Source organism: Wolbachia endosymbiont of Trichogramma pretiosum (assembly GCF_001439985.1).
Lineage (GTDB): Bacteria > Pseudomonadota > Alphaproteobacteria > Rickettsiales > Anaplasmataceae > Wolbachia.
The window spans coordinates 233,910-290,988 of the sequence record NZ_CM003641.1 but is presented as its reverse complement, the minus strand read 5'-3'; the positions used below and the strand labels follow the sequence as shown (position 1 = coordinate 290,988).

Here is a 57,079-nt window from a genome sequence, read left to right as displayed (position 1 = left end):
AAAAGCTCTTATCCCATCAAAACAATCCAAGGAATATTTAGCCTTATAGAAAAATTAAACCTAATAGCTGACAAAAAATTACAGGTGAAAAATAAATCAAATGGAAAAGCCTACTTTTTACTTTGGTCTGTAATTATAATTCTCATCGTTAAATTTTTAATTTCTTAAACTAAAATATAATAAAAGCAAGTTTACAACAACTATTTAAGTCTTGAAACCACTCAGGTTCACATTCACACGAATTATCAAGGTATTTTCATAATGTATAAAACTTTCAGTAGAGTTTAGAGAAGAAGTAAAAACCTTAACTCTATCTCAAACTGATAACATTACCAAATTCAGTGCTTGTCACATCACTCAGTACTGTACTTACTTTATGAAAAGTAGCATCCAATTGCAATGAAAACAGAGCAGCTACAGCAAGTAAAATACATATTCTAAATTAGATATTGTTAAACATGTACCAACAGCAAACTCTCCAGATAACACAAAAGAAGCAGAGGCATAGTTACTTTGCCTTCTATTATAAATGTTTGCTTCTGAAAGTTTTCTGTTTTTGCTCTTTAAGTCTTGATTTTGAGCTTGAAGTTCTAATCTCTCTTGCCAAAAATCCCTTTCTAACTGTGAAATTTTGTTAGTGTCTCTTATTCTTTCACTTACGGCCTTATTCAGCTCTTGCTCTTTTTTTTCTAAGTTGAGTTTTTGTTCTTTCAAACCCATCTCTAAGGTTTTCAAGTTGACTTTTTTCTCTAGTAAGTCGAGCCTTTGTTCTTTCAAGTTCATTTCTAAGGTTTTCGAGCTACTGCAACTCTTGAGAAATAAACTCATCGTTTATTGCTGGTTGAACATTATATGTATTTGCTACAGGTTGCTCTGCACTTGTAGGGAATTTTTCATTTAGATATTCTCTGACAGGATTAAAACTTTTAAGCACCTCAATAACAATTTGATCATTCATAAAGCAATTATCTTCTACTAATTCTTTTACATCATCCAAATCTTTTCTATTAACCTCTCCTTCATAATTTGCTCAATGATTTGCTTCAATCGTGAATTTTGCTCTATAGCTGGTATTGGCTTTATTTGACTAAAATCTAGCTCCTTATGTTTTAAAAGTTTAGTCAATGCTTCCTCGTTATCTTGTGTTGTTCTTTGTAAACGTGATTTGATAATCAGGCTAAATGGTGTTTCTATTTCTCCATTGAAATTTCTTTTCCAGTAATTAGGGTTGAAATCTTGAGTCTTTTTGCTTGGTCAATATTTCTACCAGAAATAGCATTCAATAATTCTTTTCCTGTTTGTGCTTTTTCAAATTCTAATTTTATTATGTTCTCAAATCCTCTTGCAATAAGATCTGTAGGAACTTTATTTTGACAATTTTTAATGTCAGTTTTTGCATCTGGGTGTGTGAGCAATATTTTCACTATATCTGTAGCTGCAGTCTGGCAAGCAATATGTAAGGCAGTATTTTTTTGTATTAAGAATGTTTTTACTTCTTCCTTCACTCCATCATATCCTTCTCTCAAAAATATATATCTAGTACCTTCTGATAATCCCCAATCGGTAGTAAAGAGTATAGGAGAAACTTCGTCATCTTTCATTAAACTTTCATCATTATTACAGATGTAGTAGTTACACTTTGTCTCACCATTTCTCTTCCAGAGTGTTCAAAAATTACATTCTCTTGATCATCTTTCTTTTGCCTTTTTTCATAAAATTGACATAATTCTAAAAAAGAAAGAAAATTACAAGTAATTTAGTTAAAAATTTTAGAATTAATTATGATTCCAAAAACTTTTCCGCATCAAGTGCAGCCATGCACCCTGTTCCTGCGGCAACTACTGCCTGGCGATATACCTTATCTTGAACATCACCAGCAGCAAACACCCCTGCCCTACTGGTTAGAGTTGTTCCAGGCTTCGTAATTATATAACCTTGCTGATCCATTTTAACAAAGCCCTTAAAAATACCTGTATTTGGTGCATGCCCAATTGCAATGAACACTCCATCTACTTTCAATTCCTGAGTTGTATTGATGTCTGTCGATTTAATTGTAATGCCAGTAACTTTGTTAGGATTTTCTTCTCCAAGAATCTGCTCTACGGTATGATTCCATATTACCTTTATCTTATCATTTTTAAAGAGCCTGTCTTGCATTACTTTCTCTGCTCTTAACTTATCACGCCTGTGTATCAGTATAACTTTCTTAGCAAATCGAGTTAAAAATATTGCTTCTTCAACGGCAGTATTTCCACCACCAACCACAGCTACAACTTTATTTCTAAAAAATGCGCCATCACAAGTTGCGCACGCCGAGACTCCGTAACCTTGAAATTTCTTTTCACTCTCCAGGCCAAGCCACTTCGCTTGCGCACCAGCTGCAATTATAATTGCATTCGAATAGTAGTCACTAGCATTACCACAAGATCTAAATCTATACTCATTAGAATCCTCAAGTTGTTCAACGCTTTTTATTTCTTCATCTATTATCCTTGCCCCCACCTTCTCTGCATGCAACCTCTTTTGTTCCATGAGTTCTGGACCTTGTATAGAAATAAAACCTGGATAGTTTTCAACATCCGTAGTAATTGTAAGCTGACCACCAGGTTGTATTCCTGTCACTACAATTGGCTCTAAATTTGCACGTGCTGCATATATAGCAGCAGAATAACCCGCTGCTCCAGATCCAATAATAAGAACTTTTGTACTCAATTTATAATTCTGCACTGTGTGAGTTTAGATAATCAGCCACTCCTTCGTCGCTTGCCTGCATTGCTGGCTTACCTTTTTTCCACCCTGCTGGACATACTTCACCATGCTCTTCATTATGTTTTATTGCATCAATGATTCTAATAAACTCATCGATATTACGCCCCAAAGGAAAATCATTTATCGATTGATGACGTACAACAAACTTATCATCAATAACAAAAGTTGCTCTTAGTGCAATTGAGTCATCATATAAGACCCCATAGTCTCTTGATATAGACTTTTTGATATCAGACACTAAATTGTAGCTAATCTCTCCAACACCGCCATCATTAACTGGAATGTTTCGCCATTTATAGTGTGAAAATTTTGAATCTACACTTATTCCTATCACTTCAACATTACGTTTTGAAAAATCTTCTATTTTGTTGCTAAATGATATCAACTCAGTTGGACAGACAAAAGTAAAATCAAGTGGATAGAAAAAAAGGACAGCATACTTATCCTTTATATGTTTACTTAAACAGAAATCATCAACTATTTTTCCACTAGCAAGAACAGCCGAAGCAGTAAAATCGATAGCGGATTTTGTTATAAGATTCATAACTAACCTATTCATTCTTAATATTTACAATTTTATACCTTGATACATTTACATGCAAGTTTTCTTTAGCCTCAATCCTATAAAAACTTCCTCTGATTGCTGTAAAAATGTTATGATAAGAGCTAATTTTCATGAGTAGGAAAATACCCAAATATTACTATCTTTCACCTTTTCTCCCTTTAAATTTTTTTTAACCATTTCTTTTACACTTACATTCGTGGAAGATAAATTTTTGCTGGCAAGATGGTTGATCGAAGATTTTTTATTCCATACTGGAAATGAACGAGATTGTTTTCTCTTCACACTGATATCCGTTTGTGTTACTAAAGCAGTTTTGTTTTCAGCAGGCAACACGTTCTTTACTTGATTTCGCTCAAATCTTTCTTTTAATGCCTTTACTTTACTATTCTCGCAAGTCACTTCTTTTTTTTCATAGCAACTACTAGTACCTTTGGTCCATCAGCTTTTTTTTTACTGATTCTTTATCATATTGATTTTCAGATTTTAGTGGTAGTGTAGTGTTACTCTCAGCTGATTTTTCCACTACTATTTTTGCTCTGTGCTTACTTTTTCGCCTAAATCTTTAGGCTTTAGTGGTACTGCAGGTTTATCTTTTTTCGGTTCTTGTCTGATTTTGATTGATAGTAAACATTTTCTCTGGTACTGGTGGTACTCTTGGTGGTTTTGCTGGTGCAAGAGATTGAAGTTGTTGTTTCTTCCTATGTTCTCTTTTGCTTCTATATGTTCTTTAGAGATTGTTGCATAATTCGGCTCCTCTTTAATTGATTGTAGATTACACAAATCTTTTGTTAAAGATTTACTTTTTTTTTTCCTCTTGATAATTTGATATTTCTTCATACTCAGGATCTTCGTTTAATGAACCTCCATAACCTGAATCTTCTTTCTCAGATGAGAGATTTATTTTACTGTCTATTTTCTAAATTTATTCTATATGACCTATATTTATCTTGACTTCTTTCTATTCGCTCTAAATATGAAATTTTTTGAATAACATCTGTATATTCGATTGCTGTTCTAGCAGTTGAAGGAGGCAATTTATCCTTTATAAAATTACTGATATTCCTAATCGAAACATCTCTTCCTAATATTATATTGAATATCCTAAGAATTAATGGCTTTTTATTTGCCTTCTTTACACACTTATTCAAGTCATCACGTATAGCAAGCTTAGCTACATCTTCTGCCTTATCTGTAAAACCCTCTAAAGCATGAGACAGATCTGTTACTGTTTTATAACATTGTTCCTCTGGATTTCCTAGATTTATAGCTTTGATCAGAGAATCAAGATTTTTTTTATAATCCTCACTTTTAAATGGATCATACATACTAATTATAACATTTTATTGAAATGTAGATCTAAAATATTAAGATCTAGTGAATATTACTTTTTTAGTTAATATATAGCTACAGTTATATGGCGATAATGCGTAGCAGAATAACGATTTTGTCATTCTAGTGTCTGCTGTTACCCCTTATCTAGGTGTATAAAAGTGAAATCTAGTTTCGCTATATAACACAGTTTCATACAAGTAGCTTCTCGATTGAGAGTTGTCTTCTGCATTGAGCTCAACATTATTTACTACTTTTTCAGTAATAATTTCGGCAAACTCAGGAGAAAGTTCTTTTGCAGAAAATGCAGCATGCACATCATTTTTAACAAAGAAACACGTAGCAAGTGCAAATATTGCTGTTGGTACACAGCACCAAGGAGAAGCTATACTAAAAAAAATTGTAGAAGCTACTAAAGTAAATATTGCTTGAAGCATAATATACTGTTTATCAATTCCAATATATTCAGCCATCAATTTTCTAATTTTATTATTGCTGCCGTATGGTAAAAAAATATCTTAATAAAAGCTGTTACACTATTACTAGCAAGATATCAATCAAGCTCTATTGGATCTACATTTTGATTTAAAATCGCCTATTTTCTTGCACCTTTTTGCCATTCATAGAATGTTAACTTTAAACCTCTTGGCTATAAATGCTCTACTTTCCCCTGCATCCAATGCTTTTTTCCTTAAATCATAACTATATGCTGCTGGCATTCACATCTCCTCGCTACTTTACCTATTCCATCAAGTTCCGAATATTAGGGAAAGAGCTATAATTTTCAACACTAACAAAACTACTTCCCAATCTTTTACACAGCAACCTATCGAACCTCCAACTTCAGAAAAATAGTTGAAAGACAATCAAGGAAACAAACCTCTCTTCCTCATTTTGATTGGTTTCTTATTTCTCTAAAGTTTTAATTTATTCCGTTAAAACCCTGAATCCAATGTTAGAAACTGTATCTTTTATTATAAAGGCTATTCCTTAATTTTTGATGTAAACTAGGTGGCAACCTTAACACTGACTGTGCTGGCTATGATTTTCTAACAGTAGATAAGGCTTCCTCATAAACAGATTCAATTTCCCTAATTGCTTTTAAAGCTACTGGTTTATATTCAACAATTGCCATACCTTCGCCAGAGTCGTCTTGAACTGCAGCTCGCCAACTTAAAAAACTATCTAACCTTGTTAAGTTGTCAAATTCACTTAAAAAATCATCACATTCTTCAATGTGTTTTTTAGCTGCACCTGGATTGGTGTGTACTCCATTAAATAGCACTCTTGCTTTAAAGGTTTTATTACAACTTTGAGTACCGTTAACTAAGTTGCTCAGAGTGTCAAACGTTCACATATCAATCCCAGATGGATTAATGGGAAATATAGTTAGATTAGCTAATGATAAGGCAGACCTTAAAGTTTCATCTGCTCTTCTTGCGTCAACAATAATATCTTGATATTTGGACTGTAAAGCTTGTAGCTCATTTCTGATTACTACACCAACGTTAATTTTGCCTAACACCTTGTGAATACTGTTAATTTTCAGTAAACTTTTGTTCTTGTCTCGCAGGAATGCCCACAAGGTAGCTAGAGCATTAATGGGTCAAGATCATAGAGAAGGACATTTCTACCTTCCCTAGCACGCATCACCGCTATATTTGTAGCTATGGTCGTTTTACCAGTACCACCTTTTTAACCACCAACAACCATTATCATAATACACCTCATAATATTTTAATTCACTTGGCGTCTACTAAAAAATCAATAAGGGCAATTTACATAATCCCACTTCAATGTTTAAGAAAAGTGCTCCGGTGCTCATTCTTTGTTTATAAATAATATTCTTGATTCAATCCTTTGATTTCTTCTCAATATATCTACATATCAGGATAGAGAGCTCATATAATACCAACATTGGAATTGCAAGCCCTACTTGACTTAGTACATCAGGTGGAGTTAAGATTGCAGCAATAATGAAAATTACCACTATCGCAATTCTCCGTTTATTTGACAAACTTTGTGCAGTGATTAGCCCTACTCTTACCATTAAGGTGAGTATGACTGGAATTTGAAATGCAGTGCCAAATGCAAACATAAATTGAAGAACAAGATCTAAATATTCACTAACTGATGGCATAAACTCTATTGGTATACCGAAAGATTTACCGCTATGTTCAAAAGCAATAAAAAATTTCCAGGCTAAGGGAAATATGTAGTAGTAAACTACAGCGGCTCCCGTTACAAACAAAACCGGCGTTGCAATTAAGTAAGGCAATAACACTGCCCTTTCTCTTTCATATAAGCCAGGTGCTAGAAATATGTAGAATTGCCATGCAAACACAGGAAAAGAAGACAACAGTGCACTCATTATTGCAACCCTGAGATATACAAAAAACGCTTCTGTTAAATCTGTATAGATTAGAGAAAAATCATTGCTATCTTTCGTAACCTCTATTAAAGGTGCAAGTAAAAAGCGGTATATACTTTCTTTAAAGTAGTAACAAAACCCGAAGGTAACACAAAAAAATAGAAAGCAAAAAATAACCCTTTTTCTAAGTTCCGCAAAGTGCTCATAAAATGAAGCATATTTTTGTGAGTTTTCGTTCATACTTTACAATAGAGCTATATCTAACATTCTCAGTGAAAAAGCCCATTCATTATCGTACCACGCTGCAACTCTACAGATATCACCTGTGACATAGGTACCAGCTAAATCCACAATTGCACTATAAGGGTTATGGACAAAGTCTATTGAAACTAAAGGCTCATTACATACGGAAAGCACATGATTTGCTGAATTCTTAAATATTTCGTTTATTTCCTTAGTTGTTGCTCTCTTATCAGCTAAAAATTTAAAATCAACCATAGAAACGTTGCTAACCGGAACTCTAATAGCAGTACCATCTAACTTACCCTTTAACTGAGGAATGACAGAACCAATTGTTTTTGCTGCTCCAGTTGTAGTTGGCACCATAGAAAGGCCACAAGCTCTTGCCCTATGTAAGTCTCTATGGTTGCCATCAAGAATATTTTGATCATTCGTATAGGCATGTATAGTAGTCATAAAACCGCTTTTTATGCCTAAATTGGAGTGTAAAACGTGTACAATCGGAGCCAGACAGTTTGTAGTACAAGAACCTGCTGAGATCACTTTATGCTCCTTTTTTAGCATATCGTTATTTACGCCGTAAACTACAGTTACATCAGCATCTAAAACTGGAGCAGAGACAATTACTCTCTCTACATTATGCTTTGCTGCTTCCGCACGCTTGTTGAATGCACCAGTGCATTCAAGCACTACATCAACATTCCAAGGAATATTTTTAGGGCTACGTTCTCTATATAGAGAAAATTTCCTGCCATTTATAGATAGCAAATTTTCATACTCGTTAAAATCAATATCGCCGTTAAATTTACCATGAACAGAGTCATATTTAATCAAATGTGCATGCTGCTCAGCACTGAGCGACCCATTTACCGCCACAACTTCTATTTGCTCACTATAGTTTTCTACTTCAAAAATAGCACGCAATACACTTCTACCTATTCTACCAAGACCATTAATTCCTACACGAATTGTCATTTTTCCATCTTAAAAGCTAGATTATAGAGGATATTGCCTGATATTTCATCTATTCTTTTAGTTGTTAATCCTAATGTTATAATATATTGATGCTTATCTTGACTAAAGAAACTGTATCACTTAATTAATAATATCTAAATTTTAGCTTGAAGTAGGTTATGCATGGATTACCAATGACAAATTCAGATAATCAGTATCAGCAAAGAAAAATAGAAGCATTGCAAAAAGAAAATAAAGGGCTTTCAGAAAAAGTAAAAACACTACAATTAATAGAAGACATACTGGATATGCAAGAAGAATTTGAATCTTTACAAAATTTGGAAAGTGCTACTATTGAACAAACAAATATTCAAGAACAGAGTATATAGCTCTTTCCTACTTTTCAGAGTTAGCTAAATAGCTGACTCTGAAAAGTAGATAACATTCTTTTACCTTTTTTATTTAGTAAATTCCTTGATATTTCTCATGTTAAAGAACCCGCCAGTTATTTTTGTATTTTACGGCTAAGGATATTACTCTTTAGGTATCTTATACTTTAATATCTTAATAATTAACTTGATTAAGTAACTATAGTACCATATTATTTAACTCAATATTAATGATAATTATTATGGATTTAAAAAACTTATGACAAGAGTTGCTTGGAATAATTTTCTCATACTTGCACCAATTAATGCAGAAGAAGAAAAAGATATGAAAGAGCGAGCATTAAAGATTATCGATGAATTAAAAGATCATATTAATAATGATATAGAAATGAGTGATCTGAGAATGACAATTTTAGACTATATTATCCTTTGTGATAGTGAGGATAACGTAAGGTTAAATAACAGATCATTGTTAGACTTAGAAGATGCCATCAAAAGCATTGGAAGGAAAACTTCACAAGATTTAGGGCGAGTAAATCAGATTCCACAGCAATCAAATAGTATCAACTATGTTTTTTAAAAAATTTTTTATTGTGTAATTTTGCAACTTGATCCAATCATGCAGGTAATCAAATCCATTCGTCATAGGAATAGAATTTTATGTCAAACAGCTATTGCCTGCTTAAGCCAATGAATATGTGAATAAGTACTTTAAGTTTGTGTGGACGTACTTATTCACAATATTCATTGTCAGTTGCTACTGTGTGAAGCAATTGCTGCTTTAAGTCTTGCATTAGCAATTACTATAATTTTACGCATAAGAGCTATTATAGCCACCATCTTCTTACCACTTTCAACAAGCTTAGAATAAAAGGCACCAAGTACAGATTTTGACTTTGTAACAGCTATGGCTGATATGAAGAGCTTTGAACGAACATTACTTCTACCGCCCATAATCCTTCGGTAACCAACAGCTTTACCACTTTCCTTGGGATGAGGTGCTATTCCGGCAAGACTTGCTACTTCTTTTCTACTTAAGTATCCAATCTCTGGCATTAAACACAAAAAATCTTGTGATAACTTTTTGCCTATTCCAGGAACTGTTTTTAAGGATTTTTGAGGTTGTTGTAGCTCATGGCTTTCATCAATAATCTTTTGTATAGTGTCATTGAGCTCGTTTATTTGATTATTGAAAATTCAATGGTCTTCTGGCAACTTTCCTTTATATGGTCATTTTTAGGAGCTTCCAGTCTACACTTTTCCTGAGTTTTCATTTGCGTAATGTCATCACGACATTGACACAGTGCAGCTAGAACAGTGCAGCTAGAGTTGATTGTTATTTTGAAGTAGGTACAAATAGAGAGAGTTTTATGGCGTTCACATCCGTATTGAGCAAGAGCCATCGCATCTGATTTATCAAACTTTGCTAAAGTTCCGTGAGACAAGATAAAACTTTTTACTTTTTAAGTATTTGCTTGATGTACTCCAATATTCTTGCCAACAATAAAATGTGATAAAACAAGCTCATATTTGTCTGTATTTTCTAAAGTTACCAAAGAATTAGGTAAGATATCTGAAAACTTTTTAAATAACAGTTGCCAACCATCAGCATTATTGTCGAATTTGATAATGTTATTTTGGTTGTAAACTGCAGCAACATTTTTAAATTTTTCGATGTCAATGCCAATAAAATTTTGATACGATGTAATCGTAATAAGTTTCGATAGTTTTAGTTAATTTAAGATTGCAAACGGGCTTATATATATTTCCAAAACAACTATTCAAACTTATCGAGAGATAGGGCTAGTGTACCTTGATACAAACGGTTGTAATACCAATTGGTTTTCGTTCCCACGGGCCCGTGATAACTCTATTCCTATAGTGAGTAGAGTTATCTTCCCTTTTACTTCATTTATATCATGTTTTAATTTACAATTGGGTTAGCGTTAGCAGAAGCTACAATACAATATGGGGCGCATGTGAAAGAAATGGAAGAGAGAAATCTAAGGATTATCACCTCAATTGGAGTATTAGGTATAACAGCCTTAGGAGTTAATCTTGAAAAATCAAAAGTTAGTGAAATTATTGGTGCAACACTTGGAGGACTATTATCCGTTCCAATAATGGTCATATTATCAGTATCAATACTAGTAGTGTTAAAAAACATGAATTCAGGGCTTAGAGAAGTAGTACAATATTCTCTTGATGCAACAAGTAAATCGTCAAGGATTGGGTTAGTAGCAGCCTTAGGAGCAGGCGCGATGATGTTAACTAACAATGAAACAAATATGGAATTATTACGCCCTAGTTTTATAGCTGCAATTGGAGCTACATTGTCAGTGGCTTTAGCGAGAAGGATGTTTGCTCCTATCTCTACAAATTTGGAAAATTCTACCAATGAACAACAAAATATTCAAGGACAGAGCATATAAACTTGTAATAGTTTTAAACTATTACATATAACTTTCTCTACTTCCTTCTTTATCGTTACCCCGGGTATTGTAAAACTGGGGTAACACCTTCCGCTACGCAAATCACCTACAAAACACAATCTTTTTCTTCCCCAAAACAATTAGTTGTAAATTTAAGCAATCATATTGATATAGTAAATATTTACTTAATATACTAGTATTTACCTTGACTAAACAATTATAGTGCTGTATGACTTGTACTTAGGCTTTAATAGTGAGGTGTTGATGAACGCACAAGAATTAGAAGGCTTACGGAAAAGTTCATCAACAAAGTCCCAAGATGCTGGAAAGAAAACATCAGAAGAGTTGGAAAGAAATTTAAACTCGAATGAAGCTAATAATGATATATTCTAAAATCTATCAAGAATACGAGGGAGAAACATGGACAGAGTCATTAATGAATGGGTTTATATCCGCTGTTTCTTTGGGATTTTGGCTTCCTTCTAGGTAAAATAATTACTCTTACAAACGAAGCTGTTTCTACAAATCTAGAACGCTACTGTTGAACAACCCAATGTGCAACGCACCCTACCCTTATATATATAAAATGACAAATTTTATAACTAAAAAAGTACTTCCCCATTTTCAAAGCAACTTCATACAATAGAATTATATTGTAGTGCCTTATACTTATCCTAAGATATAGGAAAGCAATCTATACAATATTTTAAGCTGGCTCAGAGCGATGGCAAACCCAATGCCATAATTTAAAAGGAGAAGTCATGAATAAGATATTTCTCTATTCACCATTGTCAATAAAAAGCATAGAAGAAAACGGAGTATTTTCTGGCTATGCGAGCGTTTTTAACATAGTTGATAAGCAAAATGATCTGATATTACCAGGAGCATTTAAGAATAACTTAAATAAAAGTCAGATAAAACTTCTTTGGCAGCACAACCCAAGTGAGCCTATAGGTAATATTACAGATATTTGCCAAAATGATATTGGCCTATATATAACTGCACATTTGCTTTTTGGTATTCAAAAAACAGAGAAAGCATATTTAATGCTAAAAACTGGAACTATTAACGGGCTTTCGATTGGCTATATACCAATAGAGTATTATGTTGATCATGAAAGCGGAGCTCGAGTGTTAAAAAAAAAGTAGAGCTATGGGAAATTGGTTTAGTCACTTTTCCTGTAAATTTGTCAGCTCAGGTAATCAATGTAAAGAATCATTACAATGAACAAGAAGTGTTAGCAAGAGCAATAGAAAAAGCAAATTCTGTGCTTACTCACATGTGTATTTCTACTTAAAATCTATAAAAATTTTCATACAATTTAACATTTGTGTTGTTATTTATTTAATAATTATATTAATATATATAACTTCAATACTTTGCAAAGTAGGTAATTTTATGCTGAATGCTAACAATAAGGTTAATTACGAACCCAGTATTAAACAAAAGGAAAAAATATAGCTTATCCACTGTGCTTGCTTGGCTATATCTAAAAATAATTGGACGAATGTTGCCAGAAAAGTGGAATCAATGGGCAAAGAGTATCCTACATTACAATATTGCAGATAATGTGGTTAAGACTGATGATCTTTTAAATTCTAACAGAGAAAAGGAATTGAAGGATGAAAATGAGAGATTGAAAGAAAAGTTGAAAGAAGGTAGTAAGAAGGAGGAAAATCAGTCAAATTTAAATCAGGAATTAACTAAAAAAGAGAAAGAAATTACTAAACTTAAAGAATAAGTAAAATCATTAGGAGAGGAAAAGAAATACATGATTCCCTAGTTTACCACAATACTATGTACCAAGATCAGTTAAAATGCGTAGCAATGGAACTTTCTGTTTATCAAAAAATGGTATAACTCTATCATTGAGAAGATCTGCAGCTGTGATAGCAGTTTTCTCCGTATAAAGCTTAGCGAAGGCCACTATAGAGTAGGTGTCAATAAAAGTTTGTTGATAAATTCTTCCAATACCTTTGATATTGCCTACATAATAGGCATCTTGATTACCTAAGTATCCAGGGTGTTGTTTCTAACATTGGCTTCTTTTTGTTCCTTAGTTTTTTTCTAAAGCAGCAACTTGCTCCTCTGTTAAAATTATACCGTCTTGGACCACCTTTGCTTCCAGGGCTTTCAATCTCTTTTTAAAATTTTCGAGATCGTTTCTTTGCCATATTGACCTTATACCACTAGCAGATATTAGAATTCCTTTTTTCTTTAATTCATTAGCTGCTCTTTCTTGTCCATATGCTGGAAACTCTACTGCTATTTTAACTACTGCTTCTTCTGTATCCTTTGGTACTCTATTGGTAAGTAATGGTTTGCTTTTGTTTATCTCATATAATGCTTTTCCCCTCCTGTTTCATATAGCTCTTTGAAGCGGTAAAATGTATCCCTTGCATATCCCATTACTTTACACGCTTGGGATACATCTCCTAATTGCTTTGCAAGTTCTAGTAACCCCAACTTTGGTTCTAGTGTTTTTCTTGTGTTGTACTCATTTCTGACACTCATTTATAATTTATTTATATTTTTATCTTACTTCATTAAGCTGTTAGATCAGGTCTAAACTGTTATAGCTTTAAGGAAGAATATGGTATGGATATTGAGATTGTCAAAAAGCCTTCATGTAGGTTCTAAGTCAACAAAGACACACCTCCTTAGCTACTACCAATGAGGGGTTTAAAGTACAGCTAAGAAGGTGGGTTGTAAAAAGGACTTTTGCTTTAGGAATAGAAGACCATCGAAAGAATAAGATTTACTCACTGAAAATTTCATATATCTGGCTATGAGTAGAGTTATGTTAAAGAGAGAAATATGCTTGAGTTTATCAATTTCCGGACAAGTTCTAATCATTAATATTATATACGTTCTTTTCTTTTTCTATTCTCTCTTGTTCTTCAATACAATACATAGCAAGCGGATTAGCTTTAAGTCTTTCTACTCCTATTTCTTCTCCCGTTCCATCACAGTAACCATAAATGCCTAACTTTATTTTTTCCAACGCCTCCTTAATTTTTTCTTTTCTATCTTTTCGGCGCTTAATTAATTCTCCATTTTCACTATCAGAATAAATACTACTATCTTCTAGATCTTGTTTTTCCAGTTCAGAGAGTATTGATTGTAACTTTAAGCTAAAGTATTCCAGTTGTTTTACGTTCATATATTCTTCATTTTCTGAAGGAACGTAATCTTCAGGTAACTTTATTTTTATTAATTTCTCCATAGCATTATCAATAAAATATATTAAAACTTATATAACTTGTAAACACAAAAAATTATACTACCCTCAAAGTAAACACTATAATTTATAATAAACATTTAAAATACTGGTATGATTGGCTTGGTAAAAAAATTAGTAACAAATGATAATAATCATACTTATATAGTATGTATTTTTATTATAATGTTAAGTTTATCTTCATATACACTTGAAAACAACAGTAAACAAGAAGTCATATTAACATTAATATGGATATGTGCTACATTTGTTTTGCAGATCTCTACAAATAGTTTATTTACATCTGATTATCATAATGGAATATTAGAGCAAATCTTTTTACAGCCACTCTCTTCTAGGCTGATAGTTGCTTATAAAATCTTCGCTCACTGGTTGTCATTTGGGTTACCTATTTCAGTGATTTCTTTCATGTTCAGCTTTGCAATTCTAGGCAATAATATTGAACATTCAGTAGCAGTTGGAGTGTCTTTATTATTTAATACGCTGATAATCATTAATATTTCAGCTACTGGAAATGCATTGATGATTGGTCGAAATAACTTAGTATCAGGAGTGTCGCAAATTCTTGTTTTGCCAATGATAATGCCAACTTTTGTATATTTCAAACTGCTAACTCAATTTGAAAATTTATCCTTGAATATTTATACACTACTAATCACCATCTTAATTTTTGTTATTTTAATTGTTAACAGCACTGTAACTACTCACATAGCATTAAAATTTGCTGTGGAGCAGGATTGAAAAAAAAACTTACTAGTTATTTATTTGTATCTACTTAGTTAGGGGTGTTAACTTAAGTAGAGATGGAGACATTAAACTTCTTACATGAATTGAAGAGTTACAGCGTGTGAAACTATTATTGGATTTTAGACTGGCTGTTTATGCAAGAAATCTAATATCTATCGAAGAGTCAGAAACTTTTATAACTTACCTTTAATCAACCTAACCCATGCGTGCCAATCTCTCTCACCAAGATTGCTTTCGAAAGACAGAAGATCCTTTGCGGCTTTTGAGCAAATTTCTTCACTTAGAATTGACAACTCCCTATTCATTGCTAGCGTCAGGCATTGAGTTTTACAATCTTGTTCTAAGTGATACGTATAAAAAATTGCTTCTTGTATAGCCTAACCACATGTTATAGATCCATAATTGCGCATTAACATCACAAAATTTTCTTTCAAATCAGCTATTAATCTTTTTCCTTCTGTATCATCAAGTGCCAGGGAATTATAATCATGGTAAGATAACTTATTATAAAAGTGCAGAGCCACTGACTTATTGGGAGTAATCCATCCTTGAGAGAAGAAACTGCTACAATAGAAGGTGTATGTAGATGAAAAATTACTTGAATATCTTTCCTTGCTTGATAAATGAAGCCATGGATTACATAGCTAGTTTTATTATAATGATATTCTTTGCCTTCAATTATATTACCATCAAACGATACTTTCATCAATGAACTTTCATCTACCTCATAAAAACGTATATCAAATGGATAAACATAAAATGATTTTTTATCTTCAGAACGTACAGAGAGATGAGTATACGTATGATCATCTAATTTAAGATAAGATAAATTTGATAGGCGTTAACTAGGTCTCTTTTCAACTCACTATTTGTTAATAACATAGCTCCTGACTAAAATTTTCTAAAGATTCATACGTAAAAAAAGTTTATTACAACCTAAAAGGTGAACCTACGTTAAAATAACTTGCCTTAGGTGATTAGAGTTTACATTTCTAGATTACATAATATTTTAACTATAAAAACGACTTTTTATGTAATATTTCATATTTTTTAAAGCCTTGTTTTTATGTTATTCTAATTGTAGGTTTTAATATTAAAAATAGTATGGTAAATGTTGACATAGAAAAACAGCTAACAAAATTTTTCATACATATCACTGGTCTTCCAGGAAGTGGTAAACTTTCTACAGCAATAGTATTATCTAGTATGATAAATGCGGTAATTGTAAGTGGAATTGAATATAATCAAACTTCCAAAGAAGCTCGAGATAGAATATATAACACTACACATGTTATGTTTCAGGCAATAGAAGCCTATCCTATTGACTCAAAAAATTATGTATTTGTTGATGAATTAATTAAAAATAATGATTACAACATAAGAATATATAACTCAGTAGTAGAACTTAGTAAAAAAATGAGCACAAAAATCCTCCCTATAGTACTTAGGTGCAATCCATTGATATTAAAAGAGCGTACTATATCAAAAAAGCAAAGAAAAAATAGGAAGGTTACTAATATCAATAGTATTAAATTCAGGGAGGAAGATTTATTTGTACCACAAAATGCTATAGAGGTAGAAAATTCAAATATGAGTATAAAAGAAGTAGCAGAAGAAATAGTAAGTCAGATGTACAAACTTGGCCAAATTAATAGCGTTTACGCAACAGGCAACGATTTCATATACTGAGGCTCATTTAAATATAGAGCCTCAACTCCATTTAATTTTTGTTTATTTTTTAGTCTATAACGGACTAATAGCCCTGCATGGCTAGCATCCAACTTTGGTAAACTACAATCCATATATGTAATGCAGTGCGTTTCAGGCTGGAGTTCACTTACTACAGCAGGATTTGATAGCGGTAACAAATTGAAATCAAATAACTGCGTATAAAACTTTTGATCATCTTCGATTATAGCTTTAATATTTTTTTTGCTATTTGTACAAAGTGGCGATATTGCATATGCTTGAGCTTCCAGCGCACTAACCCCATATAATGGCTTATTTGTAGCAAGATTTATACCTTGTGCAGTTGATATACCAACTCTGATTCCAGTAAAACTTCCTGGTCCAACTATCACTGCTAAATGGTCTATTTTATCGTAGCTGTAATTATGCTTATCAAACAAAGTATTCAGTATTTGAAAAAATGATTCTACATGACTATTGTTTGCAGAACTGCGTTCTACAAAACAATTACCATCGTAATCAACTATTGCTATTGAACTACCAGCACCTACAGTATTAATTGCTAGAATGGACATCACTTAAGCTTATTATAGAGCTTTGTAAACATCATAGTGAACGCACCGTTACCCATAACATTTGCTGAAGTTATTACTGGGTCAAACACTATATACAATGCTGTAATTAATGAAAGCATCTCTGGGGAGAATTTAAGATACTTCTCAAGAATAGGCAACATTACCATAATCCCTCCCGCTGGAACTGCAACAATAGCAAATTTAAATAACAGAAAGTAGAGAAGGAAAGTCACATAGTCTGTTGCAGACAATGCACCACCAAAAGTCATTATCATTGATAGTATTATAATAAAAAAGCAATCACCTACTAAATGAAAGCTAGCAGTTATTGGCACAACAGACGATGCTATATCATACTGCTTTACATTTTTTTTGCTTCCTTCAAGAGTAAGCGGCATAGCTATATTACTAGACATTGTGCTCATTGAAGTAATAAATGAAGGTATCATATTGCCTATACTAGCTATCCAACTTGTGATCTTAAATGAATTTGCTGCTCCATATAAGAGAAAAACATAAAGGTAGGTTGCAGATGATATAATAATAAAAATTATTGAGTAATCCTTAAATATTATAGATAAAACCTGATCATGTTCCATTTTTAAAGCAAGACCAAGTACAAACATTGGAGTAATTGGCGTCAAAAATGTCTTCAAAATAAAGAGAGTTAAATCTGATATTTTGTTCGAGAGCTCTTTGCTTTTTTTTGGTAAAATTGTGGACACTAATATGCTTAACACAAATCCACAAGCAAGGGCATAAAAATTAGAAAGCAATGCAGGTATCCTAAATGACCATAAAGGAACAATTGTTTCTTCATATGTTATATCTTGTATTGAATAAGTGTTTTGTGTGATGAAATGCCCAACAGAATAAGCTATTAAACTTGAGGCTAGATTCGACAAGAAAATCGTTATAATGAGTAACAATATAAACTTTATAGCCGACTGCTTAAGATTGTTAACACTACTAAAGATTAATGCAAAAACAATAAAAGGCATTATAAATAGTAAGATCTCTTTTATGGTAAGGCTTATTGAATACAAGAATGCTTTCACTTCTATTGGAACTAGATGACCAAAAAATACAACCGAAGTGATAACAGAAAGTAAGATTAGTAACTGTAACATATTCTAATAGCGATATCCTATCTAATATAGCGATATCCTACGGAAATGCATATGATAAATTAGCTACTAAGTAAAGTAAAACTTCCTAAAATACTTGCATTACCTTCTAGTACTTGAATGAGATTTCAAATTAAAACGTTTCCACAGAGTATATAATTAACATCCACACCTTTGGTCAAGTTCCATTCACGCTTTATTACATTATATTCCATACCAGTAATATCTTGTAGTGTTACATTGTTTTCCCTTAGATGATTTGCAATTTCTGATGGCTTGAGAAATTTATTCCAATTATGTGTCCCTTTTGGCAGCCAGTTTAATATGTACTCTGCTCCGACTATTGCAAGGCAGAAGGATTTAATAGTTCTATTTATCGTCGATATAAAAATTAGCCCTTCTGGCTTCAACAGATCTATTGCTTTTTTTATAAAAAACTCTAAATTATCGACATGTTCAACCACTTCCATCAACAAAACCATGTCATACTTCTTGTCATTGCTTAGCTCCTCAATGCTAGTGTGTGTGTATTCTATATTTAACCCTACTTTCTTCGCATGCGACTGTGCCGCTTTTATGTTTTTCTCACATACATCTATCCCCGCAACGCTAATACCAATACGCGCCATTGACTCTGACAAAATGCCACCACCACAACCAACATCGAGCAATGACAGTTCTTTTAAATCGCATTTTTTTAATTCTTTTATTTTCTCAACAATGTATGATACTCTCACAGGATTCATCATGTGCAATGGCTTGAATTTGCCATTCTCATTCCACCATTCGTCTGCTATTTTAGCAAACTTTGATATTTCATCTTCGTTATAAGTTTTTGTGGTTTTTTTCTTGCTAATATTGCTAAGTTTATCAAGGCGTTCTTTATGTCTACTTTCTTTGGAAAATTCTGTTTCGAGGAATTGTTTGACTATGTCTTTTGCTAATCCACTCGTAGTAAACCCCGCACCAAGACAAAGTATATTTGCGTTGCCATGCTCGCGAGCTAATTTTGCGATCTCAACACTATTACATAAAGCAGCGTAGACTCCTTCAAAACGATTTGCCACAGTACTCATGCCTAAACCTGTACCGCAAATTAATATTCCATAATTTGCTTTTTTGTTTGTTATATCTTCTACAACTTCAGCAGCATAGTCAGGGTAGTCTACACTCTTTTGTTCATCAGTGCATCCACGGTCTATCACTGTATAATCTAAACTTTCCAAGTAAGCCTTTATTTCTGATTTTAATTTATAACCTGCGTGGTCTGAAGCAACCGATATCACATCTGACATATAAGAAATTGCAACTTAAGGGTATTTATATGGGTAATTTATTTTGAGCTTTCTGTCAAGCTCTCCTGATCTTTCTGAATAAATTTCGAGTCAGATATGCATAAATTCTATATAATTTTTATCCTACCACTACTAATTCGGTAAAATGGATCATATAGATGTTATAAAGTCAAAACTATTGTTGTCCGACATAGTAGGAAAAAAAGTTAGGTTAATAAAAAGAGGAGATAGTTTTATTGGACTCTGCCCATTTCATAACGAAAAAACTCCATCTTTTTCGGTCAGCAATGTTAAGGGCTTATATTACTGTTTCGGTTGCTCAGCTCATGGTGATGCGTTTGAATTTATTTCACAAACTGAGGGCTTAAGTTTTAAGGAAGCATTGGAAAAATTGGCATCTGTTGCAGGTGTTGAGTTACCCAAAAAGCTCAGCTTTTCTAAAGAAAATGACAAACTATTTTCAGCACTGAATTTAGCTGCAAATTGGTTTACACAAAAAAATCAGGGAGTTGTAGATTATTTGAAGCAACGCAAGATTTCACTCAAAATCATAGATAAATTTAGAATAGGTTATGCACCAAGCTCTGGTTTGAGAGAATATTTGAACTCTTCAGGTATTGAAGATAAAATTTTGGCTAATGTTGGGTTGATAAATAGAAATTCTCGTGATTATTTCTATGATCGACTCATGTTTCCTATACAGAACATTGCAGGAAAAGTTATTGGCTTTGGTGGACGTGCGTTGAGTTCTGATCAACAACCAAAATATTTAAATAGCCCAGAGAGTCAGCTCTTTAAGAAAAGAGAAAATTTATATGGATTAAACTTTGCTTTGAGTGAAATACGCAAAAAACAGCATCTATTTGTTGTTGAAGGATATATGGATGTAATAGCACTACATCAAGCGGGAATTAGCAATACAGTTGCTCCGCTTGGTACCGCAATTTCTGCAGAGCAGATAAAAAATCTATGGAGATTTGCTAAAGAAATTTCTATCTGTATGGATGGCGATAGTCCTGGATTTCATGCTGCTATTCGAATTGCAGAACTTGTTCTACCGATACTGGAGCCTGGATACACATTGAAGTTCGTGACTTTGCCCAGCAACGAGGACCCATACGATATATGCAATGAACTAGAATATAAGACGGAAGATGTACTATCCGCTTTTAACCGCTCAACAGAACTGCACTCTGAATATTTATGGCATCACATAATTGGTAGAAATTTGCAAAATTATGAAAAATTTTCTCCGGAAAAATATTCAATTCTTGAGCACAAGTTCATGAAATATGTCAATGCTATCGTTAACAGCAGTATTAGAAGGTATTATAGAGATTATTTTTACAATAAGGTCAGTGAATTAAGAAGAAACTTTAAGAAGCTGATTTTTAATAGCAAAGCAATAAAAGGTGAGTATCTTTACAATAAATCTCCAGAACTAATTGAAGCAGAGCAAAATCAGACCATAATTTTACGTATAGCCTTAGAATTTCCTGAAATCTTGAACCATCCTATATTTTTTGAGCAATTTTCTCATTTCGAATTTACTAATGAGATGAAAAAATTACAACAGTGTGTAATTAACATGGTAACTAATGAGAGCAACTTTAATAAAGAAATTATGCTACAGGAGTCTAGTGTTATAAAGTTTATATTTGAAAAAACTAGCGTACTAAATAGTCAATTAAGTGAGAAGAGATCGGCAGAAACTGTCTGGAATAACATAGTATTACGGAAAGAATTAAATGTATTACAAGAAGAAAAAATTAAAGCAAGGCTGGGCGGTAATTTTGACTTAGAGGAAAGGCTGATAGAACAAATAAAGCAAATAGAGGATAGTATACAAGAAATGCAAATGGAATTTATTCAAAGGTAGATGGCTTAAGATGTTCAAAACTATTAGAAAAATACTGTATTAGTAGTTGCTTAGAATAGCTTATTCTAGTATATTTTCAATTTATTTAATTACGACAAGTGTTTGCATTTCTCCCTCTCATTATTTTTTTAACCTTATATCTTGGTATTGGTACTTATTTTTCCTTTATAGGACTTGAAAATCCTCTTTATCAAATTTCACCGTTAGTTTGCTTATTACCAGCATTATTTTTTGCTATTCTATTCAATAAAAACAAAATTCAGCATAGCATTGATACTCTTATAAAAGGCATGGGGAATAAAACTACTCTTACCGTTTGTTTGATTTTTCTCCTTGCTGGGGCATTTTCTACTGTTACTCAATCGCTTGGTAGTATAAATGTTATTGCTAGCTTAACTATTTACTTTCTTCCAGCACAATTACTACTTCCTGGAATGTTTTTAATTTCTGCGTTTATTGCAAGTGCAATAGGCACATCAATTGGAGTTATTGCACTTATAACGCCAATAGCTGTAAATCTAGCACAAAATGGAGCTTTTGATTGTGCGGTGGGCGTTGGAGCTGTGATAGGTGGGTCTATGTTTGGCAGCAACCTTTCAATGATATCTGACACCACTATTGCTTCTACTTCTTCACAAGGAGCTTCAGTAAAGGATAAAATAAAACTCACTTTCAAGACAGGATCTGTTACAGGTCTTATAATACTTATTTATCTAGTAATAATTTCAAATAGTACAGAAGTTGTTTCTATCTCAAGTATGAATTATTTATCCATAGTCAAAATTATCCCTTATGTATCTTTAATAATTATGGGTTTATTTGAAATAAACACACTGGTAACATTAGCTGTCAATATGGTTGTTGCTGGAATATTAGGAATAGCTTTTTTTGATTATTCTACTATTGATTATTCTCATGATATATGTAGGGGTTTTAACAAGATGAATGAGATAATGATATTTATTCTTTTTAGTAGTGGATTAAGCCACTTAATGTACGAATACAGCCAGAAAAAGATAGATAAATTCACCGATGAGGTGAATCTCACAAGGATTCAAGCTGAACTTATGATTGCAGGAATATCATGTATGTTTACTATTTTAGTTTCCAGCAATGTTGTTGCTATTTTATTAACTAGTAATATTGCGAAAAGACTTGCAAAAAGATATAACATTGCACCACACCGTAGTGCGTATTTATTAGAAATATTTACTGCGATCATAAAAAGTATCTTACCTTATGGTTCTCAAATATTGCTAGCAAGCAGCATTGCCTCTCTTTCACCTATTGCTGTACTGACAAAAGTATATTACTGTTTTGTTTTTGCAGTAGTGGCAATAAGTGAAATAGTTATTAATGGCAGACGTCATGCGTTTTAGCTTCTCAACTGTCATAAATATACCACAACTCTTTCTTTAGCTTTGTGTAAGTTATGCTAACCATGGATGGCTTCTTGCATAGTACTAACAGACATATGGTTTGAGAGTATCATTATAGAGATTTGGTATTAATAATTCAGGAATACTGGGAACATACAAATTCATAAAGGGTTTTGAGTTTTTTTTTGCTCTACCAAATCATCTTTATGAACTTGTTATTTATTATAAATGCAATAGGAAATACCATATGAGATATGATAGTAAATATAGGTCCTAATAGGAATACAGATTACAAGAGATAGGCAATGTAATTACAAAGAGTTTGCAAATATTAGTTATTATTTGTAGAATACAGGGAATTTAGTAGAGATTTTAACAGTATGCCATCAATTACTTTTATTTTACCTGATGGAAGTAAGAAAAGTTATGAAGCTACAGAGGGAGAAACTCTTCTTAATTTAGCCCATAGAAGTGATCCAGATCTGCTTGAAGGTGCATGTGAAGGTTCTCTTGCTTGCTCTACATGTCATGTGATTGTTGATCCAAAATTTTATGATGTTGTAGAAACACATAATCCTATATCTGATGAGGAGAATGACATGCTGGATCTAGCTTTCGGTTTAACAGAGACATCGAGGCTTGGATGCCAAATAAAAATCACAAAAGATATTGACGGTTTGTGCGTAACCGTGCCCAGAGGTACAAGAAATATATCATTAGATAAAGATGATGCGTAAAATTTTTATCTATATTCTCATCTCCTTACCTTTGTTTATTCCTCTAGCGTACAGTGGTTTTTGGTATTTTTATGCACTTAAGGTAAAAAGTCTTTTAACTAATTACATTAATGACGAAAAAGTTGATATTTCGCATGATTTTAAGGGGTTTCCTTTTAACCTAGTTTTTCGTGTAACGAATCCAAAATTTTCTAATGAGAAATTAACTGTTTCATCTGAAGCTTTAATGATAAAAAATAGATTATTTGATAAGTCAGTATATATCTATATACCGAGCAATAAAGTAAACATTGCTGTACGTAGTGATGAGAAAAAGAATATAAAGTGTCACACACACGTGAGTAGCCACTTTGTTGTTAAACTAAATGATTTACTATCTTCATTAAAATTCAACAGAAATAGCACTGTGATAGACTACATAGATACATTTCGTTACGAAGATTATGGATTAAAATGTGATGCTTTAGAAGATCAGCAAAGTGTTATAACTGAAGTTAATGATAAAAGTAATTACATTCAATTTCACTTTGGTAAAGAACTGAATGAAAATACTAAACTAGAATTTGATTTTTATACTTACCGTTATAAACATACTGCAAGTCCTGAAAATTACCTTAGTGTTGACGCTAAATTAGATTGTGAATTTGTAAACCATATTTCATCTTCTAAGATTAATTTCAACATAGAAAAATTTTTGATTGAGAGTAATAACTTTTCTATTGCTGCGAATGGTGGGGTAAGTAATTACAATTTAGTTACATCTTCATTTGAAGATAAAATCAATGTAGCCATATCAAATTATAAAGAATTAATTTCGTTTGTGACTAATGATTCAAAGACTGCAGATAAATTGGAAAAATCAATATCTTCCTTATCAGAAAAAATCACTAATAACGACATCCAATTTTCAATAAAGTACGACAATAATGTAGGTTCAGGCTTTATTGGAAAATTATCCACTACTGATTTTATCACTCAATTCGCCAAGAATGAGAATAGTAATTAGCTTGCTTTTTACATTGATATTCCATTTAAGCATAAGTGCTTTTACTTTGGATGATAAACTAAGAGACGAAAGCATGGAAGAGCGAGCAAGTAGCTTATTTGCAGTAATAAAGTGTCCAGTATGCTCTGGTGAATTATTATCCGAATCTGAATCTCAAGTTGCATATGGTATGCGTAAGATAATTCGCAAGAAGATCAGTGATGGATATACTAACGAGCAAATAGTTTCAGAGTTAAAAAATTCTTATGGAGATTCAATTATCATTGTACCACCTGTAAAATCTAGTACCTACATTTTATGGTTCATTCCTTTTATAATTCTTCTTATTGGATGTTTTCTAATACGAAAATCAGTTCAGAAAATAGATAAGGTAGTAAAAAGATAACTATAGAGTAAAAGTGAGTTTACAACAAATACAAGTAGCCACTATAAGAACATTTGAGTTTAGATCAAAGATTGTAAGGTTAAATCTTCCATCCAAATAACCACACACTCTACCTGCTTATCTGGGTATACTTCTTGCACTAAGGTTTTATAGATGAACATTTGCTTTTTTATTTCATTTGATGAGGAAATAGAAATATTATAGTGTGATTTATAGTCAATTATAATTGCTTTGTCTTCTGTTATGCACAGTCTGTCTAGCCGCACTAATACTGGTCTTCCGTCAATTATTCCACTAAGTAGAATTTCTGATTTACCCTCCAAGTCGAACAGGTGATGATATTTTTCATTAAAGGTTAATATTTTGCTGTAAATTTCATCCTTATCTTCACTAGTGTTTATGCTATCAAGATATTTCCTGACCCAATTTTTTCTCCTGTCTTTCTCTATCTTGGGCATATATTGCAATATACTGTGAATTATTAAGCCTCTTGCATAGCTGTCTGTCGTCCCAATGCTCCTTTTTGTCATTCCAGTGCTTAACAATGGCTTTTTTTCTCCAGGTTCCAGCGTCACGTGCTGCAATGACATTGATAGGTTTGATGGAGGTGAAATCACTGGAACATCAAAATAATCATGTTTTTTATAAATAGAAGGGTAGTTTGCATTCATGCATAACACTTCAACTTTTTCTTTAAATATCGGCTGTAAGTATAGTTTTTTCCTCTCATATAATTCTCCATATTGAATAACTAGATCATACCAAGAGCCCTTTTGCACTGGCTCTTTGCCTAAAATGTATAACTCATCTTCAGCACGCGTAAGTGCCACGTACAGCAAACGCAAATATTCGTTATAATCCTCTAGTTTTTTCTCTCTTTTTACTTGATTACAATAAGCATTACTATTTTTGCCACACCAAAAAGGTGCTTCCTTTGCATCAAACAAAATATTTTCGCTGTTTCTTGGTACTGTATTTGTGTCAACTAAAAACACTATTGGAGCTTGTAGACCTTTTGATTTATGAATTGTCATTATTCGTACAGCATTGAATTCTGATTGCATATCGGTTTTAATCTCAGGATTATTTTCTTTGATCCACTGAACAAATGCTTGAAGAGATGGGTGCTCAAATTGCAATACGAGGTTCATAAATTCGTCTAGAATATCGAAGCACTCAAAACCTAGCCTTGCAGCAAATTTCTTCTTGCCTGTGCGCAATATATGCGTGAATAGTGTAAGGAGGGATTCTGTCTGAGATAAATTAATTAGATAGTTTAATTCATTATAGATAATCTCCTGATAATCTCTAAGTTTTTCCCACAACGACTGTTCTTTGCGATCGTATGCAATATTGAATAAATCATCCTCAGTGAAGTTAAATAGCGGTGATTTTAAAACATTTGCAAGAGCAAGATCATTTGCCTGGAGGAGCAAAAATTCAGCTAAAGCTATTAAGTCTTGCACAGCTATATAATCCATAATTCTAAAATAATCTCGGCCTATAACTGGTACATTTACTTTTTTTAGTTCACTTATTATGTAGTCAACTAGAGCATTTCGTTGCCGTACCAAAATCATAATGTCCCTTGGTTCTATATGGCGATCTTTGGCGACTAAAATCCGCCCTTCGTTTAACCAATTGTGAATTCTGTGGGCTATTGCCTGAGCAAGTAATCGATCCTTTACTACATAATCTTTCCTCTGTGTTAAATGAATTTGTAAGGCTTGCTGTCCTCCCTCTTCATATCCTGGCAGTAACGGCCAAATTTCAATATATCCTTTATCGTTTTCTCTATATGGAATATGTTTTATCTTGTTATCATCGAAAGATATTTCTTCACGAAAATTGTTAAATATTCTGTCTACAAGCATCAAAACTTCTGGAGTTGAGCGAAATGACTTTTCAAGTTGACATGATACCCAATCTCTGCCACCGGTTTTCGTATGAAAATATTGCTGCATGTAATTAAATAGATGGGGATTTGCTCCTTGAAATCTGTAAATTGATTGTTTTACATCGCCAACAACGAATAAAGTTCTCTTTTCGTCACCACCGGTAAAAAATTCATTGCAGAGATTTGTTATAATTTTCCATTGACTGATACTATTGTCTTGTGCCTCGTCAACAAGAATGTGGTCTATTTTTTGATCTAGATTAAACAATATCCAATCTTTATAGCCTGGATTGCTAAGGAGATTTGTTGCTATATTGATGATATCATCATAATCAAGCAGTGCATTCTTTGACTTTTCATTAGTATATAGATCAACATATACTTTAAATATAATAATTAAACTATTGGTTCTTAGGAATATTTGATAAGAATTTATATCCTTTACATGGGTAAACAATGCATTTTGAATGCTTTCTATCATTTGCTCTACGTCTTCAAATTTTTCCAAAGTACCCTTTGTTATAATGGATGATATGCTCTTTTTTTCGTACGATTCTGATTTGAGAAATACTTTAGCTAAGTTCTCTATCTTGTTGTCATCCCAGTTCTTGACACTGGGATCTATATTTCTTTTTTTCTGGATCCCAGTGTCAAGAACTGGGATGACAATATTTGGTACGGACGATTTTCTGCTATTACACCAATCATAAAGTATCGCACTGTAACTCTGATCTCTTTTGCTTCCCTCACTTAATATTTTAGCTAATCTTTTTATCTGCTCAATCGTTTCACTCTGTAAATCGTGAATCTTATCTGGAGCACTTAGTTTATCTTTGATATACCCTAAATTATTTTCTAGAGCTAATCTCTTTATATATAAGGTATAGAGCAAATCACTCAGCTTATTTTCATCAATTTCAGCTGCAATGATATTTATATCGTCCTGCACAGTTTCATTATGAAGCGTTTTTTCAAATACGATGGAGTGCAATTCTTTACATTTACTCAACGTACAATTTGGAGCGATACCAGCTTCTGTAGGAAAGCTGGAGATTAATTTGTAACAAAAGGCGTGTATAGTTTGAATATTAAGACCAAGATTTTCCAGTTCAGAAAAAAGCCTTCTTGCTCTTGTTAAATAATCTTTATTTTCTCTGGTCACACACTGGGCTAATTGTTCTAAATCTACGACTAATATACCCTCTGGACATGTTGCCCACTTACTAAGTGTACTGTAAATGCGATCCTCCATTTCATTTGCTGCAGCATTAGTAAATGTTAAGCAGAGAATATTTCTCTTATTCTCTAATAGAAGTCTTAATACTCTGTCTATTAAGATCTTTGTTTTACCTGTACCAGCTGATGCACTTACCCAAGCAGAGAAGTTAGGATTTATGGTATTTGATCTCATTAGAAGTGTATAAAGTTTGACTGAAGTGGCATTTCAAGTATAGTGAATGAGATAGTGTTAGTGAAGATATATAGATGGAAAGTTTTTGTGTAAAGGCTCCTGCAAAGATCAATCTTTTTTTACATATTATAAATAGAGAAGAAAGAGGGTATCATTTAATTGAGAGTTTGGTTGTCTTTGCTAAACTTTTTAATTTTTTAGAGATAAAAGTAGGAGAAAAAAACTTTAGACATGATAACTCTACAGTTGAATTTGTAAATTCTGAGTTGAGAATAAATTATCGATATAATACTATAATGAAAGCAGTGAGTCTACTGCTTAGGCACTCTCCTGTACGAACTAAAGTCACTGTGAAGGTTGTAAAAAATGTACCAATTTCTGCGGGATTTGGTAGTGGTTCCTCAGATGCTGGAGCTGTGATACGCATTCTGGGAGAGCTTTGGAATATTGATAGGCAAATTTTAAATGATATAGCTTTAAGCGTTGGTGCTGATGTGCCTGCAAGTATAGATAGTAAGCCAGTTTTTGTCAGAGGTGTTGGTGAGGAATTATGCCCCATTAAACAATGCTCTTTACCAACAAGTCTGGTACTTGTGAAACCGAAAAAAAAGTTTTTGAATACATCAGAAGTATTTTTCAAGTATAAAGAGGATTTCTCTCAGCCAATTAAGTGGAGTGATAACACTGAGGAGAATTTGTTAGAGCTTCTTAAAGAGACAAAAAATGACCTGCAAGAAGCAGCAATAAGTCTTGTGCCTGAAATTCAGAATGTAATATCAACACTAGAGTCACAAGAAGGCTCTATACTTTCTCGTATGTCAGGTAGTGGTGTGGGGTGTTTTGGAATGTTTGATAGTGAAGAAAGTGCAAAAGCTGCAGCGGCAAATATCAAAAAGAAATATCCAGAATGGTGGGTGTGCGACGCGGAATTAATGGTTTGATTTATGCCCTTAATTTCCAAGAAGAAAAATCTTATAGATGGTTATAGGGAAGAAAGATTTTGGGTAAATAATCAAGAATATCATGGCTCAATTATAATTTTTCCTGAAAAGGTGATTAAATTGAGAGAAAGTGATATAAATAACAAGGAGTATTTTAAATCTTTTTTAACAGAGGAAATGGAGATTTTGATAATAGGTACTGGTAAGATACGCGACTGTTCAATGGAATCTTATCTTATGGAGCAAAAGAATTTAAATTTTGAATTTATGACGACAGGTTCTGCATGCAGAACCCATAACGTTTTAATATCTGAAGATAGATTTGTTGTCAGTTATCTGATAGCATGCTAGAGATATTTACACAGAGTTTTTTTATAAACAGTCTAATTGCGGTAATTATGATTAGCCTAGTCACAGGAGCTCTAGGGTCATTTATGATATGGCAAAGGTTATCGTATTTGGGTGATAGTTTGTCCCATTCTTCATTGCTTGGTATTGCACTTGCTTTGATCTTTAATATCAGCCCATCGGTAAGTATAATGCTCATTGCAATTATGTTTGCTATACTACTTTCTCTTAATTTTAATAAATTATACTCTGCTGATACGATATTGAACATAGTTACTAATGTAGTTTTATCATTGAGTTTAATACTTATGTCTTTTCTTCCGTCAGGTAATAATAGTATTATTAGCTCGCTTTTTGGTGACATATTAATGATTGACCAAAGTAATATAATATCAATTTTTCTAACCTCCGTAATAGTTACTTTGATATTAATATTTAGATGTCGCTATTGGCTGATGATTTCAATTAATCAAGATTTGGCAATAGTTGAAAAAGTAAATGTTAATTTTGTTAGGCTAGAATTTTTGATTATACTCGCTATCTTTATTGCAATTTCTGCTCAATTAATAGGAATATTACTCATTGCTGCATTTTTGTTAATACCTGCTGCATCAGCAAGACTCATTTCAAAAACTCCAATGCAAATGATTGTTGTTGCAACAGTTTTTTCTGTGATTTCTGGAGTATCAGGTTTGATATTATCTGCAAGTTTTGACTTATTAACTGGACCTGCAATTATACTTATCGCAGCTGTGTATTTAATCATTGCTTATTTTATAAGATTGGTGTTAAACAGATCGACTTAATTTTTGTCTCGGAAGTTCGTAATTCATTAATAAATGAGTGTAACTATCTAAGCGTAAAGTAGTTTTTGCTACGTTGTTTTTATGTACTAATTGTTAATTTGTGGAGTGAAAGATATGATCGAAGGATTTTTTTCTAGATATATAGGACAGCCTATAAAAAATTTTTATAATTATATTACGGGAAAGGAAGAAGTGTCTGATGATATGCAGAATACAGCAAATCAAGAAAGCTCAGAATTGTTGGAAACTGATGTGCAATCAAATGATGTACCACCAAGTAGTGATAATATAATATAGATGGCATGAGAATCACGCCATCTAAAGTTAAAAAATTCCTTGAGAAACCCGATACTTTAAGTGGTGTATTAATTCATGGAGTTGACAATAGCAATGTCGATATTTTTGTACAGGAAATAATTGCCAACTTGAATGAGTATTCAGTTCAGGTGATGGATTTTGCAGTAGTGAATAAGTCGCCTGGCTTGTTATTTTCCGAGTTAGCAAACATTTCGATGTTTACTAAAAAAAGGTTAGTTAAGCTGATAAATGTCGGCGGAAGTATATCTAAAGAGTTGAGAAACATATTGGATCATAATATAGGCGATCATTATATAGTAATGATAGCAAATGATCTTCCATATAGCTCTACAACTAAAAGTTATATAGAAAGCTCAAAAATTTTAGGTGTCATTAACTGCTATAAGGACAGCGGTAGTAATCTTTGTGATATTATATCAAGTTACTTGAAACAAAATGATATAGAGTGCACAAGTGAGATAATCTACCACTTGCAGTCTTGTTTTAATCATAGCAAACTACCTATATATTCAGAGCTTGAAAAATTAGTTTTATATCTAGGAAGAAGAAAAGATCTTAAACTTGCTGATATAGATCTATGCTTTTCTACCTCCGGCAATGATTATGTTACACTTGATAATCTCTGCTCTGCAATAGTGAGTAAAGACATGGGACAATTCATCAGAATTTCCGATGTATTGATATTACAAGAGAATTTTTCACCGATAGCATTAATCCGTATTATATCAAATTATTTTCTACGGCTAGAAAGCGTTTTGCTGTTAATAAAAAATGGAACGAATGAACAAGCTGCAATTGACCAGCTGAGTCCTCCATTGCTCTTCAAACAATTGCAGAGTTTTAAATCTCATTTGAAAAGTTTGCAACTTTCAGAACTTAAGAAGTTCTTAGAAAATTTGACGAGCTTGGAAGTGACCTGCAAAAGAACTGACTTGGACCATAAAATGATCTTTCAGCATGAGATTAACTATTGGTGTTATTCGTTCAACAGAGTAGTAAAATAAGGTAGACGAGAAAAAATAACTAAATGATATCATGTAAGTAACTGCCACTGGGATGGCTTTGTTGCATCACTCTTCGGATAATAGGTAAGGTGGAATAAATTCATGAAGCTATCTCAAGTTTAGCCATGCCTATATCAGTAAATTTGTTAAGCAAATAACACTTGAGCAGCAGTTCTCTCTCACGATTAACCTCAGATTTATTTCTAAAACTAAACCCAAATGTTTGCTTCAGTCGAGAGAAAAAAAACTTTCTATATAAGATATCTTCCCACAATTTATCTCTTTTGTCCACCTCTTTATACCATCTTAATCATATGACTTTATGAGCTTGATTGTAGAATTTCTCTCATCCATATAATCCAACTATTGAATTTTGTCAGTAACTGCAAGTTATTTTTATTTGACCTATGCAATAAAGCCATTCCAGTTTCACCCACTGGAATAACAAGAAATGATTTTCCTTGATTTTAGCATTAAACACGATGAAGAAAATCATTTATAATCGCTATAGCAACTAGCGTTGAAACCTGACGTACCTTTTGGCTTGACAAACGAGAGTTTTTATCAGATTTGACGACAAGGGCTTCTAGATGACTTCGAAAGTAAATATTACTATGCTTATCTTCGATAGCTTCTATTAACCCGTCATTGGCAAATGCTGCAATTTTATATCCAAGTAGCTCTAGCCTTCTTCTATTGTTTGTAGTATTACTTACTGTACCTGAATGAGCATTCGGAAAATAAGTTAAAAACCAGCCATTTTGACTGGGTAGTAGAAATCTAGCTACAACTTTTTCCAAACTACTACCTGGAACAATTTTTATCTGCTGAAGAGGTATATTCTCTTTTTGTGGATAGGATGCTGATTTCAAATGATTCTCCTCATCATTAATAACATTTGTTGTTTCAATTTCTTTTGCATGCATAATGTCTTGTAAACCACCGCATATGGCAAGTAAATGAATTGTAGGATTTTCATCTACTATTTTTACAATTGCTTCATTCACGAGATGGCGGTAAGGTTTAAGAGCTGAATGAGAGTTATCTGAAATAAATATTCTGTTTATCTTTTGCTCTTTGATAAATTTTGTAACTTTAACCTTTATTCGATCTAGTATCAGCTTTTTTGCCAACATTTCATCTTGTTTTGCGAAGTTTTCTTCGATTTCTTTTAGATTAATTATTTTGTCGTAGTCAATGAATATAATTTTAACCCCAAAATTATTGAATATCTCATAGATATTTTTAGATTCATCTGTTTGTAATAAACCAACAATTATATTGTAATTTACTTCATTTTCCGCTGTCAAAGCAGATAATTCTTTGTTTACTTTTTCACTATAAGAGATATTACTTAATAGTAGAAATGTAATTAACAGTGTATTAAATATTCTACTGTAACGTTTAGACATTATTTCCTGAATAGTTGTATTAATATTATAATATATTATAGAACATTAAGAAAAAGAATGTGGCCTGAGCAGGAATCGAACCAGCGACACAAGGATTTTCAGTCCTTTGCTCTACCAACTGAGCTATCAGGCCAACTACGTACTTTTATTTTTAGACAAAAAACGTTATTATGTCCATCAAAAGTTTTTGAAGTATAGAAACAAAAAATGAACATTAATAACAAAATAGGAATTTATCCTGGTACGTTTGATCCTATAACTTTTGGGCACCTTGACATAATAAAAAGAGCATGTAAGCTAGTCGATAAGTTGATAGTTGGTGTTGCAGAAAATGTTAACAAACATACTACCTTTAACATAAAGCTACGTACAATCATGGCTGAAAATGAAGTTAAAGGAGCAGAAATTAATGCAGATATTATATCTTTTAATGGATTGCTCGTGAAGTTTGCCAAAGAGCAAAATGCCTCTGTTATTATCAGAGGACTGAGGGCAGTATCAGATTTTGATTATGAATTTCAAATGAGTTGGGTAAATTATAAGCTCTCCCATGAAATCGAAACCATATTTCTTCCTGCATCTGAAGATACTCAATTTATCTCATCAAGTTTTGTGAAAGAAATAGCGAGATTAGGAGAGGATGTTAGCAGCTTTGTATCACAAAATGTCCAAACCGAATTGATTAATCTAAATAGGGTAAAAAATGGAGAATAAGTATTTATTGTCTTTTTTATTTCCAAACGAGTATGTTCGATGTATAATATACTATAAATTAAAGGAGCGAAATGTCAGAAGTGAGGGATAATAATCTAATAGTTTGCTGCCGTGGTGATGAGAATGATGATGGTTCTGGTCATCCAGTAGTATATTTACACAAAGAAGGAGAAATGTATTGTCCTTATTGCAGTAAGCCCATGAGTGAAATAGTAAGCTCCGAAGAACTTCAATCTGTTGAGGTGAGAGCAGTGAATAAAAAGGGAAGGACCAAAGGTTGATAGCACTTCATTCTTTAGCTTATGTAAATAGCAATAAAGGGGGCAGTAAAGATGAAACCGTCCATACGGTCAAGTACTCCTCCATGGCCAGGTATTATACCTCCACTATCTTTAACATTGTAAACTCTTTTTATGAGTGATTCAGTAAAGTCTCCAAGTTGGGCTAGAATGGCAATTGTAAAGCCAATTATTGGGGAGTAGAAAATTGGAAATAAACTCAAAAATATTGAGCCAAAAATTGTACAAAATACTCCAGCTAAAACTGCACCTAAAAGCCCTGACCAAGTCTTTCCAGGACTAATAATTGGGCAAATTTTAGCACCACCAAAGTTTTTACCAAATAGGTAAGCGGTAATATCGATGCTCCAAATGGTTAAGATAAGCCATATTGATTCATATTTTCCCTGTGGTAGATTATATAAGTATATCAGCGATGCATTTGGTAGTGCAATGAGTAGTAATGCAAAAATGTATAAGATGCTATTGCCTTTAGTTAGGTTATACCATTCAAAAGAAGATAGAACCGCAATTGAAAAAATTAGTAAATAAAATGATAAATCACTGAAATATGTAGCAAAAGAAAATATCAGTAGTATTACTATTGAAGACAGTGTTCTCACCATAAAATTATTATCTACCATATTTTTTCTCCCTCTTTGTATAATCTGCTAATGCTTTACTCAAATCTTGACAAGAAAAATCAGGCCACAAAGTATCACAAAAATACAATTCAGCATAAGCTGCTTGCCATAGTAAAAAATTGCTCAACCTTTTCTCGCCACCAGTGCGAATTAATAAATCCAGTTTTGGTAAGTCTTTAGTATACAGAAATTTTTCAAATTCCTCTTCCAATACGCAATCAATATTTCCTTTTATGACGTTGTTGATAGCATTTATAATTTCCTGCTTTGCTCCATAACTAACTGCAACAGTGAGTAATAGACCATCGTTCTTATGTGTCACTTCTTCTGCTTTTTTGATTTGATCGAATATTTTACTGGGCAAGAGATTTAAATTGCCAATAAAATTTAACTTAATGTTACAATTGCAGATGAATTTCATTTTATCTTCATTAGTTAAAGTAGAGTAAAATAAATTAAATAGGTAGTCTGTTTCATTTTTAGACCTGAGCCAATTTTCCATGGAAAATGCATACAAAGTTAAGTAAGGTATGTCCAGGACTGTGCAATGATTAGCAATATCAAATGCAACCTCACTGCCTTTTCTATAGCCATCAATTTTCACCTTTCCTTGATTGTTTGCCCACCTACCATTACCATCCATAATAATTGCTAGATGTTTTGGCAGATATTCTAGATTCAACATTTGAATTTAACCTATTCTAATTAGCTTGATGTCTATATCTCTGTATGAAACGCTCACTACATCCACCTAAAACTACATTATTACTGAAAAATCATTGATAGTCTATATTACAAAAATTTTCTCAACCTCGGTGTCAGCTGCCAGTGATTTTACCAAGAAAATATAGTAAAAATAGTCTGATATAGATGGTCTTACGATATAGTAAAATTATTATAAATAAATGAATTTGGTGTTATTAGAAATACCTAGCTCTTTTATGTGGATTGATATTCTCAATAACCTGCTCTAAAGATAAGTTATATAATTTTGACACAGGTTCTTTGCATTCAATATATCTTTCAAATGTAAGGAATGGTACAAGTGAATTTATATTTATGTCCTGCTCTTGAGGAAGATCTTTACTGCCTAAGAAAATCCCTGGGAAAGGATATTGAGTATATATGCTCAGCTCTTGGGAAACATATTTAATTATATCTTCGTAAATACGTTCCTTGTTGTTCAAATAATCAATATTAATATCTGTGATTTTACCAGCTTTACGCAGGAGTATAGTAAGCCTCAAAGTCGACTTTATGCTAGTTTTAAAATTCAAATATATTGACAAATGCCTTACCAGTAACATTATCTGTTATTGCTTTTAGCTCTTTAGTGGTAACAGAATTGATCTTCTCAATAGCATTTTGATCTTTTAGTAGTGTTATAATTCTTTTGTCATTCAAGCTTGCATTATCAAGTAGAAGTCGAAATTTTTCATTATCAATAGAACTGATAAAACTCCGACTTTTTAGTAAATCCATAACCATGGAGCGATCAAATTTACTACTACTAGATATAAGTTCAAGTTTTTCAAGATCGATAGAATTGACTCGAACGAATAGACTCTGATCTTTTAGTATTTCTCTAACATCTATAGAATCAAACTTAATGCTTTTGCATATAATTTTTAATCTATTACCATCAATAGAATGGAGTTGAGGTAATGAAGTCTTTAGTATTTCTGCAATCTCTTTATCTGTAAAAAAATAATCACTTTTCATGATACTCACTTTACTTTCATCAAGAGAATTGATTTGATCAAATAAACTCTGATCTTTCAGTAAATTCATAATATATCCTTGATCAGAATACTTAAATATCAAGTCAAATATTTTTCGATTCATCGAATTGATGCGTTCAACAACTTCCTGAGTTTTTAGTAATTCTATAATAATAGTATAATCAAATTTCCTAAACACGGATTTAGATTTCTAGGATCAATCAAATTGATAAGCTTAACAAATTCTCGGTCTTTTAGTACTTTTATAATGTATTCACTACTAAACCTATCACTTTTAACTATGTATTTAAGCAGTTCTTCACTAATAATATTGATGTTCTTAGCAACTTTCTTATTTTTTAGTAATTTTACAGTAATATTGATATCATCAAACTTGCCACTATTAAGTATGAGTTAAAATCTTTCAGGAGCAATTGAATTGATGCGTTCAAGAAATTCCTTGTTTTTTAATAATTTTGTAACATCTTCATCACTAAGCTTACCACTTTCAAATATACATCTTAGTATTTCTTCATTAAGATAAAACTGAACATCATCAACACGTTTTTCATTAGTTCCTTCATCTCCTAATGCTTCTTTCGCGAAGTTATTCGGATCATTTTTTCATCTTCCTCGTAATCATAATTATCATAATATCCATAATCTTCTTCATTATCCTCACTATCACTACTTTCGAATTCATTGTTGATATTGCAAACCTTCCCACCTTTTAGTATTTCTAGAATATTGTGCTCCGCAGGTGCATCATTTAGCATGGACCTAAACATTTCATCATCATAATAGTTGATGTGATCAACAATGCTCTCATCTAATAGTAATCCTTCAATACCTTTGTGACTAAACTCATTATGATACTTGCATAAGATTTGAAGCTTACTGTAACCATTGAGTTAATGCCATCAACAACTCTTTGATTTGATAGTAATTCTCTGTTATAAGTCTTCTGCACTGCCTGCCTTGTCAAAATCCATAATCTTATTTCAATTTACTTAGTATTTTAATTTTGCATGTATTAGGAGGAAATAATCAAGCATTATGATAAAAGGCCTAATGAATTTATTAGTTTATTTATGTTTCTTTTCATGTATAAACTTATAGAAAGTTTTATGTAGAAGTTATTTTATGAGCGAAATTATAGAAATCAGAGCACCAAAGACTCTTGGTGGTGAATCAGTTACGGAAGGCATAGTAAAAATAAAGAAAAATATCGGCGAAGCAGTAAAAGTAGATGACTTGATCTTTGAAATTGAAACTGATAAAACGGCGCTAGAACTAACTGCAGAAGCTTCAGGACAAATAACTGAATTTTTTGTGAAAGAAGATGATATAATTACTCCTGATCAATTACTGGCAAAACTTGCTGTAGGAGAAATAAGAGAAGAAGTGAAAAAAGAAGATAAAGGCGAAAGCGCTGATAAAAAAGATGCCCCTTCAGCTCTTAAAATTATGGAAGAAAATGCAATTAGTGCAGAAAATGTAAAAGGAACTGGCATGGGAGGCAGAATAACTAAAGCGGATGTGATAGACCATATGAATAAAGCTGAACAACCTCCGGTAAAACAATGTGAATCGCCAAAAAGTGTAGTAAGTGGAGAGAGAAGAGAAGAGCGAGTGAAAATGAGCAAAATAAGGCAAGTAATAGCTGCTCGTTTGAAAGCATCGCAAAATACTGCTGCAATACTGACCACGTTCAATGAAATTGATATGAAAAATATCATGGATCTGAGGGCAAAGTATAAAGAAACTTTTGAAAAGAAATATGGAATAAAACTGGGTTTCATGTCGTTTTTTATAAAGGCGGCAGTGCAAGCACTGAAAGAAATTGGTGAGATTAACGCTGAGATTTCAGGTGACGAAATTGTATATAAAAATTACTATGATATAGGTGTTGCTGTTGGAACTGACAAAGGTCTTGTTGTGCCAGTTATTCGTGATGCTGATCAAATGTCATTTGCTGAAATTGAACTAACTTTAGTTGCTCTTGGCAAAAAAGCACGAGAAGGTAAGCTGCGAGTATCAGAAATGGAAGGTGCAACATTTACTATCTCAAATGGTGGTGTGTATGGTTCACTTCTTTCTACTCCGATAATAAACCCTCCGCAATCTGGAATACTTGGCATGCACTCAATACAAAATAGGGCAGTTGCTGTGAATAGCTCAATTGAAATCAGACCAATGATGTACATTGCTCTCTCTTACGACCACAGGATAGTTGATGGCAAAGGAGCAGTTACTTTCCTTGTTAAAATCAAAAATTACATAGAAGATCCAAATAGATTGGTTTTGGAAATTTAAATAGATTAAAAAACGACAAGTAAGTTTTTCTGAAGTTTTCAAGGTGGGTGTTACAGCTGTGCAAACATTTGTTTATAAAGGTAACTTATATGAAAATGGTCAGTGTTTACTGTGCGAGCATTGTGATTTAGGCCTAAAAAATGCGAGTAGCCCATTTGGTGTTATCCAAGTGCTGACACTGGGATCCAAATTGCAGGTAATGCACTAGTTTGGGTGAGTATGGGTCTTGCATTATAGAATGACATCATTTACTGTGTGCCATATTGCAATGTTTGTAGAATTGTGTGTGTGGTCCACCAAAAGGGTGTTAGCTACTTGCATGACACTATCTGCTATTTTTCCTTGTCTGAATGAATACAAAACGGTTTTTGGTTACTCACTAAATAGATTTGTCCATTTTGCTCTTATTATTTAAAACGCTTTTATGCCAAATATATCAAATTTTTATTTGACATATGTTAAAAATATTCTAAGATAAGGCTATTTATAGAATAAGGGGATATATAATGTTAACTAATTCTTCTAAAAAAGTTTTGAAGCTGTTCAAGGTATATCTGAATCAGTATCGAGTGATAAACCGAATAGGACTTTCAATTTTCCTCCTAATAATAGAGTTAGAGCAGATGATCATCCATTTTTAGGTAACAAGTATGACCGCAAAATTGAATGTTTAGATTGTAATGATGAAGAGTCAAAAAGGCGAATTCTTTCTGATAGCTCTTCTTATAATTCAGAAAATGAAAACATGGTAAATATCTAGAAGGCAAGATTATTGATGAAACTAAGCAAGAAATTGCTCAACACATAGAAAACAGTGCTGTAGAATCTGTACAGCTTAGAGTGAGAAGTCCAATTAGAACTATGTTGACTGCAAGAATTGTGCTTAATGATAATAAAGAAAAAATAAAGATTAGCAGTATTTTAACTAATGATTTTTTTGAAAGCAATAGGATAACGGCGGTTACATTGTTGCTACCTGGAGATAAAAAAAAGAGGAATGCGTGGACGAGTTGATGAACATGGAGTAAGAATTTATGAAGTAGCTAATGGCTCATACAATATGACTTTGAATTGGTACGGTGAAGAAAAAGAGTGTAAAATGAAAATTAATATTAGTGATGACGGTACTATCAAGTTTATTGAAAGCAATGATATCACTTGGAAGCAAATAGCTGCACATAAAAAAGTAAAAGTAGGAAAACAATACGAAGCGAATTCCTTGTATGATGCACACTTACGTAAAGAAGTTTCTGAAATAGTGAAAGTTTCACAGAAACCTTCAACAAGTATGGGAAGTGTGACTATATCAAAACAACTTTCTTCTGCTCAAGGAGCAAGTAAATAAGTAGACTTTATGAGCTACTTGCAAATGTAGGTAGCTTATATTTCAGTATCCTTATTTCATGTTCTCTAGAGTGTTTTTATTTCCTGTAATCTTTTTATAAAAACCATAGGCGCCAGTTGGTTTTAAAGTAAAGGTCAAGTATCTGGAATACTGGACAAAAATCCTCCTATGTAAAAAAAAAAGTTAGAAAAAAATGCGGTGCATATACGACAGATATACACTGAAGAATATATTTTTTAATAAGTTTGATTAAAAAATCTGCAGACTAAAGATAGATTTTTAGCTCTTAAAACATCCCCGATTGTAATTATAATGAGGTTGGAAATATGCGGAAGTAATTTTTATACGTTAGCTAAAGTTAAAACATAATTGACTTTGCCTAGTTAATATTTCAGATTATAAAAAAGGTAAATAGTTTCTATGATATTGCAGGGCAAAAAAGGGTTAACAACCGGAATAATAAATAAGAGGTCAATAGCATATGGTATAGCAAAGACCCTCTCAGAACATGGAGCTGAGCTTGCAATCACTTATCAAAATGAAACAATAAAAGAGAAATTATTACCAATAGCAAGTGAATTAAATGTAGAGTTAATATTGCACTGTAATGTTTCAAATGAGGAAACTATAGATAATTCTTTTAAGGAAATAAAGGATAAGTGGGGTGCTATTGATTTTTTGGTACATGCAATAGCATTCTCCGATCAAAATGAGCTAAATGGTAAATATATCAATACTTCATTAAACAACTTTATTAATGCAATGCATATATCGTGCTATTCTTTTACTGCTTTAGCGCAAAGAGCGGAAAAAATGATGTTAAATGGCGGTAACTTACTTACTTTATCTTACTATGGTGCTGAAAAAGTTATGCCAAATTATAATGTGATGGGTTTATGTAAAGCAGCACTTGAAGCAAGTGTAAAATATATAGCATGTGATCTCGGACCACAGAACATCAGAGTAAATGCAATTTCTGCTGGTCCAATCAGAACTTTAGCATCTTCTGGAATAAGTCACTTTCACTCCATATCGGAATGGAATAGAAGTAATTCTCCACTTAGACGCAATGTTACAATAGAAGATGTTGGCAAGGCAGCACTATACTTATTAAGCGACCTGAGTAGTGGTACAACTGGAGAAATTTTACATGTTGATTCAGGGTATAATGTTGTGGGAATGAAGATAGTAGACTAATACAGTACTGCAGATGCATGTGAAACCTATGTTTTTTGTTATTCTGGTAATTGACATTGGAGCCCAGTATCAGCTACTAGAATGACAACATTTTTTACTTAAATCTTCGCATATTAACCATGCTGATCTTCTATTTTTACTTCTTCCATTTGGGTTAAGAGTTGTGCGTGAGGGTTGCTCTTGAAGTTGCCTTGCAAGGAAAAAGTCTTTTTCCTCCCGATCTTGGAGTTGCTTTGCAAGTGAGAAGTCCTATTGTTCTTATGTTTGTTTTGCTAAGACTTTGTTCTTATTAAGCAGTGGTTAATCATGAGCATGGCTTTTATTATATAATACCCCCTATAGAAGTATATAGACCATGAAGACTTATCTTACAGTTTGTGGTACTTGTTGTTGATAAAATGTTCTTTCTACAAGTGCTTCTTCCACACTGCACCTCCTTGATAAGACTGGCTCCTCAAGGCATTTTATACGTTGCTGTATATCATTAATGCACTGCCCTATAACATCACCAATTTTTCCGTCAGCATTTTTTTGCCAATAATTCATCAAACCTCTTCTCAACCTCTGCTCTCTCTCAGAGATATCCTTTGAAAGGTTACAATACTCCAAAATTTCATCTAATTGAAGTTCTTTTGCTAATTGAAAGTCTTCTTGTTCTTGAATTTCCTTAGTTATAACCCTAGCTCTAGAATAATGGTTTCCACCCAGATATATTACTTCCTTCTTCTTATTGCCCCATAATTTATCTTTCCTTACATACTCAGGATTTATCATGTTTGGGTCTGGTTTATATATTGTTATACCTTTCTGACCCTCAAAATATGCTTCGATTTCAGTATTAGATAAAGAAGGTAAAATAGGGATTTCACCGTGAAAAACAAAATAACCTTGTTTTCGTATTGCTTTGAGATAAGTCTGATAGAAGTCTTTTTGACCAATAACTGAATCAAATATTCTGTCGTTATTAATTATATGTTCCTCTTTATATTTTTCTTTAGTAAGCGTGGTGTCCAGTCTATATGCACAAGACTCAAGCTCTTCCTCTACTCTATTATACAATATTTTCTCATTTTCTTTCTTTAGTAAATCTTCAATACTAAGTAAATCTCTTTGCTGCTCATTACGCTCATTTTTAGAAAACTTTTCTATAATGTTATTTTTTAGAGCTTTCGTTCTTTCAACACCTTTATTTATTATATCGTCAACTTTTTATTTATTTCCTCAATGAGCTCTTTTATCTCTTTTGGTACATTAAGCACTTCCCTAGTGTTACTCAATGGATCTACAAAGAATGTTCTCAAGTGTTGCTTAAGAGCATTCGGTATTTTCGGATCATTCAACGATTTAAACTGGTTTGAAAATCAGCGCCACTCTTTACGCATTGCTTGAACTTTATCAGTTTTATATACATTAGAACTACTTTTACCAAACACGGCATGGAAAAAGCAATTACCATCCCCTGCAGTATCATACTTAGCTACTTAACTGCTAGAAAGTTTTTGTCCCACATCACTAACGGACTGCCCTACAACATCACTAAGTTTACCTTTATAGAAATCGTTAGGGTAAGAATTACCATTCAAAAGAGTTGTTTCTTGCCCAAAGCTCTTGAACCTTTTCGGACTTTCAACACCTTGAAGACCACTTGATGATTTCCGTTTCCCAGGTACATTCATTTGCCCTAATATCCTGGTCCTTTCTATTCCAACCTCAACATCATAAAAGTCACTTGGTAGTCTACGTTTCTTAGCTGTAGTCATAGTTTTTACTTTGATCTAAGCTATATACCAACAAAATTGTAAACGATTAAGTATAGTAGAAATTTTTAAATCATGCAATAATCATTGTTTTAAATAACAAATATGAGCTTTAACTGTGGCATAGTTGGACTGCCAAATATAGGAAAGTCAACCTTATTTAATGCACTTACAGAGTCAAGTGCAGCCGAGGCTGCAAACTATCCTTTCTGTACAATTGAGCCAAATGTTGGCAAAGTGCCAATACGAGATCATCGTTTGAAACAAATTGCCGCGATTGCTCACTCAGGGAAAATAATCTACAATCAACTGGAAGTTGTCGATATTGCCGGCTTGGTTAAGGGTGCGAGCAAGGGTGAAGGACTAGGAAATAAATTTTTGAGTCATATCAGAGAAGTTGATGCCATTGTTCATCTGCTCAGGTGCTTTACGGATGACGATATCAGCCATGTAAACAGCAAAATAGATCCAATATCAGATGCTGAAATAGTGGAAATGGAGTTAATTCTAGCTGATATTGATAGCATAGAAAAAAGACTTCCTCAATTGGAAAAGAAAGCAAAGCAAGGTGATAAAGAGCTAAAGAGACAACTTGAATTAATGCAAGAGGTATTAGCTACTTTAAAATTAGGTAAACCGGCAAGAAGCTTGGAGAATATCGATGAAGATGAGATGAAGTTGCTTCAATTGCTAACAACAAAGCCTGTTATGTATGTATGCAATGTTGAAGATACGAATATCATAACTGGTAATGAACTATCTAAAAGGGTGGAAAAAATGGCGGAAGAAAATAAAAGCAAATTTTATTGTATTTCAGCGAAACTTGAAGCAGATATTGCAAATCTTGATAGTGAAGAGGAAAAACAGAATTTTTTATCAGAATTTGGCTTACAAGAATCAGGACTTGATGGAGTAGCACGTATTATGTATGAAGTGCTAAGTATGATAACTTTTTTTACTGTGGGCCCCAAAGAAGCACGTGCATGGCCAATAAAGATAGGATCAACAGCTAACAAAGCAGCAGGTGTAATTCACACTGATTTTGAAAAGGGCTTTATAAAAGCAGAAACCATAAGCTTTGAAGAATATATAAAATATGGAAGCGAATTAGCTTGCAAAGATGCAGGGAAAATTCGCTTCGAAGGCAGAGATTATATCGTGCAAGATGGCGATATAATGCACTTTAGGTTTAATTTCTAATTAGTCTAGCGCCTTCCTGATGCAGTCAGTGAATTTTTATATTCTCTTCTCTCTTCTTCCTCTATCTCCTCTTGGCTTTATTGCATAGAACTGATAGTGCATGTAAATCAAAGTAAATTTACGCAGCTAATTTAAATTTAGCCACACCTATATCAGTAAATTTATTCAATAAGTAGCACTTAATTAACAGCTCTTTTTCACGATTTACCTCTGATTTATTTTTCAAGTTAAACACAAATATTTGCTTCAACCTATAGAAAAAGACTTCAATATAAGAACGTGCTCCATACTTAACTTTTTTCTTCCATTCATTAATACCATCTTCATAATTCTCATATTACCTAATTCTACTAATGTACTCGTTTCTTTCTGAGAAGTAATCAGCTAAACAAATTTAAGTATCCTTTCTAGGGGAATAATAGGCACAACATTGTATTTTCTGCATTCTTTATACACACTTTTTATATCATAAGCCACATCTGCTCGAATAGAACAAATATTATATTTATCACTGACTTCTTCTCACATATCACAGACCGGCAAATAGTCTACAGCAACACCACTAGTGTAGTTCATGCTTATTGCTTTCTTATCATTCACGTTTAAAACAACATGTAGTTTTCTTACTTGACCATAACCACTGTATTTTCTTTTTCGAGTATTAAGCCTACTATGCCACCGTTATTATTTTAGATACCAACTCTAGTGCTATCTACGGCAATTTTAATATTTTCAAAATCATCCTTATTGGCTCTATGGTCATCAATCTTCAAATTAAGCTTTTTAAAGCTTCTGGACGCTTGTGTATAGCTGATAATCTTAAGTTTTTTTGCCTATTTGTACCATATAACCTTTTACAGAACCTACAGCTTGTCTCAAGCCAATTCTAAAAAGATGAACTATTATGTGTATTAAAATTACAACCTCATCACTATAAGTGATATTGCCACCTGCAACTTTTGGACTATTTTCATACCAATTTTCTATAGCTTGATTAACAAAATGAAAAATATTTCCTCTTTTTTTTGAGAAATTCGTTATATTCTCTTTGGTTACTTACTCTCATTTTTTGCGGCATAAGTTATACTTGTTTGGAAAATGCCTATTCTACAACTAAATTCGTTAGTAGTCATATATTGAAAAGCTTTTCTTCTTACAATAACCTCTACCAACACTAGCTATTCAACAAAGCCAGCCTGAATTAGCGTTACACCCTGGAATGGAAAAGTTTCCAGTATAAACTACCTACAAAAATAAATTGGCAATATTTCAAGCCTGCCAAGCAGCATCAAAAACGATAGAAACAGCTTTATTCCACCACTAAAGGAGGAATAATTACCTGAAGGACCTATTAGGTTACTAAATCCTGGGCCATAATTTGTAAGCATTGCAGAAACAGAGATGATGCTAGTTACAAAGTCCGCATTTCTTAAGTAAGACATCACTATTGATGATATAGCGAACGTTAACATGTAAATCGCAAAAAAAACGTAAAGACGGATTGAACTTCATCATTTTCCAGTATTTTACCATTGAGTTTTACTCTATCGCTTTCACTTGGATTTAATAAATAGCTAAAGTAATTCCTTATAGATTTTAGAAAAATGACTAAACAGAATATTTTGATTCCACCACTAGCAGAACCATCACATCCACCAATAAAGGCTAAAAAGAAAGCTAAGACTGAAATAAAGCTCCAATTCAAGTAGTTGCACATTACATAGCCAGTTGATGTGATAAAGGAGGTAATGGTGAATGTGCTGTACCTAAATGATAAAAATACTCCTAAGTAAAAATTTTTATATAACCAAAAACACGCAAGCAAAGATGAGATAACAACTATCTTAATAAAGTAAGAGACCTGTTCATCATAACAAACGTCTAATCGTCTTATAATTTTTAAATAGCTCACAAAAGGTAAAGAGCATAAAATCATAAAGATAATTGTTATGACCTCCAATTATAGGGTTATTGTAGTAGCCTATAGAATCGTTATAGTTAGCAAATCCACCATTTGATACAGCGAACATTTCGTGACATACTGCGTCAAATAATGTTATGCCAGCTAGATAGTAGCAAAATATGCACAATAAAATTAGGCAGTAATATATTTCTGTAATATGTATTGCTACGCTTCGCGTATGTGTTAACTTTCTTTTAAGAGCATCTGAGTACTCAGAATAGAGTAAATTATTTAAGCTCAAAACTTAAATATGGGGAAATTGCAATTCCTACTGTAATTACTCCAAAACCACCTATAACGTGCAGCATTGCTCTCCACAGTAGTATCCCCGGAGATTGTTGCTCGATGTAACTTAGAACAGTTGCTCCTGTGGTTGTAACCCCAGATACTGCTTCAAACAGTACATCAATGTAGCTTAAACTATCAAGCTAAAATGGAATAGCTGCAAATAGAGATAATGCAATACAGGTACAACTGGTAATTGCAAAAATTGCCGGCATTCCATGTAACCTACTTAGTTTACCCAGTAGAATAAAAATAGCACTAAATATGCAGGTAACTATAAATCCAACCAGAAAATTTTTCCATTCGTAACCTAGATAATTATTAGTAATAGTAGGAATAAGCATTGCTAGGCCAAACAACAACAGAAAAATTCCCACAATAAACACAATTGAACGTAAAACTTGCAGACTTTCCATAGACAGTACTTTGAAAGCTATATATTATTAAAACTTCAACCGCTTTGCTAATTTTCTCTTGATTTGATTATAAATAAGTATAACTATAGCGCTAAATTTGCCATAAGAGATAGAGGTAAGGTCAGTTATTAAATGACAGACAAAAAAATTCGAGATTCGTTCATTAGTGAAGCTATAAAAGGCAACTTTAAGAATGTAAAAAATAATCACGATAGCGATATACAAGAAGTTTTAAAAACGAATTACCTAGTAATATACAAGAAGAGTCTAAAGGCGATCTACCTAATCCTTGTACCACTTCACAATTATTATATTCTAAAAAAAATCAAAAGGAAATTAATCAATGATACAGAAAATGGAGCAAAAAATTGAGAGTATTTCGTGTGATATAGCTATACAAGAAGAGAAAGGAAGTGATGATTCTCATATGCAAAAAGTGAAAAACTTAAAGAGAATAAGTGATCTTCACCACAAATTACGTCAGACAATAGATTATTTAGATGTTAAAAAAGTTAAAGCAGTATTAGAAGATTGTGATACAAATCTAGCAATTATTTTAAATAGACCTATACATCCACAGAGCAAAACTACCCTGTTACTTTATCCTCTGCAAGTTGGTCTTAATAAACGATATATAGGTGATGGTAAAAGATTGAAACAAGAAGATCTGAGAAATATAAAAGAAATTACTAAACTTCTTGGGGATAAATCTTCTCCTGAGATTAGCGATTTCTGGTTTAAATTACATCAAGATCAATAAGAAGAAAGTACAAAAGACACAAAAGCAACCTTTGAAGCTAATTTGAAAAAAAAAGCTTCTCCTGATATTCGTGACTTGTGGCTTAAATATCAAAGAGTGCCTAAAAATCAAGATGCAGCTATAATAAACCTTCTTAAAGGTGAGCAACAACGGCATGCCAAGATAGGTAGTGAGAAGTGACTTGAAGATTTTATTCGAGAAGTTAAGGATTACAAAGAACAAAAAAGCATAAAAGAAAATTGTGAAATAGCTATAGAGAAACCTATCACCAAATGTGTTCTGCAAAACACGCAACTTTCTAAAGTGAGGACAAATAGAGCCTATTATATCTCGTAGAAAGTTTTTGTAGTAAATTAGTACTTAGGAAAGATAAGTATGATAACAATAAAAACAAGAAATTTAAACGTTCTATTTTCAACCTAGTATCAAGAATAAAAAAAATATCAAAGTCATCATATTACATCACGAACCTTTTCCAAGATTTTCTTCATATCTTCACTTGACAGTGGAATTAGACCAAGCCTAGATAGATATCCACCTTCAGTACTAATAGAGTCTACAACTTCTCTAATGAATTCCCTTAATCCATCAACACTATCTAAGTGTTCTTTCTTGATATAAAGATATAAAGGCCTTGCTAACATATACTCCCCCGATGATATATTTTTATAGGTTGGCTCAATTCCTGCGATTGTGCTTCCTTGAATCTCATCTTGGTTTCTCGCTAAAAAGCTGAAGCTAAATATTCCTAAAGCATTTTTATTGCTCCTCAACTTTTGTATTATTATGTTTTCATTAATTCCAACTTCTATGTATCTTCCATCATCTCTGATATTACTACATGCTTTCTTTCTCTTTTCTTGGTCTTGATAATTCTCTTTGAAAATCCTTGAGTTCATACATGAATATTGATCAAGCATAATAAAATTAATCAAAGTTTCATGTGTACCTGTATTTTGATGTGGGCCATAGATTTTAATTTCTGTTTTTGGTAGAGCTTGATTTACATCAGACCAAAATTTCTTGTTATTCTTTACCAATCTATCATTTTCTTCAGAATATGAAGATAAAGTTTCAAATAGGTCATTTTTTGTAAAATCAAATCTATGGCTTTGATTTGAATTTGCAATAACAATTCCATCATAGCCAATTATGATCTCTATTACTTCATTCACTTTATTTCTTTTACATAATTCTCTCTCTACTTCCTTCATAGGGCGAGATGAAGTAGTGATATCTGGTGTGCCTTCCCCTATTCCTGAACAAAACATTTTGAACCCTGATCCACTTCCTATCGATTCTACAACTGGAGTTTTAAAGGAAAATATACGGCTGAATTCTTCAGATATAAATGAGATAAAAGGAAAAACAGTTGAAGATCCAACAATTCTGATATATCTTCTGGCATCAACATTTGACAGTGGGATGAATAGTACAAATGCAAAAATAAGGAAAAGGCGTTTCAGCATCGTTTTCGCTCAAGAGTGTAAACTTAATTATCGTAATAAACAATCAAACTGAAAAGCTTTTTTTTCCTAGATTTCAAAAGGTATAACGATCAAATGTGTGCGTAATGATGAGATCTGAATTACAGCATTCATACAGTTGCATATGTATCGAATCCTTGTATGTTTTTCAACACTGAAAATTCTTCCATATTAACTTAATGATGCAATATATCCTTTTCTTTAATGGATAAGTCGTCATCGACTTTTTTTACATTATCATCAGTAATGATTTGTATTTCCTTTTTTGCAACATGAAAATCATCTTCTGAGATTGCCTTATTTTTCTTCATTTCCTCTATTTCTTCCATAATATCTCTGCGTATATTTCTAATCGCAACTCGTGCATTTTCAGAAAATTGATGCAATAACCTCACTAACTTCTCACGGGTTTCTTGTGTTAAGTCTGGAAGAACTATACGTATAGTATTTCCTTCAACAATAGGATTTAAATTCAGGTTAGCATTGATTATCGCATTTTTTACTTCACCGATAACAGTAGTATCCCAAACTTTAACTGATAGAGTTTTGTTATCTATAGCTGAAACGCCTGCAACTTGGTTCAGTTTTTGATTTCCACCATAGATATTTACAACTATACCATCAAGTAATGATGAGTTAGCTCTACCAGTACGTACACCTTTCATATCATCATGAAAAGACTGAATAGTTTTTAGCATTCTTTCTTTTGTTTTAGCTTTTATTTCGTTTAACATAAATTACCTAATGTTTATAATCTGAGACTATAGTATAAGTACCTTGACCTTTAATAATATTGACCATTTTTTCACTTTTCAAAGAAAAAACTATAATTGGAATAGAATTTTCACGAGCAAGTGAAATTGCTGATGCATCCATAACCTTCAAATCACGAGTTAATAAATCTGTGTAAGAAAGCTTATCATACATTACAGCATTCTCATTTTTTTTTGGATCAGCAGAATACACGCCACTTACTTGCGTGCCTTTTAAAATAACATTACAATTCATCTCAACAGCACGTAAAGCTGCAGCTGTATCCGTAGTAAAAAACGGATTACCCGTTCCTGCTGCAAAAATTATCACCCTGCCCTCTTCTAAATGATGAATAGCCTTCCTTCTTATATAAGGCTCACATATAGTAGTCATAGGTATAGCAGACAAGACCCTGGAGACTATAGAGCTTTTTTCTAAAAAATTTTGCAAAATTAAAGCATTAATGACAGTGCCAAGCATTCCAATATAATCACTGCTTGCTCTTTCACAGCCACTTAAAGATGCTGATGCACCACGAAAGATATTACCACCACCAACAACAATACAAACTTGAATTCCAAGATTACAAACTTCAATTATGTCCTTGGATAGTTTATCTATCACTTCCATATCATGGCCAAATAGCTTTGATCCCATCAAAGCCTCCCCAGAGATTTTGAATAACACTCTGGGGTATTTTACTTCTGAAGTTTTATTACTTATTTGCACCATACAAAGTAAGTAACTTATAATTAGCTAATTTAACAGCATTTGATTCTATAAAATCAGCAATCTTTATTTTATCATCTCTTATAAACTTCTGCTCTAGCAGAACAACTTCTTCATAGTATTTAGCCATTCGTCCATCTACTATTTTTTTCGCTACCTCTTCAGGTTTATTTAAGCTCTTTACTTGCTCCTCAATTATAGAACGCTCATTGTTTAATTTTTCTTGATCCAAATCATCTATAGATAAAGCTTCAGGTTTCATAGCAACTACATGCATAGCTATTTGCTTTCCAATCTCTTGTTTATCACCAGATGATTGCAATGCTACTAAAGCACCAATCTTACCTAAGCCATGCATATCACCATGTACATAGCCAGCAATAATCCCATCCTTAGTCTCTAGGTAGCAAAGATTGCTTAACTCTAACTTCTCACCAAGAACCGATGCACCACTCATAATAGCTTCCTGCACTGTACCAACATCTTCATATTTAGCATTTTTTAACTCATCAAGACCAGTACAACGTTCTTGACAAGCAATTGATGCTAAATTTGAAACTAATGCTATGAATTTCTCATTTCTAGCAACAAAATCAGTTTCACAATTGACTTTAACCAATACACCATAATTTTTAGCCAAGCACATAGCAATAAGTCCATCAGAAGCTACTCTATCAGACTTTTTGTCAGCTTTAGCAAATCCTATTGTACGCAACTTATCAACGGCTTTCTTAATATCACCATCACATTCTTCTAACGCTTTCTTACAATCGCTTAAGCCAAGCCCTGTTCTATCGCGTAACTCCCTTATAACACTTGAATCCATCTTCATTTACTTACTATTACCCCCCTTTCTGTTTCAACCTTAATACGCTTCTTTTTAGTTTGCACAATATCCTCTTCTTTTTCTTGAATAAGATCATCATCCTTAACTCTTGACCTTGTCAAACTAGATTCTATTCCAGCTAATATAGAATCAGCAACTAATTTACAATAGAGCTCTATTGATTTTCTTGAATCATCATTTCCTGGTATAGGGTAGGCAATACCATCTGGGTCAGAATTGGTATCAAGCACTCCAACTACAGGAATACCCAGTTTTTTAGCCTCTTTAACTGCTATATGCTCTTTGTTAGTATCAATAATAAATAAAATATCAGGAACTGCTCCCATTTCTCTAATTCCACCCAATTCTTTATCAAGCTTCTTTCTTTTCTTTTCAATATTTCCTAATTCTTTTTTTGTTAAGATGCTATCTTCATCATTGGATATTTTCTCATATTGTATCAAAGTTTTTATCGAAGAAGAAACAGTGTTCCAATTAGTAAGCATACCACCAAGCCATCGATCATTTACATAATACTGACCACAACGAACTGCTTCACTTGCAACAATATCAAAAGCTTGAAATTTCGTACCAACAAATAAAATGCGACCATCTTGAGATGCAACACCGTATAAAGCTTTCATCGCCACCTCTAACAATGGTAATGTTTTTCGCAAGTCTATTATGTGTATACGATTCTGTTGATGTATACCATATATATATGGGGCCATTTTAGCATTCCAGCGACTAACTTTATGGCCAAAATGCACACCAGATTCAGCTAAATCACGTATAGTAATTTTAGGCAAATTTATCATATTTACTCCTCCAAATAGTTTACCTTCCATGGCACAACCCTAATGGGACTATTTGCATAAGCCATGTGTAAAATTAAGTTATTTACATAGTAATAAAAAAGACAAAAAAGCGCAAACAAAAAATATTGACAAGTGGCAACACGTTGATTAACTTTAAAGTTGCAGACATTAAAAATCAATGGGGGGTGTAGCTCAGTTGGTTAGAGCGCATGCCTGTCACGCATGAGGTCGTGAGTTCAAGTCTCATCACTCCCGCCATTACGGCAGAAGCACCTTAAATTTTTTATCAATTTGAATTAATTTCTTTCAGAGACTTGACATGATATTGTAATTGCTGCTTAATCTATTTGGTTTTATCGTTAATAATTGGGATTAAATATGTTTATTTCTGAGGTTTTTGCAGCAGATGCGACTAACAATGTATCATCATCTGTTGCTAGCTTTATTCCACTCATTTTAATATTTCTAGTATTTTATTTTCTCATTATTCGCCCCAATCACAAAAAACTAAAAGAACATAGAAGGATGATAGATCAAATAAAACGTGGTGATACGGTTATTACTTCTAGTGGAATAATAGGTGAAGTAAACAAAGTTGACGAAGTAAATGCACAACTAATACTAGAAATAGCACCAAAGATTGAAATAAAAATACTAAAGTCTGCTATATCTGAAATCTTAAATAAAGAAATTCAAAAGCCAGTAGCTAAATCTATTGAAAAAAGCAAAGTTGAAAAGAATGGCAAGAAAAACAAACTAGAGGAAAGTAAAAAAGACAAAAATGCTTCATAATTTACGAAGTGTGTGGAATACTAGGTATAGTAAGTAGCGGTGATTCAGTAATAACGGATTTACTAGCCGCTTTGCAAAAATTGGAATACAGAGGGTATGACTCTTCAGGTATAGCAATTATAAATAATAGAGGTGAGATAGAAGTCAAAAAATCAGAAGGTAAAGTTGAAAGATTATGTAAAGTTGTTCATGAGAGCAAGATATCTAGTAGCAAAGTTGGTATAGCACATACTCGTTGGGCTACACATGGAGTTCCAAATCTTAAAAATGCTCATCCCATTTATATAAATAATGTTGTTGTTGCTCATAATGGTATAATTGAAAATTACAATATATTAAAAAAGGATCTGGAGAAAAAGGGAGTATCTTTTCATACCGACACTGATACAGAAGTAATACCAAACATATTAACTGCATATCTTAATGAAGGATTGTCACCAGTTGATTCCATACTACAGTGTCTAAACAATTTACAAGGTTCACTTGCTTTGGCTTTATTATTTGCAGAATATCCAGATACTTTATTTGTTGCAAAAAGAAATTTGCCTTTAGCAATAGGATATAACTGTAATAAAGTATTTGCTGCCTCTGATACTAATGCTTTGAGTTCATTTGTAGAAAAAATATTGCACTTAGAAGATAATGACATTGCAGTAATAAAATCTAATGAATTTAATATATATAATAATGGTACGCAAGTTAAACGCAGAACAGAAAATAGCAGTCCAAGGAATTTTCTAATTAGTAAAAATGGTTACCCTAGCTTTATGCTAAAAGAAATTTTTGAGCAACCATATGCACTAAACAAAACAATAAATCAATTTTATAAACAATATAAAGAAATCAACAAAGAATTATTTTCTGAACTAGGTTACATTACTATAGTTGGATGCGGTTCATCCTATTTTGCTGGACTAATAGCAAAGTGTTGGCTGGAAAGTATTGCTCAAATTCGGGTATATCTAGAAATATCGTCAGAATTTAGGTATAGCAGCGTCAAGATCGAAGAAGGTAGTATTGGCTTATTCATTTCTCAATCTGGTGAAACTGCGGATACTATGGAAGCACTACGTTATGCGAGATTGCAGAAACAAATGATCATTAGCATAATTAATACATTTAATAGCAGCATAGAAAAAGCCTCAGATATTGTATTGCATACTCTTGCTGGACCTGAGATTGGTGTTGCTTCGACAAAAACCTTTTCTACGCAGCTTGCAATTTTAGCATGCTTTGCTGTAGAACTTGGAAAAATAAAAGGTATACTGGGTAGAGAGAGGATAAAGGAACTAAGCGGTGCTATTAATTCTATTTCCAAACATGTTGAGCATGTTTTGAATGTGATGGAAATACAACATATATCAGGCAGTATATTAGATCACAATAATATAATTATAATTGGGAGAGGAAGCTCATATGGAGTTGCAATGGAAGGTGCATTGAAGATAAAAGAGCTTTCATATATCAACACAATTGGTATTGCAGCGGGAGAAATGAAGCACGGTTCTATCGCTTTGATAGACTCTACTGTACTTGTTATCGCAATTATTCCTTACGATAATTTATTCTTTAAAACGCTATCTAATATACAAGAGATTATTGCAAGAAAAGGTAAAGTAATTGCTTTTAGTGATAAGCAAGGAGCACAGCTCTTAAAGGGAATTTGCATAGATGTGGTGGAACTTTCAGAAGTTGACAATTTTGTTTCTCCAATTATCTACAGTGTTGCTATGCAATTTCTTGCTTATTCTATTGCAGAAAAAAAAGGATTAGATGTAGATTGTCCGAGAAATTTAGCTAAATCTGTCACAGTTGAGTAACTTATTTAAAATGAGTTACTAATTAACAGCTCTAATTATCAGTTATAAATCACTCAATTTTACTAATAAGTTCATTGCTACCATTAGCCCTCTGTGAAAGAATATGTAGCTAATGTAAGGATGAGAGAGGCTAAAATCCACGCTTCAAATTAATAAGATTTACCATCATGCTTATCAGAGATAACTTAACCTAGAAAGCAAGAATTAACTAACAGAAAAATCGAAAACTAACATCAGTTTCTCAATTTAATACTACTAATATTTGTCTAAAAAGACATATGTTTTCTATTCAAGAAAGTCTACATCGCCATAACAATATTTACTAGAATGAGGTCTTGTCTCACTGTAAAAACGCAACCAACTTCTATCTGAAGATCTTCTGATAAATTGTAGATTGTTTTACAAAAAAAAGAGGAGTAAATGAGAGTTCAGTAACTTGATTATAGAGTTGTACTACCTTTCCATATTTGAAGCAAGTTATCACTATACCTCAAACCATAGCATAAAGTAAATAAAGTAAATATCGCATTTTATACTAAAATTTTCTGTTTATGACTTGTATTATATAAAGTCAACACTTTACATTGAGATCTAAACGAGTTATATATCAGTACTATTTGATATGAAAGGTTTGTTATGGTTAGAGTAAATGCTGGTGAAAACTCAAAAAAGCTTAAAGATAGTAAAAATAAGACTATATTACCAAAAAAGTTAAGAGGTAGTCGTTATATGTCACGAGAACAGAGACAGAATTATGTTAAAAAGCTGCGGAATATATTAGAATCATCAGAAGAAGCAAAATCAGAGTTAAAAAAAAGAAAGTTTAAAATAGAACTAAAAAAAGACAATAAAATATCAGAAGAGGGAATAGAAAAAGTAGTGGAATTGGAAAGAAAAACAGAAAAAGAGATAGAAGAAATAGCAATGCCAGTATCAAAGTTACCACGTAAGGAAAGAATAATAAATTTTTTAGAAAAATCAGAAAAACAAGTAAAAGAAATGCAAGGATTATGTAGGAAAAGACAATTGAATGCTAAAATAGAAAAAGAATTTCTAAATAAGCTTGAGGACATAGAGAAAGAATCAGAAAAGTGTTGCAGAGAGTTAGTGAGCTGTATGACTAATTCAAATAATCCTAGAATATTGTACACTGCTGTTATTGGTGTTGGTTTTGCTGTTGGGCTAGTAGCAAGTACTACACTTAAATATACAACTGGACTAGGTATGTTAGCTATAATTGGCATAGCTACAGCATCTGCACTCGTAGCTGGTGCTGCTACATATGAAGTACTAAGACCTAATACTAAAATAGATGAATTAAAAGAAGTCCAAAAAGAGTTTTCACACTCACTTTTCTAATCACACTTTAATGCAAACTTTATCAGTTTTATTTAAGTTGCTTATAAAAGGAGAATATCAATGGTGTTCTCCTTACTGATTTGGTTAAAGTTCAGAAAACGCCTATGTCAAAATTCACACAGATGTTAAGTGCTGCCGCTGATTTCCAGTTAGTATAATTTGTGTATCTTATTGACATATTTAATTTATTCTGTTATATCTCTCAATGATCACGTTCAGGTAAAACAATGAAAAGTTTCAAATCGCTACTTAATCTAGTCCTACTTCTATGGAATAGCTTAATATCAAGAGTAAAGAGCTTTTTTAGAATTAACGATACACATCATCAAACAACTGATAGCAATGGAAATTGCCGTACAAAAAAAGTAAGTATAGAGAATAAAATAGAAGAGAATAAAATAGAAGAGAATAAAATAGAAGAGAATAAAATAGAAGAGAATAAAATGGAAGAGAATAAAATAGAAGAGAATAAAATAGAAGAGAATAAAATAGAAGAGAATAAAATGGAAGAGAATAAAATAGAAATGAAAGGTAATGAGATTGATTTAGAGGATGAACAGGATGCTCTAACAGGGAAAGAGCTAGATGAAGAAGAACTTTTTTGTGATGTTGAAAGTTTTGATGAACAGAAAGTTAGTGCTAATAGAGAAAAA

63 protein-coding genes, 2 tRNA genes and 11 pseudogenes (1 of these 76 running past the window's edge) are annotated in these 57,079 nt (G+C 32.6%); 35 read left to right on the top strand and 41 right to left on the bottom strand.

Annotation, left to right across the window (positions count from 1 at the left end; translation table 11 throughout):
- Positions 1-168 carry the 3' end of a 2-polyprenylphenol 6-hydroxylase gene (gene ubiB, locus wTpre_RS01385; RefSeq protein WP_068651404.1) on the top strand. Its footprint begins 1,254 nt before the window's first position, so the window shows 168 of its 1,422 coding nt (coding positions 1,255-1,422); its start codon lies beyond the left edge, outside the window; it ends in the stop codon at positions 166-168.
- 246 nt (positions 169-414) lie between these two features.
- Here the strand turns inward: ubiB and wTpre_RS06325 are convergent, their stop codons facing one another.
- The 15 genes and pseudogenes from wTpre_RS06325 to gap form a co-directional block, all read right to left on the bottom strand.
- Complete coding sequence (locus wTpre_RS06325; RefSeq protein ID WP_068651402.1) at positions 415-783, bottom strand: coiled-coil domain-containing protein; 369 nt, start codon at positions 781-783, stop codon at positions 415-417.
- Positions 784-799: 16 nt separating this feature from the next.
- Complete coding sequence (locus wTpre_RS06320; RefSeq protein WP_068651400.1) at positions 800-997, bottom strand: hypothetical protein; 198 nt, start codon at positions 995-997, stop codon at positions 800-802.
- Between the two features lie 193 nt (positions 998-1,190).
- The gene (locus wTpre_RS06315; protein ID WP_068651398.1) at positions 1,191-1,601 is read right to left on the bottom strand and encodes an ankyrin repeat domain-containing protein; all 411 of its coding nucleotides are present in this window, start codon (positions 1,599-1,601) and stop codon (positions 1,191-1,193) included.
- A 178-nt stretch (positions 1,602-1,779) separates the two neighbouring features.
- Entirely contained in the window at positions 1,780-2,727 is a 948-nt protein-coding gene (trxB, locus tag wTpre_RS01375; RefSeq protein WP_068651396.1) for a thioredoxin-disulfide reductase, read from the bottom strand.
- The gene (locus tag wTpre_RS01370; protein WP_068652582.1) at positions 2,714-3,313 is read right to left on the bottom strand and encodes a peroxiredoxin; all 600 of its coding nucleotides are present in this window, start codon (positions 3,311-3,313) and stop codon (positions 2,714-2,716) included. Before wTpre_RS01370 ends, trxB begins: the two co-directional genes overlap by 14 nt.
- A 129-nt stretch (positions 3,314-3,442) precedes the next feature.
- The gene (locus tag wTpre_RS06310) at positions 3,443-3,733 is read right to left on the bottom strand and encodes a hypothetical protein (RefSeq protein WP_245609501.1); all 291 of its coding nucleotides are present in this window, start codon (positions 3,731-3,733) and stop codon (positions 3,443-3,445) included.
- 126 nt (positions 3,734-3,859) lie between these two features.
- Positions 3,860-4,171: a hypothetical protein gene (locus tag wTpre_RS06305; RefSeq protein WP_245609500.1), complete on the bottom strand. Its 312-nt coding sequence runs from the start codon at positions 4,169-4,171 to the stop codon at positions 3,860-3,862.
- Between the two features lie 65 nt (positions 4,172-4,236).
- Positions 4,237-4,659, bottom strand: coding sequence for a hypothetical protein (locus tag wTpre_RS06300; protein WP_245609499.1), 423 nt, complete (start codon positions 4,657-4,659; stop codon positions 4,237-4,239).
- Positions 4,660-4,806: 147 nt separating this feature from the next.
- On the bottom strand, positions 4,807-5,136 hold the full coding sequence (locus tag wTpre_RS06295) for a hypothetical protein (protein WP_068651394.1): 330 nt from the start codon (positions 5,134-5,136) through the stop codon (positions 4,807-4,809).
- A gap of 93 nt (positions 5,137-5,229) precedes the next feature.
- Positions 5,230-5,382: pseudogene (locus wTpre_RS07365) on the bottom strand (IS630-like element ISWpi11 family transposase); the annotation flags it as partial.
- 320 nt (positions 5,383-5,702) lie between these two features.
- Positions 5,703-5,948: a hypothetical protein gene (locus wTpre_RS06290; RefSeq protein WP_068651392.1), complete on the bottom strand. Its 246-nt coding sequence runs from the start codon at positions 5,946-5,948 to the stop codon at positions 5,703-5,705.
- 66 nt (positions 5,949-6,014) lie between these two features.
- The gene (locus wTpre_RS06285) at positions 6,015-6,188 is read right to left on the bottom strand and encodes a hypothetical protein (protein WP_179945522.1); all 174 of its coding nucleotides are present in this window, start codon (positions 6,186-6,188) and stop codon (positions 6,015-6,017) included.
- Positions 6,189-6,253: 65 nt separating this feature from the next.
- The gene (locus wTpre_RS06280; protein ID WP_305727918.1) at positions 6,254-6,316 is read right to left on the bottom strand and encodes a hypothetical protein; all 63 of its coding nucleotides are present in this window, start codon (positions 6,314-6,316) and stop codon (positions 6,254-6,256) included.
- 199 nt (positions 6,317-6,515) lie between these two features.
- Positions 6,516-7,274, bottom strand: a complete 759-nt coding sequence (tatC, locus tag wTpre_RS01350; RefSeq protein WP_068651390.1) for a twin-arginine translocase subunit TatC — start codon at positions 7,272-7,274, stop codon at positions 6,516-6,518.
- Between the two features lie 3 nt (positions 7,275-7,277).
- Positions 7,278-8,249 (bottom strand): type I glyceraldehyde-3-phosphate dehydrogenase, encoded by a 972-nt coding sequence (gap, locus tag wTpre_RS01345; protein WP_068651388.1) that lies wholly within the window; start codon positions 8,247-8,249, stop codon positions 7,278-7,280.
- A gap of 158 nt (positions 8,250-8,407) precedes the next feature.
- Between gap and wTpre_RS01340 the strand changes: the two genes are divergently transcribed.
- On the top strand, positions 8,408-8,617 hold the full coding sequence (locus wTpre_RS01340; protein WP_068651387.1) for a hypothetical protein: 210 nt from the start codon (positions 8,408-8,410) through the stop codon (positions 8,615-8,617).
- A 259-nt stretch (positions 8,618-8,876) separates the two neighbouring features.
- Entirely contained in the window at positions 8,877-9,197 is a 321-nt protein-coding gene (locus tag wTpre_RS01335) for a hypothetical protein (RefSeq protein ID WP_245609498.1), read from the top strand.
- A 170-nt stretch (positions 9,198-9,367) separates the two neighbouring features.
- Here the strand turns inward: wTpre_RS01335 and wTpre_RS01330 are convergent.
- Positions 9,368-10,326 (bottom strand): annotated as a pseudogene (locus tag wTpre_RS01330) (IS110 family transposase).
- A 270-nt stretch (positions 10,327-10,596) separates the two neighbouring features.
- On the opposite strand from wTpre_RS01330, the gene wTpre_RS01325 reads away from it, so the two are divergent.
- The 4 genes and pseudogenes from wTpre_RS01325 to wTpre_RS01310 all read left to right on the top strand — a co-directional run bounded on the left by wTpre_RS01325 (position 10,597) and on the right by wTpre_RS01310 (position 12,790).
- Positions 10,597-11,049, top strand: a complete 453-nt coding sequence (locus wTpre_RS01325; protein WP_245609497.1) for a hypothetical protein — start codon at positions 10,597-10,599, stop codon at positions 11,047-11,049.
- A 264-nt stretch (positions 11,050-11,313) separates the two neighbouring features.
- A complete protein-coding gene (locus tag wTpre_RS07155) occupies positions 11,314-11,442 on the top strand; it encodes a hypothetical protein (RefSeq protein WP_256359292.1) in 129 nt (42 codons plus the stop codon).
- Positions 11,443-11,810: 368 nt separating this feature from the next.
- Positions 11,811-12,346 (top strand): annotated as a pseudogene (locus tag wTpre_RS01315) (HK97 family phage prohead protease).
- Between the two features lie 108 nt (positions 12,347-12,454).
- Positions 12,455-12,790, top strand: coding sequence for a hypothetical protein (locus wTpre_RS01310; protein ID WP_068651382.1), 336 nt, complete (start codon positions 12,455-12,457; stop codon positions 12,788-12,790).
- 57 nt (positions 12,791-12,847) lie between these two features.
- On the opposite strand, the pseudogene wTpre_RS01305 reads toward wTpre_RS01310, so the two are convergent.
- Positions 12,848-13,563: pseudogene (locus wTpre_RS01305) on the bottom strand (helix-turn-helix domain-containing protein); the annotation flags it as partial.
- Between the two features lie 69 nt (positions 13,564-13,632).
- Here wTpre_RS01305 and wTpre_RS05610 point away from each other — a divergent pair.
- Positions 13,633-13,864 (top strand): annotated as a pseudogene (locus wTpre_RS05610) (IS5-like element ISWpi1 family transposase); the annotation flags it as partial.
- 33 nt (positions 13,865-13,897) lie between these two features.
- Here the strand turns inward: wTpre_RS05610 and wTpre_RS01300 are convergent.
- A complete protein-coding gene (locus tag wTpre_RS01300) occupies positions 13,898-14,275 on the bottom strand; it encodes a TraR/DksA family transcriptional regulator (RefSeq protein WP_007302671.1) in 378 nt (125 codons plus the stop codon).
- 108 nt (positions 14,276-14,383) lie between these two features.
- On the opposite strand from wTpre_RS01300, the gene wTpre_RS01295 reads away from it, so the two are divergent.
- On the top strand, positions 14,384-15,031 hold the full coding sequence (locus wTpre_RS01295) for a heme exporter protein CcmB (protein ID WP_068651380.1): 648 nt from the start codon (positions 14,384-14,386) through the stop codon (positions 15,029-15,031).
- 179 nt (positions 15,032-15,210) lie between these two features.
- Here wTpre_RS01295 and wTpre_RS01290 read toward each other — a convergent pair.
- Positions 15,211-15,919 (bottom strand): annotated as a pseudogene (locus wTpre_RS01290) (class II aldolase/adducin family protein).
- A gap of 222 nt (positions 15,920-16,141) precedes the next feature.
- Between wTpre_RS01290 and wTpre_RS01285 the strand changes: the two are divergent.
- The gene (locus wTpre_RS01285; RefSeq protein WP_179945521.1) at positions 16,142-16,726 is read left to right on the top strand and encodes an AAA family ATPase; all 585 of its coding nucleotides are present in this window, start codon (positions 16,142-16,144) and stop codon (positions 16,724-16,726) included.
- Here wTpre_RS01285 and tsaB read toward each other — a convergent pair.
- From tsaB to ubiG, 3 genes are all read right to left on the bottom strand, one after another.
- Positions 16,696-17,301, bottom strand: coding sequence for a tRNA (adenosine(37)-N6)-threonylcarbamoyltransferase complex dimerization subunit type 1 TsaB (tsaB, locus tag wTpre_RS01280; protein WP_068651378.1), 606 nt, complete (start codon positions 17,299-17,301; stop codon positions 16,696-16,698). The genes wTpre_RS01285 and tsaB overlap by 31 nt on opposite strands.
- Complete coding sequence (locus tag wTpre_RS01275; protein WP_068651375.1) at positions 17,301-18,431, bottom strand: cation:dicarboxylate symporter family transporter; 1,131 nt, start codon at positions 18,429-18,431, stop codon at positions 17,301-17,303. Before wTpre_RS01275 ends, tsaB begins: the two co-directional genes overlap by 1 nt.
- 125 nt (positions 18,432-18,556) lie before the next feature.
- On the bottom strand, positions 18,557-19,723 hold the full coding sequence (gene ubiG / locus wTpre_RS01270) for a bifunctional 2-polyprenyl-6-hydroxyphenol methylase/3-demethylubiquinol 3-O-methyltransferase UbiG (RefSeq protein ID WP_068651373.1): 1,167 nt from the start codon (positions 19,721-19,723) through the stop codon (positions 18,557-18,559).
- 145 nt (positions 19,724-19,868) lie between these two features.
- On the opposite strand from ubiG, the gene dnaG reads away from it, so the two are divergent.
- From dnaG to wTpre_RS01245, 5 genes are all read left to right on the top strand, one after another.
- Entirely contained in the window at positions 19,869-21,602 is a 1,734-nt protein-coding gene (dnaG, locus tag wTpre_RS01265) for a DNA primase (RefSeq protein WP_068651372.1), read from the top strand.
- Positions 21,603-21,700: 98 nt separating this feature from the next.
- Positions 21,701-22,981 (top strand): Na+/H+ antiporter NhaC family protein, encoded by a 1,281-nt coding sequence (locus wTpre_RS01260; protein ID WP_068651370.1) that lies wholly within the window; start codon positions 21,701-21,703, stop codon positions 22,979-22,981.
- A 380-nt stretch (positions 22,982-23,361) separates the two neighbouring features.
- A complete protein-coding gene (locus wTpre_RS01255) occupies positions 23,362-23,718 on the top strand; it encodes a ferredoxin family 2Fe-2S iron-sulfur cluster binding protein (protein WP_068651368.1) in 357 nt (118 codons plus the stop codon).
- Entirely contained in the window at positions 23,711-24,724 is a 1,014-nt protein-coding gene (locus wTpre_RS01250) for a hypothetical protein (protein WP_068652578.1), read from the top strand. Before wTpre_RS01255 ends, wTpre_RS01250 begins: the two co-directional genes overlap by 8 nt.
- A complete protein-coding gene (locus wTpre_RS01245; RefSeq protein WP_068651366.1) occupies positions 24,708-25,109 on the top strand; it encodes a cytochrome c-type biogenesis protein in 402 nt (133 codons plus the stop codon). Before wTpre_RS01250 ends, wTpre_RS01245 begins: the two co-directional genes overlap by 17 nt.
- Before the next feature lie 59 nt (positions 25,110-25,168).
- Here wTpre_RS01245 and wTpre_RS01240 read toward each other — a convergent pair whose 3' ends face one another.
- Positions 25,169-28,417, bottom strand: a complete 3,249-nt coding sequence (locus wTpre_RS01240; protein ID WP_068651364.1) for a UvrD-helicase domain-containing protein — start codon at positions 28,415-28,417, stop codon at positions 25,169-25,171.
- 74 nt (positions 28,418-28,491) lie between these two features.
- Between wTpre_RS01240 and wTpre_RS01235 the strand changes: the two genes are divergently transcribed.
- From wTpre_RS01235 to holA, 5 genes are all read left to right on the top strand, one after another.
- Positions 28,492-29,358: a 4-(cytidine 5'-diphospho)-2-C-methyl-D-erythritol kinase gene (locus tag wTpre_RS01235; RefSeq protein ID WP_068651362.1), complete on the top strand. Its 867-nt coding sequence runs from the start codon at positions 28,492-28,494 to the stop codon at positions 29,356-29,358.
- A gap of 3 nt (positions 29,359-29,361) precedes the next feature.
- Positions 29,362-29,709 (top strand): Mth938-like domain-containing protein, encoded by a 348-nt coding sequence (locus tag wTpre_RS01230; RefSeq protein ID WP_068651360.1) that lies wholly within the window; start codon positions 29,362-29,364, stop codon positions 29,707-29,709.
- Positions 29,703-30,512 carry a metal ABC transporter permease gene (locus wTpre_RS01225; RefSeq protein WP_068651358.1) on the top strand — a complete coding sequence of 270 codons (810 nt, stop codon included), beginning with the start codon at positions 29,703-29,705 and terminating at the stop codon, positions 30,510-30,512. The genes wTpre_RS01230 and wTpre_RS01225 overlap by 7 nt, the downstream gene beginning before the upstream one ends.
- A gap of 114 nt (positions 30,513-30,626) precedes the next feature.
- Positions 30,627-30,809 carry a hypothetical protein gene (locus wTpre_RS01220; protein WP_068651356.1) on the top strand — a complete coding sequence of 61 codons (183 nt, stop codon included), beginning with the start codon at positions 30,627-30,629 and terminating at the stop codon, positions 30,807-30,809.
- Positions 30,810-30,814: 5 nt separating this feature from the next.
- Positions 30,815-31,834, top strand: a complete 1,020-nt coding sequence (gene holA, locus wTpre_RS01215; protein WP_068651355.1) for a DNA polymerase III subunit delta — start codon at positions 30,815-30,817, stop codon at positions 31,832-31,834.
- A gap of 100 nt (positions 31,835-31,934) precedes the next feature.
- On the opposite strand, the pseudogene wTpre_RS07460 reads toward holA, so the two are convergent.
- The 3 genes and pseudogenes from wTpre_RS07460 to wTpre_RS01200 all read right to left on the bottom strand — a co-directional run.
- Positions 31,935-32,197 (bottom strand): annotated as a pseudogene (locus wTpre_RS07460) (IS5 family transposase); the annotation flags it as partial.
- Between the two features lie 110 nt (positions 32,198-32,307).
- Positions 32,308-33,246 (bottom strand): gamma-glutamyl-gamma-aminobutyrate hydrolase family protein, encoded by a 939-nt coding sequence (locus wTpre_RS01205; RefSeq protein ID WP_068651354.1) that lies wholly within the window; start codon positions 33,244-33,246, stop codon positions 32,308-32,310.
- 60 nt (positions 33,247-33,306) lie between these two features.
- Positions 33,307-33,379 (bottom strand) — tRNA-Phe (locus tag wTpre_RS01200).
- A 74-nt stretch (positions 33,380-33,453) separates the two neighbouring features.
- Between wTpre_RS01200 and coaD the strand changes: the two genes are divergently transcribed.
- Both coaD and wTpre_RS01190 read left to right on the top strand, forming a co-directional pair.
- Positions 33,454-33,960 (top strand): pantetheine-phosphate adenylyltransferase, encoded by a 507-nt coding sequence (gene coaD, locus wTpre_RS01195; RefSeq protein ID WP_068651352.1) that lies wholly within the window; start codon positions 33,454-33,456, stop codon positions 33,958-33,960.
- 71 nt (positions 33,961-34,031) lie between these two features.
- Positions 34,032-34,241 carry a zinc-finger domain-containing protein gene (locus wTpre_RS01190; RefSeq protein ID WP_068651350.1) on the top strand — a complete coding sequence of 70 codons (210 nt, stop codon included), beginning with the start codon at positions 34,032-34,034 and terminating at the stop codon, positions 34,239-34,241.
- A gap of 14 nt (positions 34,242-34,255) precedes the next feature.
- On the opposite strand, the gene wTpre_RS01185 is transcribed toward wTpre_RS01190, so the two are convergent.
- The 5 genes from wTpre_RS01185 to wTpre_RS01165 form a co-directional block, all read right to left on the bottom strand.
- On the bottom strand, positions 34,256-34,882 hold the full coding sequence (locus tag wTpre_RS01185; RefSeq protein WP_068651348.1) for a phosphatidate cytidylyltransferase: 627 nt from the start codon (positions 34,880-34,882) through the stop codon (positions 34,256-34,258).
- On the bottom strand, positions 34,872-35,567 hold the full coding sequence (uppS, locus tag wTpre_RS01180; RefSeq protein WP_068651346.1) for a polyprenyl diphosphate synthase: 696 nt from the start codon (positions 35,565-35,567) through the stop codon (positions 34,872-34,874). The genes wTpre_RS01185 and uppS overlap by 11 nt, the downstream gene beginning before the upstream one ends.
- Positions 35,568-35,802: 235 nt before the next feature.
- Entirely contained in the window at positions 35,803-36,159 is a 357-nt protein-coding gene (locus wTpre_RS01175; protein WP_157055004.1) for a hypothetical protein, read from the bottom strand.
- Positions 36,149-36,802, bottom strand: a complete 654-nt coding sequence (locus wTpre_RS01170; protein WP_068651342.1) for a hypothetical protein — start codon at positions 36,800-36,802, stop codon at positions 36,149-36,151. The genes wTpre_RS01175 and wTpre_RS01170 overlap by 11 nt, the downstream gene beginning before the upstream one ends.
- A 388-nt stretch (positions 36,803-37,190) precedes the next feature.
- The gene (locus wTpre_RS01165) at positions 37,191-37,379 is read right to left on the bottom strand and encodes a hypothetical protein (protein WP_068651340.1); all 189 of its coding nucleotides are present in this window, start codon (positions 37,377-37,379) and stop codon (positions 37,191-37,193) included.
- 367 nt (positions 37,380-37,746) lie between these two features.
- Between wTpre_RS01165 and odhB the strand changes: the two genes are divergently transcribed.
- The 4 genes from odhB to wTpre_RS01145 all read left to right on the top strand — a co-directional run bounded on the left by odhB (position 37,747) and on the right by wTpre_RS01145 (position 41,461).
- Positions 37,747-38,919, top strand: a complete 1,173-nt coding sequence (gene odhB, locus wTpre_RS01160) for a 2-oxoglutarate dehydrogenase complex dihydrolipoyllysine-residue succinyltransferase (protein WP_068651338.1) — start codon at positions 37,747-37,749, stop codon at positions 38,917-38,919.
- Positions 38,920-39,759: 840 nt separating this feature from the next.
- On the top strand, positions 39,760-39,933 hold the full coding sequence (locus tag wTpre_RS06275) for a hypothetical protein (protein WP_245609493.1): 174 nt from the start codon (positions 39,760-39,762) through the stop codon (positions 39,931-39,933).
- Positions 39,917-40,264, top strand: coding sequence for a hypothetical protein (locus wTpre_RS06270; protein WP_245609492.1), 348 nt, complete (start codon positions 39,917-39,919; stop codon positions 40,262-40,264). The genes wTpre_RS06275 and wTpre_RS06270 overlap by 17 nt, the downstream gene beginning before the upstream one ends.
- A 420-nt stretch (positions 40,265-40,684) precedes the next feature.
- Complete coding sequence (locus tag wTpre_RS01145) at positions 40,685-41,461, top strand: enoyl-ACP reductase FabI (RefSeq protein ID WP_068651336.1); 777 nt, start codon at positions 40,685-40,687, stop codon at positions 41,459-41,461.
- 363 nt (positions 41,462-41,824) lie between these two features.
- Here wTpre_RS01145 and wTpre_RS05810 read toward each other — a convergent pair whose 3' ends face one another.
- Both wTpre_RS05810 and wTpre_RS01135 read right to left on the bottom strand, forming a co-directional pair.
- Positions 41,825-42,520: a hypothetical protein gene (locus tag wTpre_RS05810; RefSeq protein ID WP_068651334.1), complete on the bottom strand. Its 696-nt coding sequence runs from the start codon at positions 42,518-42,520 to the stop codon at positions 41,825-41,827.
- Between the two features lie 422 nt (positions 42,521-42,942).
- Positions 42,943-43,221 carry a hypothetical protein gene (locus wTpre_RS01135; protein WP_068651332.1) on the bottom strand — a complete coding sequence of 93 codons (279 nt, stop codon included), beginning with the start codon at positions 43,219-43,221 and terminating at the stop codon, positions 42,943-42,945.
- A 102-nt stretch (positions 43,222-43,323) separates the two neighbouring features.
- Between wTpre_RS01135 and ychF the strand changes: the two genes are divergently transcribed.
- Positions 43,324-44,418: a redox-regulated ATPase YchF gene (gene ychF, locus wTpre_RS01130; protein WP_068651330.1), complete on the top strand. Its 1,095-nt coding sequence runs from the start codon at positions 43,324-43,326 to the stop codon at positions 44,416-44,418.
- Between the two features lie 118 nt (positions 44,419-44,536).
- Here the strand turns inward: ychF and wTpre_RS07455 are convergent.
- Positions 44,537-45,496, bottom strand: a pseudogene (locus wTpre_RS07455) (IS5 family transposase).
- A gap of 129 nt (positions 45,497-45,625) precedes the next feature.
- Positions 45,626-47,082 (bottom strand): annotated as a pseudogene (locus wTpre_RS07265) (TrkH family potassium uptake protein).
- A 132-nt stretch (positions 47,083-47,214) separates the two neighbouring features.
- Between wTpre_RS07265 and wTpre_RS06240 the strand changes: the two are divergent.
- From wTpre_RS06240 to wTpre_RS06230, 3 genes are read left to right on the top strand one after another with little or no spacing between them, the layout of a single operon-like run.
- Positions 47,215-47,454, top strand: a complete 240-nt coding sequence (locus wTpre_RS06240) for a hypothetical protein (protein WP_245609488.1) — start codon at positions 47,215-47,217, stop codon at positions 47,452-47,454.
- Positions 47,426-47,842 (top strand): hypothetical protein, encoded by a 417-nt coding sequence (locus tag wTpre_RS06235; RefSeq protein WP_245609487.1) that lies wholly within the window; start codon positions 47,426-47,428, stop codon positions 47,840-47,842. The genes wTpre_RS06240 and wTpre_RS06235 overlap by 29 nt, the downstream gene beginning before the upstream one ends.
- A gap of 42 nt (positions 47,843-47,884) precedes the next feature.
- Complete coding sequence (locus tag wTpre_RS06230; RefSeq protein ID WP_245609486.1) at positions 47,885-48,022, top strand: hypothetical protein; 138 nt, start codon at positions 47,885-47,887, stop codon at positions 48,020-48,022.
- A 272-nt stretch (positions 48,023-48,294) separates the two neighbouring features.
- Here the strand turns inward: wTpre_RS06230 and wTpre_RS01105 are convergent, their stop codons facing one another.
- The 5 genes from wTpre_RS01105 to rpsB form a co-directional block, all read right to left on the bottom strand.
- Positions 48,295-49,311, bottom strand: a complete 1,017-nt coding sequence (locus wTpre_RS01105; RefSeq protein WP_068651328.1) for a substrate-binding domain-containing protein — start codon at positions 49,309-49,311, stop codon at positions 48,295-48,297.
- Positions 49,312-49,505: 194 nt separating this feature from the next.
- On the bottom strand, positions 49,506-50,063 hold the full coding sequence (gene frr, locus wTpre_RS01100; RefSeq protein ID WP_068651326.1) for a ribosome recycling factor: 558 nt from the start codon (positions 50,061-50,063) through the stop codon (positions 49,506-49,508).
- A 7-nt stretch (positions 50,064-50,070) separates the two neighbouring features.
- Entirely contained in the window at positions 50,071-50,814 is a 744-nt protein-coding gene (gene pyrH / locus wTpre_RS01095; RefSeq protein ID WP_068651324.1) for a UMP kinase, read from the bottom strand.
- Positions 50,798-51,643: a translation elongation factor Ts gene (gene tsf, locus wTpre_RS01090; protein ID WP_068651322.1), complete on the bottom strand. Its 846-nt coding sequence runs from the start codon at positions 51,641-51,643 to the stop codon at positions 50,798-50,800. Before tsf ends, pyrH begins: the two co-directional genes overlap by 17 nt.
- Positions 51,640-52,455 carry a 30S ribosomal protein S2 gene (rpsB, locus tag wTpre_RS01085; RefSeq protein WP_068652576.1) on the bottom strand — a complete coding sequence of 272 codons (816 nt, stop codon included), beginning with the start codon at positions 52,453-52,455 and terminating at the stop codon, positions 51,640-51,642. Before rpsB ends, tsf begins: the two co-directional genes overlap by 4 nt.
- A 181-nt stretch (positions 52,456-52,636) precedes the next feature.
- Between rpsB and wTpre_RS01080 the strand changes: the two genes are divergently transcribed.
- The 3 genes from wTpre_RS01080 (at position 52,637) to glmS (ending at position 55,067) form a co-directional block, all read left to right on the top strand.
- Positions 52,637-52,713, top strand: a tRNA-Asp gene (locus tag wTpre_RS01080).
- 120 nt (positions 52,714-52,833) lie between these two features.
- A complete protein-coding gene (yajC, locus tag wTpre_RS01075) occupies positions 52,834-53,247 on the top strand; it encodes a preprotein translocase subunit YajC (protein ID WP_068651320.1) in 414 nt (137 codons plus the stop codon).
- An 8-nt stretch (positions 53,248-53,255) separates the two neighbouring features.
- Positions 53,256-55,067 (top strand): glutamine--fructose-6-phosphate transaminase (isomerizing), encoded by a 1,812-nt coding sequence (glmS, locus tag wTpre_RS01070; RefSeq protein ID WP_068651318.1) that lies wholly within the window; start codon positions 53,256-53,258, stop codon positions 55,065-55,067.
- A 306-nt stretch (positions 55,068-55,373) separates the two neighbouring features.
- Here glmS and wTpre_RS07360 read toward each other — a convergent pair.
- Positions 55,374-55,486, bottom strand: a pseudogene (locus wTpre_RS07360) (IS481 family transposase); the annotation flags it as partial.
- A 217-nt stretch (positions 55,487-55,703) separates the two neighbouring features.
- On the opposite strand from wTpre_RS07360, the gene wTpre_RS01065 reads away from it, so the two are divergent.
- Together wTpre_RS01065 and wTpre_RS05805 are read left to right on the top strand one after the other, a co-directional pair.
- On the top strand, positions 55,704-56,426 hold the full coding sequence (locus wTpre_RS01065; protein WP_068651316.1) for a hypothetical protein: 723 nt from the start codon (positions 55,704-55,706) through the stop codon (positions 56,424-56,426).
- Between the two features lie 227 nt (positions 56,427-56,653).
- Positions 56,654-57,079: pseudogene (locus wTpre_RS05805) on the top strand (hypothetical protein); the annotation flags it as partial.

Coding starts and splice junctions, on each gene's coding strand:
- tatC (WP_068651390.1), bottom strand. CDS start 7,274: ATGAACGAAAACTCACAAAAATATGCTTCATTTTATGAGCACTTTGCG.
- tsf (WP_068651322.1), bottom strand. CDS start 51,643: ATGAAGATGGATTCAAGTGTTATAAGGGAGTTACGCGATAGAACAGGG.
- dnaG (WP_068651372.1), top strand. CDS start 19,869: ATGGATCATATAGATGTTATAAAGTCAAAACTATTGTTGTCCGACATA.
- wTpre_RS06240 (WP_245609488.1), top strand. CDS start 47,215: ATGACAGACAAAAAAATTCGAGATTCGTTCATTAGTGAAGCTATAAAA.
- wTpre_RS01245 (WP_068651366.1), top strand. CDS start 24,708: ATGAGAATAGTAATTAGCTTGCTTTTTACATTGATATTCCATTTAAGC.
- wTpre_RS01250 (WP_068652578.1), top strand. CDS start 23,711: ATGCGTAAAATTTTTATCTATATTCTCATCTCCTTACCTTTGTTTATT.
- odhB (WP_068651338.1), top strand. CDS start 37,747: ATGAGCGAAATTATAGAAATCAGAGCACCAAAGACTCTTGGTGGTGAA.
- wTpre_RS06300 (WP_245609499.1), bottom strand. CDS start 4,659: ATGTATGATCCATTTAAAAGTGAGGATTATAAAAAAAATCTTGATTCT.
- wTpre_RS01220 (WP_068651356.1), top strand. CDS start 30,627: ATGATCGAAGGATTTTTTTCTAGATATATAGGACAGCCTATAAAAAAT.
- ychF (WP_068651330.1), top strand. CDS start 43,324: ATGAGCTTTAACTGTGGCATAGTTGGACTGCCAAATATAGGAAAGTCA.
- wTpre_RS06270 (WP_245609492.1), top strand. CDS start 39,917: ATGCGTGGACGAGTTGATGAACATGGAGTAAGAATTTATGAAGTAGCT.
- wTpre_RS01300 (WP_007302671.1), bottom strand. CDS start 14,275: ATGGAGAAATTAATAAAAATAAAGTTACCTGAAGATTACGTTCCTTCA.
- wTpre_RS01340 (WP_068651387.1), top strand. CDS start 8,408: ATGCATGGATTACCAATGACAAATTCAGATAATCAGTATCAGCAAAGA.
- wTpre_RS01370 (WP_068652582.1), bottom strand. CDS start 3,313: ATGAATCTTATAACAAAATCCGCTATCGATTTTACTGCTTCGGCTGTT.
- wTpre_RS01275 (WP_068651375.1), bottom strand. CDS start 18,431: ATGTTACAGTTACTAATCTTACTTTCTGTTATCACTTCGGTTGTATTT.
- uppS (WP_068651346.1), bottom strand. CDS start 35,567: ATGTTGAATCTAGAATATCTGCCAAAACATCTAGCAATTATTATGGAT.
- wTpre_RS01230 (WP_068651360.1), top strand. CDS start 29,362: ATGCCCTTAATTTCCAAGAAGAAAAATCTTATAGATGGTTATAGGGAA.
- ubiG (WP_068651373.1), bottom strand. CDS start 19,723: ATGTCAGATGTGATATCGGTTGCTTCAGACCACGCAGGTTATAAATTA.
- holA (WP_068651355.1), top strand. CDS start 30,815: ATGAGAATCACGCCATCTAAAGTTAAAAAATTCCTTGAGAAACCCGAT.
- wTpre_RS01065 (WP_068651316.1), top strand. CDS start 55,704: ATGGTTAGAGTAAATGCTGGTGAAAACTCAAAAAAGCTTAAAGATAGT.
- frr (WP_068651326.1), bottom strand. CDS start 50,063: ATGTTAAACGAAATAAAAGCTAAAACAAAAGAAAGAATGCTAAAAACT.
- wTpre_RS06325 (WP_068651402.1), bottom strand. CDS start 783: ATGAACTTGAAAGAACAAAGGCTCGACTTACTAGAGAAAAAAGTCAAC.
- wTpre_RS06315 (WP_068651398.1), bottom strand. CDS start 1,601: ATGAAAGATGACGAAGTTTCTCCTATACTCTTTACTACCGATTGGGGA.
- wTpre_RS06305 (WP_245609500.1), bottom strand. CDS start 4,171: ATGAAGAAATATCAAATTATCAAGAGGAAAAAAAAAAGTAAATCTTTA.
- wTpre_RS01165 (WP_068651340.1), bottom strand. CDS start 37,379: ATGCTAAATGATGCACCTGCGGAGCACAATATTCTAGAAATACTAAAA.
- wTpre_RS01190 (WP_068651350.1), top strand. CDS start 34,032: ATGTCAGAAGTGAGGGATAATAATCTAATAGTTTGCTGCCGTGGTGAT.
- wTpre_RS01105 (WP_068651328.1), bottom strand. CDS start 49,311: ATGCTGAAACGCCTTTTCCTTATTTTTGCATTTGTACTATTCATCCCA.
- wTpre_RS01255 (WP_068651368.1), top strand. CDS start 23,362: ATGCCATCAATTACTTTTATTTTACCTGATGGAAGTAAGAAAAGTTAT.
- yajC (WP_068651320.1), top strand. CDS start 52,834: ATGTTTATTTCTGAGGTTTTTGCAGCAGATGCGACTAACAATGTATCA.
- wTpre_RS06295 (WP_068651394.1), bottom strand. CDS start 5,136: ATGGCTGAATATATTGGAATTGATAAACAGTATATTATGCTTCAAGCA.
- rpsB (WP_068652576.1), bottom strand. CDS start 52,455: ATGATAAATTTGCCTAAAATTACTATACGTGATTTAGCTGAATCTGGT.
- wTpre_RS01145 (WP_068651336.1), top strand. CDS start 40,685: ATGATATTGCAGGGCAAAAAAGGGTTAACAACCGGAATAATAAATAAG.
- wTpre_RS01310 (WP_068651382.1), top strand. CDS start 12,455: ATGCTAACAATAAGGTTAATTACGAACCCAGTATTAAACAAAAGGAAA.
- wTpre_RS06235 (WP_245609487.1), top strand. CDS start 47,426: ATGATACAGAAAATGGAGCAAAAAATTGAGAGTATTTCGTGTGATATA.
- wTpre_RS01285 (WP_179945521.1), top strand. CDS start 16,142: ATGGTAAATGTTGACATAGAAAAACAGCTAACAAAATTTTTCATACAT.
- wTpre_RS01225 (WP_068651358.1), top strand. CDS start 29,703: ATGCTAGAGATATTTACACAGAGTTTTTTTATAAACAGTCTAATTGCG.
- gap (WP_068651388.1), bottom strand. CDS start 8,249: ATGACAATTCGTGTAGGAATTAATGGTCTTGGTAGAATAGGTAGAAGT.
- wTpre_RS01240 (WP_068651364.1), bottom strand. CDS start 28,417: ATGAGATCAAATACCATAAATCCTAACTTCTCTGCTTGGGTAAGTGCA.
- tsaB (WP_068651378.1), bottom strand. CDS start 17,301: ATGTCCATTCTAGCAATTAATACTGTAGGTGCTGGTAGTTCAATAGCA.
- wTpre_RS01235 (WP_068651362.1), top strand. CDS start 28,492: ATGGAAAGTTTTTGTGTAAAGGCTCCTGCAAAGATCAATCTTTTTTTA.
- wTpre_RS07155 (WP_256359292.1), top strand. CDS start 11,314: ATGAACGCACAAGAATTAGAAGGCTTACGGAAAAGTTCATCAACAAAG.
- wTpre_RS01335 (WP_245609498.1), top strand. CDS start 8,877: ATGACAAGAGTTGCTTGGAATAATTTTCTCATACTTGCACCAATTAAT.
- pyrH (WP_068651324.1), bottom strand. CDS start 50,814: ATGGTGCAAATAAGTAATAAAACTTCAGAAGTAAAATACCCCAGAGTG.
- wTpre_RS01205 (WP_068651354.1), bottom strand. CDS start 33,246: ATGTCTAAACGTTACAGTAGAATATTTAATACACTGTTAATTACATTT.
- wTpre_RS01295 (WP_068651380.1), top strand. CDS start 14,384: ATGATTGGCTTGGTAAAAAAATTAGTAACAAATGATAATAATCATACT.
- coaD (WP_068651352.1), top strand. CDS start 33,454: ATGAACATTAATAACAAAATAGGAATTTATCCTGGTACGTTTGATCCT.
- wTpre_RS01185 (WP_068651348.1), bottom strand. CDS start 34,882: ATGGTAGATAATAATTTTATGGTGAGAACACTGTCTTCAATAGTAATA.
- wTpre_RS01135 (WP_068651332.1), bottom strand. CDS start 43,221: ATGACTACAGCTAAGAAACGTAGACTACCAAGTGACTTTTATGATGTT.